Origin of the sequence: Paenibacillus oryzisoli, from assembly GCF_001653565.1 — a bacterium.
GTDB lineage: Bacteria > Bacillota > Bacilli > Paenibacillales > NBRC-103111 > Paenibacillus_E > Paenibacillus_E oryzisoli.
The window spans coordinates 1-57,671 of the sequence record NZ_LYPB01000063.1; the positions used below are offsets into that span (position 1 = coordinate 1).

Annotated in this window: 46 protein-coding genes and 1 pseudogene; 9 read left to right on the top strand and 38 right to left on the bottom strand. The window is 46.6% G+C overall.

The genetic code is table 11. The features are described from left to right. Positions 1-275: 275 nt before the first annotated feature. The 3 genes from A8708_RS13295 to A8708_RS35445 form a co-directional block, all read right to left on the bottom strand. Positions 276-632: a hypothetical protein gene (locus A8708_RS13295; protein WP_068664091.1), complete on the bottom strand. Its 357-nt coding sequence runs from the start codon at positions 630-632 to the stop codon at positions 276-278. Between the two features lie 79 nt (positions 633-711). Continuing rightward, positions 712-999, bottom strand: a complete 288-nt coding sequence (locus A8708_RS13300; protein ID WP_239696668.1) for a hypothetical protein — start codon at positions 997-999, stop codon at positions 712-714. 41 nt (positions 1,000-1,040) lie between these two features. Further along, the gene (locus A8708_RS35445) at positions 1,041-1,211 is read right to left on the bottom strand and encodes a hypothetical protein (RefSeq protein ID WP_157264752.1); all 171 of its coding nucleotides are present in this window, start codon (positions 1,209-1,211) and stop codon (positions 1,041-1,043) included. A gap of 426 nt (positions 1,212-1,637) precedes the next feature. Here A8708_RS35445 and A8708_RS13305 point away from each other — a divergent pair, with 426 nt between their 5' ends. Both A8708_RS13305 and A8708_RS13310 read left to right on the top strand, forming a co-directional pair. Further along, on the top strand, positions 1,638-2,465 hold the full coding sequence (locus tag A8708_RS13305) for a hypothetical protein (RefSeq protein WP_068664092.1): 828 nt from the start codon (positions 1,638-1,640) through the stop codon (positions 2,463-2,465). A 73-nt stretch (positions 2,466-2,538) separates the two neighbouring features. After that, positions 2,539-2,934 carry a hypothetical protein gene (locus tag A8708_RS13310; RefSeq protein WP_068664094.1) on the top strand — a complete coding sequence of 132 codons (396 nt, stop codon included), beginning with the start codon at positions 2,539-2,541 and terminating at the stop codon, positions 2,932-2,934. Between the two features lie 410 nt (positions 2,935-3,344). On the opposite strand, the gene A8708_RS13315 is transcribed toward A8708_RS13310, so the two are convergent. From A8708_RS13315 to A8708_RS13345, 7 genes are all read right to left on the bottom strand, one after another. Beyond that, on the bottom strand, positions 3,345-3,755 hold the full coding sequence (locus A8708_RS13315; RefSeq protein WP_068664096.1) for a hypothetical protein: 411 nt from the start codon (positions 3,753-3,755) through the stop codon (positions 3,345-3,347). 410 nt (positions 3,756-4,165) lie between these two features. Next, positions 4,166-4,420 carry a hypothetical protein gene (locus A8708_RS36105; protein WP_068664098.1) on the bottom strand — a complete coding sequence of 85 codons (255 nt, stop codon included), beginning with the start codon at positions 4,418-4,420 and terminating at the stop codon, positions 4,166-4,168. 105 nt (positions 4,421-4,525) lie between these two features. Then, positions 4,526-5,677, bottom strand: a complete 1,152-nt coding sequence (locus A8708_RS13325) for a DUF5050 domain-containing protein (RefSeq protein WP_068664100.1) — start codon at positions 5,675-5,677, stop codon at positions 4,526-4,528. A gap of 206 nt (positions 5,678-5,883) precedes the next feature. Continuing rightward, on the bottom strand, positions 5,884-6,261 hold the full coding sequence (locus tag A8708_RS13330) for a hypothetical protein (RefSeq protein WP_239696670.1): 378 nt from the start codon (positions 6,259-6,261) through the stop codon (positions 5,884-5,886). 699 nt (positions 6,262-6,960) lie between these two features. Then, complete coding sequence (locus A8708_RS13335; RefSeq protein WP_068664101.1) at positions 6,961-7,593, bottom strand: DsbA family oxidoreductase; 633 nt, start codon at positions 7,591-7,593, stop codon at positions 6,961-6,963. A gap of 56 nt (positions 7,594-7,649) precedes the next feature. Then, the gene (locus A8708_RS13340) at positions 7,650-8,294 is read right to left on the bottom strand and encodes an NAD(P)-dependent oxidoreductase (protein WP_068664103.1); all 645 of its coding nucleotides are present in this window, start codon (positions 8,292-8,294) and stop codon (positions 7,650-7,652) included. A gap of 17 nt (positions 8,295-8,311) precedes the next feature. Next, positions 8,312-8,971 carry an SDR family NAD(P)-dependent oxidoreductase gene (locus A8708_RS13345; RefSeq protein ID WP_068664105.1) on the bottom strand — a complete coding sequence of 220 codons (660 nt, stop codon included), beginning with the start codon at positions 8,969-8,971 and terminating at the stop codon, positions 8,312-8,314. Positions 8,972-9,168: 197 nt separating this feature from the next. Here A8708_RS13345 and A8708_RS13350 point away from each other — a divergent pair, with 197 nt between their 5' ends. Further along, on the top strand, positions 9,169-9,762 hold the full coding sequence (locus A8708_RS13350; protein ID WP_068664107.1) for a TetR/AcrR family transcriptional regulator: 594 nt from the start codon (positions 9,169-9,171) through the stop codon (positions 9,760-9,762). 326 nt (positions 9,763-10,088) lie between these two features. On the opposite strand, the gene A8708_RS13355 is transcribed toward A8708_RS13350, so the two are convergent. The 11 genes from A8708_RS13355 to A8708_RS13405 all read right to left on the bottom strand — a co-directional run bounded on the left by A8708_RS13355 (position 10,089) and on the right by A8708_RS13405 (position 25,946). After that, positions 10,089-10,256: a hypothetical protein gene (locus A8708_RS13355; protein WP_239696671.1), complete on the bottom strand. Its 168-nt coding sequence runs from the start codon at positions 10,254-10,256 to the stop codon at positions 10,089-10,091. Between the two features lie 264 nt (positions 10,257-10,520). After that, a complete protein-coding gene (locus tag A8708_RS13360) occupies positions 10,521-11,183 on the bottom strand; it encodes a hypothetical protein (RefSeq protein WP_204787526.1) in 663 nt (220 codons plus the stop codon). Between the two features lie 253 nt (positions 11,184-11,436). Further along, positions 11,437-11,787 (bottom strand): hypothetical protein, encoded by a 351-nt coding sequence (locus A8708_RS13365; RefSeq protein WP_068664113.1) that lies wholly within the window; start codon positions 11,785-11,787, stop codon positions 11,437-11,439. 632 nt (positions 11,788-12,419) lie between these two features. Continuing rightward, on the bottom strand, positions 12,420-13,031 hold the full coding sequence (locus A8708_RS13375; protein ID WP_068664117.1) for a hypothetical protein: 612 nt from the start codon (positions 13,029-13,031) through the stop codon (positions 12,420-12,422). Positions 13,032-13,078: 47 nt separating this feature from the next. Continuing rightward, the gene (locus tag A8708_RS34820; RefSeq protein WP_082927481.1) at positions 13,079-13,303 is read right to left on the bottom strand and encodes an NUDIX hydrolase; all 225 of its coding nucleotides are present in this window, start codon (positions 13,301-13,303) and stop codon (positions 13,079-13,081) included. Between the two features lie 19 nt (positions 13,304-13,322). Then, positions 13,323-13,430: an NUDIX domain-containing protein gene (locus A8708_RS37075; RefSeq protein ID WP_167355884.1), complete on the bottom strand. Its 108-nt coding sequence runs from the start codon at positions 13,428-13,430 to the stop codon at positions 13,323-13,325. Between the two features lie 256 nt (positions 13,431-13,686). Beyond that, positions 13,687-14,721, bottom strand: coding sequence for a nitroreductase family protein (locus A8708_RS13385; RefSeq protein WP_068664119.1), 1,035 nt, complete (start codon positions 14,719-14,721; stop codon positions 13,687-13,689). A 58-nt stretch (positions 14,722-14,779) separates the two neighbouring features. After that, entirely contained in the window at positions 14,780-15,262 is a 483-nt protein-coding gene (locus tag A8708_RS13390) for a MarR family transcriptional regulator (protein ID WP_068664121.1), read from the bottom strand. A 237-nt stretch (positions 15,263-15,499) separates the two neighbouring features. Next, positions 15,500-22,735 (bottom strand): leucine-rich repeat protein, encoded by a 7,236-nt coding sequence (locus tag A8708_RS13395; protein ID WP_068664123.1) that lies wholly within the window; start codon positions 22,733-22,735, stop codon positions 15,500-15,502. A 372-nt stretch (positions 22,736-23,107) separates the two neighbouring features. After that, positions 23,108-24,781: an alpha/beta fold hydrolase gene (locus A8708_RS13400; protein ID WP_068664125.1), complete on the bottom strand. Its 1,674-nt coding sequence runs from the start codon at positions 24,779-24,781 to the stop codon at positions 23,108-23,110. Positions 24,782-25,010: 229 nt separating this feature from the next. Next, positions 25,011-25,946: an AraC family transcriptional regulator gene (locus A8708_RS13405; RefSeq protein WP_068664127.1), complete on the bottom strand. Its 936-nt coding sequence runs from the start codon at positions 25,944-25,946 to the stop codon at positions 25,011-25,013. A gap of 216 nt (positions 25,947-26,162) precedes the next feature. Here A8708_RS13405 and A8708_RS36110 point away from each other — a divergent pair. Then, positions 26,163-26,330: pseudogene (locus tag A8708_RS36110) on the top strand (SDR family oxidoreductase); the annotation flags it as partial. A gap of 66 nt (positions 26,331-26,396) precedes the next feature. On the opposite strand, the gene A8708_RS13410 reads toward A8708_RS36110, so the two are convergent. The 4 genes from A8708_RS13410 to A8708_RS13425 all read right to left on the bottom strand — a co-directional run bounded on the left by A8708_RS13410 (position 26,397) and on the right by A8708_RS13425 (position 30,886). Then, entirely contained in the window at positions 26,397-26,909 is a 513-nt protein-coding gene (locus A8708_RS13410) for a hypothetical protein (protein ID WP_068664129.1), read from the bottom strand. 84 nt (positions 26,910-26,993) lie between these two features. Then, the gene (locus tag A8708_RS13415) at positions 26,994-28,376 is read right to left on the bottom strand and encodes a sensor histidine kinase (RefSeq protein WP_068664131.1); all 1,383 of its coding nucleotides are present in this window, start codon (positions 28,374-28,376) and stop codon (positions 26,994-26,996) included. After that, positions 28,373-29,032 carry a response regulator transcription factor gene (locus A8708_RS13420; RefSeq protein ID WP_068664278.1) on the bottom strand — a complete coding sequence of 220 codons (660 nt, stop codon included), beginning with the start codon at positions 29,030-29,032 and terminating at the stop codon, positions 28,373-28,375. Before A8708_RS13420 ends, A8708_RS13415 begins: the two co-directional genes overlap by 4 nt. 375 nt (positions 29,033-29,407) lie before the next feature. Continuing rightward, entirely contained in the window at positions 29,408-30,886 is a 1,479-nt protein-coding gene (locus A8708_RS13425; RefSeq protein WP_068664133.1) for an Lsa family ABC-F type ribosomal protection protein, read from the bottom strand. A 607-nt stretch (positions 30,887-31,493) separates the two neighbouring features. Here A8708_RS13425 and A8708_RS13430 point away from each other — a divergent pair. Both A8708_RS13430 and map read left to right on the top strand, forming a co-directional pair. Beyond that, entirely contained in the window at positions 31,494-32,078 is a 585-nt protein-coding gene (locus tag A8708_RS13430) for a TetR/AcrR family transcriptional regulator (protein WP_068664135.1), read from the top strand. A gap of 7 nt (positions 32,079-32,085) precedes the next feature. Then, complete coding sequence (gene map, locus A8708_RS13435) at positions 32,086-32,832, top strand: type I methionyl aminopeptidase (RefSeq protein ID WP_068664137.1); 747 nt, start codon at positions 32,086-32,088, stop codon at positions 32,830-32,832. Between the two features lie 119 nt (positions 32,833-32,951). Here map and A8708_RS13440 read toward each other — a convergent pair whose 3' ends face one another. Next, positions 32,952-34,931, bottom strand: coding sequence for a beta-galactosidase trimerization domain-containing protein (locus A8708_RS13440; RefSeq protein WP_068664139.1), 1,980 nt, complete (start codon positions 34,929-34,931; stop codon positions 32,952-32,954). A gap of 116 nt (positions 34,932-35,047) precedes the next feature. Between A8708_RS13440 and A8708_RS13445 the strand changes: the two genes are divergently transcribed. Further along, entirely contained in the window at positions 35,048-35,923 is an 876-nt protein-coding gene (locus A8708_RS13445; RefSeq protein ID WP_068664145.1) for a helix-turn-helix transcriptional regulator, read from the top strand. Between the two features lie 439 nt (positions 35,924-36,362). Here the strand turns inward: A8708_RS13445 and A8708_RS13450 are convergent, their stop codons facing one another. From A8708_RS13450 to A8708_RS13460, 3 genes are all read right to left on the bottom strand, one after another. Further along, positions 36,363-38,003: an extracellular solute-binding protein gene (locus A8708_RS13450; RefSeq protein ID WP_068664147.1), complete on the bottom strand. Its 1,641-nt coding sequence runs from the start codon at positions 38,001-38,003 to the stop codon at positions 36,363-36,365. Between the two features lie 83 nt (positions 38,004-38,086). Further along, positions 38,087-38,887: a carbohydrate ABC transporter permease gene (locus A8708_RS13455; RefSeq protein ID WP_204787527.1), complete on the bottom strand. Its 801-nt coding sequence runs from the start codon at positions 38,885-38,887 to the stop codon at positions 38,087-38,089. A 109-nt stretch (positions 38,888-38,996) separates the two neighbouring features. Then, entirely contained in the window at positions 38,997-39,965 is a 969-nt protein-coding gene (locus A8708_RS13460; RefSeq protein ID WP_082927482.1) for an ABC transporter permease, read from the bottom strand. A 1,032-nt stretch (positions 39,966-40,997) separates the two neighbouring features. Between A8708_RS13460 and A8708_RS36815 the strand changes: the two genes are divergently transcribed. After that, positions 40,998-41,123: a hypothetical protein gene (locus A8708_RS36815; protein ID WP_275667889.1), complete on the top strand. Its 126-nt coding sequence runs from the start codon at positions 40,998-41,000 to the stop codon at positions 41,121-41,123. 123 nt (positions 41,124-41,246) lie between these two features. Here the strand turns inward: A8708_RS36815 and A8708_RS13465 are convergent, their stop codons facing one another. From A8708_RS13465 to A8708_RS13495, 7 genes are all read right to left on the bottom strand, one after another. Beyond that, complete coding sequence (locus A8708_RS13465) at positions 41,247-46,043, bottom strand: DUF1533 domain-containing protein (protein WP_068664155.1); 4,797 nt, start codon at positions 46,041-46,043, stop codon at positions 41,247-41,249. A gap of 135 nt (positions 46,044-46,178) precedes the next feature. Beyond that, the gene (locus A8708_RS13470) at positions 46,179-47,717 is read right to left on the bottom strand and encodes a response regulator (protein WP_068664157.1); all 1,539 of its coding nucleotides are present in this window, start codon (positions 47,715-47,717) and stop codon (positions 46,179-46,181) included. Positions 47,718-47,735: 18 nt separating this feature from the next. Continuing rightward, positions 47,736-49,583, bottom strand: a complete 1,848-nt coding sequence (locus A8708_RS13475) for a cache domain-containing sensor histidine kinase (RefSeq protein ID WP_068664159.1) — start codon at positions 49,581-49,583, stop codon at positions 47,736-47,738. 216 nt (positions 49,584-49,799) lie between these two features. After that, a complete protein-coding gene (locus A8708_RS13480; RefSeq protein WP_068664161.1) occupies positions 49,800-50,606 on the bottom strand; it encodes a M55 family metallopeptidase in 807 nt (268 codons plus the stop codon). A gap of 17 nt (positions 50,607-50,623) precedes the next feature. Beyond that, entirely contained in the window at positions 50,624-51,535 is a 912-nt protein-coding gene (locus A8708_RS13485) for a sugar phosphate isomerase/epimerase family protein (RefSeq protein ID WP_068664163.1), read from the bottom strand. A gap of 13 nt (positions 51,536-51,548) precedes the next feature. Next, a complete protein-coding gene (locus tag A8708_RS13490) occupies positions 51,549-53,303 on the bottom strand; it encodes an exo-alpha-sialidase (protein ID WP_068664165.1) in 1,755 nt (584 codons plus the stop codon). Between the two features lie 30 nt (positions 53,304-53,333). Beyond that, positions 53,334-54,584: a sialidase family protein gene (locus A8708_RS13495; protein WP_068664167.1), complete on the bottom strand. Its 1,251-nt coding sequence runs from the start codon at positions 54,582-54,584 to the stop codon at positions 53,334-53,336. Between the two features lie 248 nt (positions 54,585-54,832). On the opposite strand from A8708_RS13495, the gene A8708_RS13500 reads away from it, so the two are divergent. After that, complete coding sequence (locus A8708_RS13500; RefSeq protein WP_068664169.1) at positions 54,833-55,765, top strand: AraC family transcriptional regulator; 933 nt, start codon at positions 54,833-54,835, stop codon at positions 55,763-55,765. A gap of 85 nt (positions 55,766-55,850) precedes the next feature. On the opposite strand, the gene A8708_RS13505 is transcribed toward A8708_RS13500, so the two are convergent. Next, the gene (locus A8708_RS13505) at positions 55,851-56,699 is read right to left on the bottom strand and encodes an NAD-dependent epimerase/dehydratase family protein (RefSeq protein ID WP_068664171.1); all 849 of its coding nucleotides are present in this window, start codon (positions 56,697-56,699) and stop codon (positions 55,851-55,853) included. Next, the gene (locus A8708_RS13510; protein ID WP_068664173.1) at positions 56,696-57,664 is read right to left on the bottom strand and encodes a zinc-dependent alcohol dehydrogenase; all 969 of its coding nucleotides are present in this window, start codon (positions 57,662-57,664) and stop codon (positions 56,696-56,698) included. The genes A8708_RS13505 and A8708_RS13510 overlap by 4 nt, the downstream gene beginning before the upstream one ends. Between the last annotated feature and the right edge of the window lie 7 nt (positions 57,665-57,671).

Consider the following 57,671-nt stretch of genomic DNA (forward strand, 5'->3'; position numbering starts at 1 on the left):
CGGCACAGAGATTTCTCCCGTGCCGTTTCTGTTTCCACTTTTTATACCCGGTCTTGTCTTGAGTTTAACTTAATGACATTGGGCGATTGCCCTGTCCTTTCTTTACTTGAATTGCGATATCTAAAATTAGCAAAACTGCTATGATTTTAATCTAAACTCCACTAAAATAGGTCACACAAAGAACTCCGGGACACCCATAACTATCATGCCTGTCTAAGTAGCTGGTTGCTGCTGATTGTATTGAACTAACGTATCCGTTAGCGCAATCTTCTTTTTCAAAATATCAAATCAGTCTTAGCTAAGTCCAAAGCTACAGCTATTTTAATCTGATTCGTTTTACTAAATCCCTTAGTCCAATTTTCTAAGTGATACACATCTACTATTGGAACTACTTCATTATCGTATCGATCCAATTCAATCTGAATGACTGTTTGTGTATCCACAAGAAAACTTATAATATCTTCACCCTGCTCAGGAATCCAATATAAGATGTACGCTGTTTCCATTGTGGGAAAAGTCTCTCTAATAATGCTTAAATACCTTCGCATCGAGACATCATTAAACAGACGAATTTTTGAGGCTTGTAATTCTTTTCTATACGCCTGTTCCGTAATAGTCCCTCTAAGTTTCATGATTTTACCTCTTTATCTGAAAATGCTGGTGATTATTATACATTACTTACTCATTACTATTGCACACTATCGTTCTGCGTTAGTTTAATGGCATTGACGCATCGAACAACTCATTTTCACTCTCTAAATACCTTAATGTTCGCTCAATATCGTCTTCATTATAACTCCGTACAATTATCATATGTTTGATGAACAATCCTGGAGGGTCGATATCAAATCGTGAAAGATTATTTTTTAGCCTGTCAGGTGTGTACAAGATGCTCCATCGCTTGCTTCCATCCCCAAAAGTCATGGTAACCTCGACCCAATTCCATTCATCTGAAGGACCCAGTGGGTCATCATCGAAACGCCAGTTCAATAATTTCATGAAATCCTCCAAAGATATACTATCGTTCCATTGAATAATGATTATTTTTTCTGAACAATATCATTAGAATCACAATCAGGACACTTATCTTCATTTTCATTACCAAGAAATTCAACTTCACAATAGTTACATATCCACTTAAATTTTAAATTTTCTCTTCGTTGAATATCATCTATTAAAAATTTCCGTAATTTATCTTCAAAGTTCTTCATAACTTGCCTCCAGAGCGCTTTTCTCCTTGGTCAATAAATTATCGTTCGCCGTTAGTTCAGTTTCAATCCAAATATCCAACAAAATAGCCACCAAGCAAGGGGACGGTCGACTTTGGATTCTGGGCGTTTTCAAAAAGTTTCAGGACAATTTTACTGTAAAACACTTCGATAATTGTAGTATTTTGAATTTTTTTATTGGAAACTATGTATATTTATGTCGAAAACAAAAGAATGTTTTTTTCCAAAAATTTTCTTTTATGTATTTTTATATCTTTATACCCATTCCAAACAATAGAAGTGACTGATAACATAAACTGTGTTGTTACGGCCGTTACAGCATGAGATTTATTTAAAACAATTTATTTTAGAATATTCATGACGATATGAATACTTAATCGCAGTTAATATTGGAGGAATAATACACATATGAAAAGATTTAAGAAAACAGTTTTTAGTCTAATATTAGCATCAAGTCTTCTACCGAACTCATTTGCATTTGCGACAGACACAAATGTATTAGATAATTACTTAGTGGAGAATGGGTATCCCGAAGAAGTTATTGCGTTACTTGATATTCAACAAAAAGAAAAAGCCTATGAACAAAAAACCGTATTTGTGAGTCACAAAAGAGTAACTGCTCTAATGAATGAATCTGATAATAATGCATCAGCAAGGTCATTATCCAATTTCTCCCACGATTTGGTTGTTGGTCAGGTTACAAGCGGAACAGCAGGTAAAGTGGAATTTATTTTGGATTATAACTGGGATTGGAATTATGATCCAATGTATACAATGGCAGACTCATTCGGCATTGCTTGGACTGATGATTTTGATGCATACCCAGGAACCGCAGTTTCAGCATACAAAACATTTGGGACTACTGGCCCCACCTGTGGAACTGCTCTCGAAAATGGGGGTACAAATGTTTATGGCTATGAGAAATATGATCCTGGTAAAGGAATTGGCTGGGAAGCTAACTTAATCTCAAGCTGGTTTGTATCTGCTGGCTGTGGATATGCTACAACATATCGACATAAAGGTTGGGGCGAAGTAAAGATTGGTAAGTTTCACAATGGTTCTGGTCTTGGAGAATCTACATCGGCAGTTGCAAAATACTTCCACAACGAAATTTCAGGGCAGGGTGAACTTCAATTCAGTGCAGCAGGACCAGCTATAACTTTAATTGGCGATAGTTCCTATGACGTTTCTCCAGATACCGGAGAAACATGGAATTGGTACCATAGAAACTACTAATTTGGTTAGAAATCGTGCAAAGAAAATTCTTTGCACGATTTCTTATTACATTAAAAAAGGTGGTGATTTTACTATGAATAGGTACGTAACCTTATTCGCGATTCTTATATTGGTAATATTAAGTGGTTGCGACAAAAAGGAAGAAGTTAATTTGGTTGCTAATACTGATTCTTGGAAGATTAATGTAAACTATCTCCCAAGCAAACATGGATACATTGAAAAACAAACGATTGAATACATTGGGAAAACACCTTTAAATAAGGTAGACCTTTCTATAAACTACAAAAATAATAGTTCCACTGTAAATACACTGAAGGTTGAAACTCTTGTTGGGGTTGGTCCACAACAGTTACCTACCAGAACCGAGGTAGATAATTGGAAAAATGCAAAAAATGTTAAGATAACTTGGACTGAAAAAGATACTTTACATGAGGAAACAGTTAGACTCACCCCCTCAACCCAGGAATAATTAGGGAGCCATTTGTCTCTTCACCCCCCTTTAATATTAAATTGTTGACGTCTAGATTCGTCTGGAGCTGAAAGTGAGTTTCTATATTTAGTTATATGAAGCTTATCTTCTTGGAATTACACTCATCCAAGCCGCGCTGGTTTTCGAGATTATAGGGGGGTAGTACCAGAGGGAAGCTGTCACCAGAGGCAAAGTAAATGGTATTAAAACCTAAAGACCATGGCATTATTGAGGGGCCATGGTCCTTTTAGTTTCGCCAGTAATCTCTAGTTTCGCTCACAAGCTTTTTCAGCATTTACTTTCCCAGCAACTACTCAGATCCATCGCCACGATATAGTTCTCCAGTTCTCCGTTAGTGAAATGGAGTTCTTAATCCAGAAGCCCTTATGAAAAGTCAAAATAGTCTCAAATCATGTTTTATCTAATGTTGTTTTTCTGACGTATTTACTTACTCTATTATTCGAATCCAAGGAAAATATAAGATACTCAATTCTCGCTGGATCAATATCAAGTCCATAATATAAATCAATTGTGTAATACATTTCGTTGCTAGGTACGTTCTCATATGCTTCAGGCTTTCCAAGTAATTGGATTACCTCATTTCTATCTTTTCCAATAAGTGTTTGCTGTTCAATCAGATATTGTGCCATTTTTTGGCGAGGTCTCCATGATCCATTATCCTTTGCTTCAACCCAGGTATCCTGATCGAAAGCCAACTTTTTTTCATTGCATCCTATAATAATTAATAAGATTGAGGCAGCTATGACAAATCCTAAAAATTTGCCCCTATTCGTACTTAAATTCCGAATGATTTCATACATGAGTCCTTATCACACTTTCAGATGAAATTTTGAAAACATCAGTCTAATACTACTAAATAAAGGATTCGTAAGTAATTTCAAAAATGGTTCATCTGTATGCTAATTACGCAAACCTCCCTCTATGGAGAAGACTGCCACTATTGCAGTCGGCAGCCTTCTCCTGATGTTTATTGAGCTATCGTGACAAAAATCTCCCTTAATGACTGAGTCAGTCTAATAATTATCATGAGATAGATTCTTACTAAATGGATGGGGGATATTATCAATTATAACTAATCTCCCGTGACCCCGATGTCCACGGGGGTTAAACAACTGGAGCACCCACGATACCCCTAATCATTCTTAAACGTGTCACGAAAAAACGGGAGCCGCAGGTAGCTTTACTCCCTTGTCATTATTTAATTGGCTCCCTATTGTAGCAGCTCTATTGCAGGTTGGATTGTCATTTCAGTGGAGTTCAATGCATTCGACCAAACATAAAGTAAGGAATCAGCGTCATATAATTTCATTCCTTTAGAAGCATTAGCAATACGTGTAAGTCCGGTTCCGTCAATCCTAACTTTTTTAAGATAAATATCTGAAACAAGTCCAGCTCTGCCGTGCAAAAAGTAGATCCACCCATCACGATATTGAAGTGAGTTATACATCGGACCGTTATCTTGCATAGGGTCAACGCTATGTAGAGATATAGTTGTAGTTCCATCCAGACTCGATTTATAAAGATTTTGTCCTTTAACATAGTAGCTCCATCCATCTTCAATGATGAAGGTTCAAGAGAGATTATCGTTAATTTTCTTCTTATCAGCTCCACTTAAGTCTACTTGAAATAATTCATTAGTCTCATTTTGAATAAAGTAAAGTTGATTATCATTTATAAAAAAATTATTAATCCCTTTTTCTGAGATAACATTATTTGTTTCGGTTCCATCAAGTTTCATACGGTATATTCCTGTATCATTCACATCCAAATAATAAATCCAATTTTGACTCACGGCCATTTTTGAAGATGCAACTGCAGAAATTTTTGTTTTTTCTGTACCATCTTGACGCATTCTATAAATTCCAGATTCGGATTGTAAGGTGTAATATAACCAATCTCCAACTATATTAATGGTCTGAGCATTATCGTCAGATAACTTGATTCTATTGCTACCATCTTTTGACCATTTCGAAAGAGAAGGTTTTTGATCAGACGGATTTGTAAAGATCCAATCCTCACCAACAGCAACTCTTCCACCGTTTTGAAGGTTTCTCATAGCGACTTTTTCTTTATTTGTCTGTTCTTTTGCAGTTTCGGCTGAGGTTAAGGGAACATATTTTTCCTGTGTTGAAGTCACTTTTTGTAATTTACTATCGACTTGTTTCAACCGCATAATAAACGTTATTGCTTCAGCCCGGGTGACTTGATCGCCTTTATTAAAGCCTTCAGTACTGGTTTCCGTCTTACCTTTTGCCAATCCTAGATCAAGTAAATACTGGATCGAATCATCCACACTAAAATTTTTTCCAGTAGCATTTGAAATCAGTTGTGCAACCATTCCTCTGTTTAGATTTATGTAACTAGTATGTCCTCCTAAAGATGTTGGAGTAACAACATGCCATCCCATGTTACTGGCATAAATTTTATAAGGGAGCGCCCAATTATTAGCGTCAGATTCTTGTTTAAAATCGCTCGGGTGGAAAGCTCGGATAAGCATAGCCAAGAACTCCGACTGCTCTACGCCTTGATTCGGTCTAAAAGTTCCATCCAGGTATCCATCAACGATTTGATTATTAAACCCCCATTGTATGTTTGCATATCCCCAAAAATCTGTTGGAACATCTCTTAGTGAAACCGAATCTGCCTTTGCTGGAGTTATACTCACACTAATAATAGACAGGCATAGCGTCGTAATCAAAAATAATCTTTTTAAATCGAACATCCCGTCAACTCCTCATCTTGTTTTTATTTTAGACGAAAAATTACCAGATATGTTTCAACTAAAACCTTAAAGAATTTATGAAGGTTTACATGTCTTCCGTATCCCTTATTAAACAATTCTGCCAGTTAGCGGGGAAAAGGCAGCCGCTTGATTTCGGCTGCCTTCACTGTTGTTGTATGAAACTAACATTCTGCGTTAGCGTAAGACTACACACCACTATTGCAAAATAAGCAACCATGGCAAGAAAGAATAATTTTATGTTTAGAACATTGAGGGAAACCAATAGGAATTGTAGGATCCTCATCTAACTCGTCTGTGGTCGACCAGTAAATGTAATGACTCTCATCTATAAAAGCTTCTTGAAAGTCGGTTATTAATAAACGTAAATGATTTAAAACCATTACTACTATATCCTCATTAGGTGTGTAATCTAAATCTTCCCATCTGTGTTTATTAATTGCACCGTCAATAACAGACAACAAAAATCTCTTTAGCTCGTTAAAATCTCTTTTCGTCCAAGGGATCTCACTAATGCTAAATCCCACAGTGCCAATACCTATAACTGATTGATCCCTTTGATTCAATCAAACGATAAACTCTTTCTCTCTATCTGATACTGCTAAGTCTGACCCACTTAGTGCCAGTACCTCGATAAGTACACTAGTGGCTCCATTAGATATAGAGAGTGACTCAACAATTTCTTCACCGTAATTGTCACATAGCCTTATTACGTTTCCCATATAAACGATCACCTCGTCCCTATTCCATACAAATTATACCACGGTAAACTCCCATTAGTTGAATGGAGAGCAGAGAAACGAAAATAGTGATGGATCGGTTCCATCGCCGCGCTAACGTATCCGTTCGTAATGAATATTGCCGAATACTCCGAGGTGTAATATGATCTTGCAAAGTTGATTCTTCATTGATTCACTCATTCAGTATATTTCTAAAATTAAACTGACTGACAAATTATCTTGTCAGTATCAACAATTATCTTTTTAAGTTCTGATAGTACCGCGATTCTTAACAAAACAACTAAGGGCAGGCAGACTGTCACTTCATTTAATGATTTGGAGGTTGCTTTCGTTGAGTTATGACGAAAAGAATAATCCGCCCAAAGTCCAATAAGGATTTTGGGCGGATTATTTTTCTGGCTATTTCGCTTGAACTGCCTGACTTTTCACGGTCTGCCTGTCTACACGCTGTTCTAAAATACTTTATAATTGTTTTCGACAATGCGTTCATAATATCTCAGTCTTACAAATGCTTATTGGCTTTACTTATTGAGATGCTTGGTTAAGAGCATTTATAAATACCTCTGTTGGTTGTGCGCCGGATATCGCGTATTTTCTATCAATGACAAAGAAAGGTACTCCTGTTATCCCTAATTGCTTTGCTGTGGCTTCATTTGAACGCACATCGTTAGCATATTTGGATGGATCATGGAGAACTGTCATTGACTCGTCCCTATTCATTCCAACTGATTCTGCAATATTTGCTAATGTATCATGATCGCTAATTAGCTTGGCGTCCGTGTAATAAGAATAGAACAGCTTCTCTGCTAATTCCTTATCTTTACCAACAGATTTGGCATATTGGGTTAAACGATGAGCATCAAACGTATTGGTGGGCTTCACTTGGTCGATATTATACAGGAGACCAATCAACGCCGCTTGTTGTTCAAGTTCAGCATGTGCCTTTTTCGCTTGCTCGATACTCATACCATGTTTCTCAGAAAGTATTTGATGCATATTTCCACCAGAGTACATTGATGCTTGAGGATTAAGTTCAAAGCTTTTATATTCAATAACCACTTCATTCTGATGAGCGAATTGATCTAGTGCAGACTCTAATCGTCGTTTACCAATATAACAAAGTGGACAAACATAATCCGACCAAATTTCAATTTTCATTTTGAATGCTCCTACACTACAAATTATCTTGTTTAAACGGTTTTTTCACTTGGGACTTATTTATTATAAATAATAGGCATTTTTCTAATCAATTGTTTATCACGAGCGACAGAGTACATGAATTTTGCAACATTTTCTCTTGAAACACCTAATTTAGCCGGTTTATCACCGAATGAATAATCATAAGATTGTCCTTTGTGCTTAACATTTGGATTAATAATTCGAACAACTGTCCAATCAAGGCTCGATTGTTTAATAATCCCTTCCATTTTTTTCATTTCTGCGTGACCGTTCGGAAGGAAAATTTTAGCTAATACCCCCGGAAGTATCGTTGAAATGTTTTTCTTATCGTCATCCGATTGCAACGCTGGCGTCGCAAGTGTAATTAACCTCTTTTTGTCAAGCTTTTTCATCGCTCTAACAATCAGTTCGTGTCCATCGGCAATCGGCGTGCCTTTAAGCTTTCGTGACATGTCAGATGCTGGTCCCAGTGTGCTGATTACGACATCCGCTTCAGCGACTGCCCTCTCGATGGTTGAAGTATTTGAAAGTTCCCCTTGTGCAAGGGTCAAATTGGGATGTTTGAGGCTATATTTTTTTGGGTTTCTAATATATGCCGTTACGAAATCTCCGTTTTCTAAAGCTAATTGTGTTACAAGTTGTCCAATTGCACCACTTGCACCAAAAATAGTGATATTCACATTCTTACCTCGATTAATTATATTTTGTCTTCTGTTATAAACTCTTCAACGCGATCTCTCTTGGAATACATGTCGTACCAAATATCAGCGATTTTATCTTGAACTCCTGAATTAGGTTGCATCCAAATTCCAATCGATAGATGACCTGCATAAATCCCTTTATCCGCTAATTCGCTGTTCAAATTAAAGATATAATTACGAAGTCCTGAGATTGCAATTCCGACATTACCCATCCTTGGAACTGGGTGGACTGATGCACCTCCAGTTGTAAATAACAGGGCACCGCTTTGCTTATCCAACATTTCCGGCAGCACTTGCCGGACACTCGATAAAGCACCTAAAACATTGAATTGAAATTGGTATAAGGCATTTTCTTCGGTTACATCTAATGCTGGTGCTACTGTATTGATGCTCGGCGTTGGACTGTATTCAAGAACATCAATAAATCCGTATTTCTTTTTAATAGCGGTAAATGCCATCTCAATCTGTTCTTTATTTAATATATCTGCTTGAAATGGAGCAGCTTCGATTCCCAATTGTTCTAATTCACTAACCAGCTGGTTCAGCTTTTCTTCATTTCGGGCAATAAGAGCTACGCAAAAGCCATTTTGTCCGAATTTCTTTGCAATGGACATTCCTAATCCTTCTCCTGCTCCAACGATCGCTATAGTTTTCATTTAAAATCTCTCCTTTAGTTAGAGTTAATTATCAATAAGATAAATAATGGTCAATGTGTTGTATATTTATCATGTGTTTATTATGATTAATAAAAGGTCAGCATTCAATATTTAATATTTCTGATTTTGAGAGATAAATTGCAATTTCAGCTCAAATGTCGTATATCTAACAAAAAAAATTAAGGGAATGAGTCATAATGAACAAAAAAACCGATTTGCGTATCATTCGCTCCAAGCATTCGATTAAAAAGGCGTTTATAGAGCTTCTTAATGAGAAGGGATACGAAGGGATTACGATCCAAGATATTGCCGATAAGGCGATGATTAACCGGAATACATTTTACCTTCATTATCAGAACAAGCCCAATTTGTTAAATGCGTCTATGGATGAATTATTAGAAGAACTAAATAGTACACTCAATCTTTGTTCGAGCAGTAAATCTCCTGTTAGTGGCTCTAAGCTTGAGCAATTAATGCAAACCATACTGGAAAAAATTCAGGACAATATTCCCTTTTACAAAGCATTGTTACTTGATGAGAATAGAATTTATGGTTTTCAATCAAAAATGGAGGAAATTATAAAAAATACAGTGGAAGATGGCTTGGATAATACTCCCCTGAAGATTTCAAAGGAATTATTACTCCAATTTATCGCATCTACTTTTATGGGTATTGTAATATGGTGGGTTAAAAATGATTTTTCTTATACTCCAAAGGAACTCGCTTCTCAATTCGGAAAAATTCTAACTCATGGACACTTAAAAGCCGCGGGTATTTCAATTGATGATTAAAGTGATAAATGCTTACGAACAGTAGCTGGGAAGATAGAAAAGAAAAGGAGCCCTCTCGAATGACTCGAATAATGGCTCCTTTTCTGTTACTACACTTTCAAAAAATAATATTGCACTCTTGAAGACTAACCGAAACCACCAAGGAGTCTTTTTATTTCTCAAACCTCGTATTTCCTCATGATAAGAATGCTACCAGATAGCGCAACAAAGCTGCCGTTTAACGCGGCAGCTTTGACATAGTGTAAATTTTTGAGAGCTATCGTTATCCGATAGCTTAACGATATCCCGAACACCCTTGGTGAAATACTGAGCGCGCGATGTAAATCCTATTTCGGTCTTCTTCTGCTTCTGGAATAGACCACGAGTGCAGCGATTACCATCGCACCGAAACCCAAAGATTTGGCTGACTCGGCTTCCATCCCCAGCAGCATACAAAGATTGGTAACCAAGCTTTTCGTTAGGAGTGCAATCACAATCAGCATGATTGGACGCATTATATTGTACTTTTTCATATGTGCCACCCTTTCTTATATGTCTACTACTTAATCAAATAACAACAAGTTATTTATTATTAATTCATTGAGATACAAGTAATCACCTCTTTTTATATGAGTTTCGTATTTTTTTCATTTGTGGATTATTCGATAGGCCTTACATACCTCGCCGATGTTTAGAGAAGTTCTATTCAAATGAACCATTCAGGTCATAGAAAAAGGCTTGATTGCTCAAGCCTTTAGTTTAATGAATCTGTACATTTTTCACATCACATTATATGAATTATCTTTGTATGGCGGCTTATCTCCACTTATTTGGCTACCACCTGTAGACATTCCTCCATACCTACTCTCCACTATACTTTTCATCACTTGTTGCCCTTTTATCTCGCCCTTTTCCCACTCTTCAATAAATTTAATCTCAACTTTAGAAGGTTCTATTTTCTCAGTCTCAATATACCGAATTACCTTGTAACCTTCGATATACAACTCCTTTTTTTGATTTGATTCACTTGGAAACTGGGCTGCATAAAATCCCTTACCAGATTCTGCGAACTTGATTGCTTCGCTTGCTGTTATTTTTGAATCCTTCATCTTCCAATAAGGATGATATAATCCGTAGCTTATAGAAACAATTATGATAGGAATGATAGATAGCATTATTATAGATTTTCGTTTGTGTGAGTACCTTCGAATTCCTTCCTCTAATAAAAAAAAGAATAGTGCTGAGCTTCCCCCCATTAATATAAATGGGAGGTTTTTTCCAATTAGGCCTGGGATTATGCCGAATATGATATGAAGAAAACCCACGACAACCCATTTTTCTTTAATATTCATTTTGACTAATAAAAAATTTATACCTATTGATACGCAGATACCATACACAGTTATGAAAATCATGCTGTACATAAAAACGACTATAATCATAGTCCACATATTTGGGATAAATTGAAATGTATCTTGTGCAAAGTCCCCTTTATTTGTCAGTATAGTTATGCATAAGGATAAATAACTGGCAGTCAAAAATGCACTATGTAGTTTTCGAATAAGCAGTCTAATTCCTCATTTCGGGTGTTTTTCTTAATAAAAATAATTATTTGGGGATCCCTATTGAAGTAGCGTAACCCTGTAGTTCATTGATGCGATGCTTTTGGGACAATTTCTTAATTAATCTCCAAACTCAAATACCATAGTAGATCATAATGCATTCACCTGATTCAACCGTGGTTGATAATTCGATTAACCTTTTTAAAGTATCAAGAATCTCATTTCTGTTAAACGATAATTTCTCGTATGACCCGTTTATTTGAAGATCGTCATCTTCTTTCCAAGTAAACCTTCCCGTTAAAACTATATCTTCAGGAGCTTCTAAAAACATAAGATACCAGGCATTCATGAGCTTTGTTAGTTTTATTGCTCCTGTTTTTTCAATTATAGAACGACCATGATAGTTTAATCCAAATTCATTTTCGTTTCTGTCTGGATTAATAGTTTCAATCCATTTCAGTGAATCCTGCAGGTAGCCGAACAAGTCGTCATTTAGCTGAACAATATTTTCCCGATTTCTATCCTTATAATCAAAGATTCCACTTAAAGAAATTTCTCCAAACTTACGGTTTGAAATTAGTATGAAATCATGAACTAAAGCTATAAAAAATCCCCCTTTAGCGAATTATTTTTAGTTTATATTTTACCATAAATTGTAATTATTCTACTCGTTATTTCAATGAAAACAGAAGCAACTGCCGCGGCAATCTGCTCCCTGTTTATTGGACTATCGTCTCGATTTCATAACTTAGTAAGTTTGTTCCTATTCATATTCTTAAGGAGAGTATCCATTGCTAGGTATCTTCACGGTCAGATACCCATTCTTTCTAGTTTCATTTTGACCTTCTTAACAGTGCGGAAACAAATAAAAGAAAATATTAAATTTAAAATAAACGACGTTACAGCAAGAACATATTCCCCAAGAAGTAAATAAAAAATTAAACTAAACAAACTACCAGCAGCAAAAACAAACATAAACAAGAAGGAAGAAAACTGTTGTGATTTTAAATAATAATAAATTAGCTTTTTCAAGTTTAGTTGCACCCACCATGATATTCTTTTTTTTGTATAGAGAACCGGTTAATTGTTAAATCATTCATAAGAGGGGTGGATATTTTAAAAACAAACATTGGGAATAGATGATGCCGCATAGTTGGCGTCCCTACATGCTATAAACTCCTTATTCGCAGTATATCTCATTGTCGACTGTATATTATCCTTTAAGCTTATAAGCTCTATAGTAATATCTTCTTTATCATTTAGAGGCTTTATTAATTCTAAAAGATAATTCATATCCATTTTAGTAACACTATCTTTCTTTTTAAATATGTAAAATGTTTGCCCACTATGTTGTTCTAAAGTTACTAAAGTGAAGCCATCACTTAAATTCTTTTGATAATATGAAGAAGCTTCATCAATCATCTTTTGGTATTGTTTATTATCATAATTTTCTATTACATATGGCCCCGTATTAATTACGGCAAATAAAATAACTGCCCCCCACAAATAAATAAGGAATTGACCTGTATGAATTAATTTATAATATATTTTGTAAACCATCGTGATTATAATCAATACAAAAATAAGAATTGAACTCTCTATTAACTTGTCACTTAAATCCGTAGGAGTAAAGAAAATAACCCTTAAGGGATCAATAATAAAGTAACTAATTCTAATAATGAATAAAGTGGTCACCAAAAGAAATATTGCTATAAAATATCGTTTCAATATGCTCTCCTCTTTAGTTAGCGGATGCCCATTCCCAGAATTTTGTATTATGTTATAACTTTAAGTAATTCAATTACTCCAGCGGGATATAGAATTCTTTGACCGCGTTCAAAATCGACAACAGGTATCCATAGAGCATAGGTAATTTTTTCACCTTCAATAATTTTAAAACGTTCTTGCTCATATATATTTGGATCATTTAATTCTACGAGATAGATTTGAGTTATTTCATGCCCTATGTTCTCATCGATTTTAAAATGTTTTCTATACATGTGACATGACTTTTAATTGTTATTTGGCACCTAATTCCTCTTGAAATTCTCTTATAAGTGCCTCTTGCGAATGTTCCCCAAGTTCAATTGTTCCGCCTACTGGTCTATAATTAAATCCTGTACCCATTGAATGTTTTCCTTATTGTTCCTCAACAAGAATCTATTTGTTTCGAGTAACGATTCCTAACACATTGGCACGTGGATACAAGTCTCTTCCTCCTCAAATAAAATATCACTAATAAATCAATACTACCATAATTTGGATGTTAATTACTCTTCTAAATTCCCTGCCTTCATATGTTGGTATAGACTGATCAACTCAACCTTTAAAATAAACTCTGTAGATGGATTATTGTACAAAGAATTTAACCTTATGCCTATTATCATAGATGTGAGATGTTTACCAATAGGGGAGCAGCCGGAGCGGATTCCGAGGATTGAGCATCTCCTCCGAGCTCCATCACCGCTACGATCCGCTCCTGCGGCCGAATCCCAAACGGCTTGCACAATTCCCGGTCATAAATCCATTCCGGAACCGTGCGCCGCACGTGCCAAGGCTTAGATTTGGCCAACAATTGAAAATTTTGGATTAAACAGCATACCGCCGCGTAATCCTCCTCCTGCTTGTGGGGATCCGCTTCTTCCTTCGCCACGATCAGGAGTGATGCTAGTGACGAATCCCTATTCAAAACTCGGAGCTTGCCTGCCGCTTCGCCGCCCGTCACATAGATAAAGCGCCACGGTTCCCTTAGTCCATCGTTCGGCGCCCAGACGGCGTCATTCAGCATTTCGAGAATGCTTCGCTCGGGAATTCGGACGTTATCGAACTGTGCCCCATCCGCCCCCCCGCCCCCACCGATTGTGGTCCATTTCTGCTTCGCCGGCGTTCTTCTCCGGGATCTCGGCGCTTTATCGAAATATCCCGTATGCAAAATCCCTGCAAACCTCTCACCTTCCCGCAAGCCGATTTCCGCAAGAAACGACTCGCTTTGAAGCATTGGATCCGTATCCCACAGCATGCCCAACCCGCGCTCCCAGCCCAGCAGTTGAAAGTTTTGCATGACACTGCAAACTGCTGCATAATTTTCGTCGCTCTGCCGCCGATTGGCGGCAGGTTCTGCAATGAAAATCAGGTGAGCAGGAATATCCGTTATCTGTCTTGTGAAAAAATCGATCATTTTGACAGGAATGAGCTTTCCTAGTTTGCTTTCCTTCATTTTAGCTATCATACTCTCAACCAGTCTTTGACGCGACTCTGGCGTGCCGGCATAAATACAACGCCAACGTGGCGTACCCTCAGCCTCGTACAGGCTTGCCGCTTTGTCCAGCAAATCTACGAGCAGTTCCTGCGCTACCGGTGTTGCGTTGAATCTCCGGATGGTTCTACGTTCTCTAATCGTTTGGGAAAATTCCAACATAATCACTCCTCGTAAATATAGTTCACTAGTAAACAAAATATTCAAAAAAAAATTTAGCTTATCTCTCTCCAATATACCGGTTCATGCCTTGAAAAAACTTCAAGATCGTCTGATGCTCACTATCGGAATAACTGTCCAAAAACCGGATAAAATTCTGCTCCTCTGCTTCATGCAAAGCCCGATGCATTTCGAACAACTTCTTCCCTAGAGACGTTAGCCGAAAATACACCTCTTTGCGGTTATCGTTGAGCTGGGTCCGATTAATGAGGTTAAGTGCAAGCAGCTTCTTATTTATCTTTGTAATACTCGCCTTCGACAAATTTAATTTATCCACAATCGCGGAATGATTGATCGGTTCGTGATTGCCGATGCAATCCAGAACATGGATGGTCGATAAGCTTCCAAGGACACCTTTCAGCTGATGCAGCTGCACAAACTCTTTGATTTCTTTAAGTTCCAGCTCCAACCGCTGTTCTTGCAAATGGAAAAAATGAAGCAATTGATTATAAATTAACGCTTTGATACTTTCAGGATAATCCATGTTCAGGTTCACACTCCATATTGTTTACATTGAAACAAAAATATCATAGTTTGCGGGATTCAGCAAGTGCCGCTTTCCAGCGCAGAAATTTAAAAGCATTTATATTATCCCCTATACATGTAAAATCGATAGTAGTATTCATGTTTGCTTCTTATTACTTGTACGACAAAAAGGAGCTGCCACAAGGCAAGCTCCTTCACTATTTTATACAGTCGATTCTATGAATGAGTAACTCGATTAATCGATAAAATGCACAAATTGCAGGAACCTTTTCAGTATAACCGCTGCCTGCGCCCTCGTTACATACTCCTTCGGGGCAAAGCGTCTGTCTTCCATCCCATTCATAATGCCGTCTTTCGATACTCGGACTACCGCAGCTTGCGCCCATGAAGAAATGGAGTCTCGATCCGTGAAAGTATCCAGATGGCCTCCTTCTTGCCCATGACTACTGCTCCCATGGCTGGTAAAGGTTAAGGCGCTAGCAATCACAACGGCCATTTGCTCGCGGGTAATTGTATCGTTAGGCGCAAACCTACCGGCACCGATACCGCTAACCAGCCCGCTAGCCACTGCCGCATTTACTGCAGATGCATACCATGCGGATGCAGGGACATCCACAAAACGATTACCGTCCTCGCTCTCCTTCACGGATAGCCCTAGCCCCCGAATGAGCAAGGCTGAGAATTCCGCTCGTGTAATGGTTCCCTCTGACTCAAAATGGTCCGCCGCCACGCCATTCACCAGCAGCTTGGACGCTAGATGCTCCACATCTGCTTTCGCCCAATGTCCGGTTAAATCGGCGAACGTTCGTGCTTGCACATTTACGACTGTGTACATGCTGTTATGTGGCACGTTTAGAATCGCTTCGTTAGTGCCGTCTGCAGCGGTTTCCATCTTTGCCGGAACAAAAACGACGGTTCTATTTCCCGGGATATACTGAACGGCAACCAGGTTACTGTTCGTGTCATTTCGATCCAACTTAATGGTCCGAATCGAGTACGCTCCTCCGAAGTCGTGAATCTCCAACGTTTGACCGTGTGCTTCCGCCGTCACCTTGTAGTCAATAACGTCGGTGAATACAGTAAAACCTTGAGAAACTCCTATCCGATCGATCTCTTGTCGAACATTCTCGCCTGCTTGCACCTGTAAGATGCTTACAGTCAAATCCGATAATTTCGCATTTAGACGCTCCGCCAAACTGATCAGATCGATCGCGCTTAATCGCAATTGGTAGCTAGAATCGTTCAACCTCACCTCGATAATTGTATTAGGATAAGCTTTGACCATATCCGCGATCCAGTCAGCTTGAAACTGTGCCTGTACCGCTTGCTCCCGATTGCTGATTGCAATGCTGACAATTGGTTCCCTCGCATCTTTCAGGAGTTCCAGCACTTGCTCCCTTGTCCGTTCAGGGAGAATGACTTGCTCGATCATCGTGCCATCCGACCGCTTGACTTGTTTAATGTCGGATGGATCGACAAGCATTGTAATCCCGCCATTTAAATTAAACTTCACAGTCGTCCCCGATATAACCGGTAGAATGCCGTTATCCGACGAAGACGGGATTGAGATCCCGGTAACAGTGATGGTTTTCACTGCTTCATTACCTACTTCGTCTAGTGCATAAATGGTATAGTCGCCGTTAGCAGTAACAGTGAATTGAGGTGTGGCCAAAATATCGTTTCCTTTCGTTCCACCGGCAAAATCACCCCCGCTAAGACTCCCAGCCAGCCAACGGAGCTGCGTCAGCGCATTTCCTGCTGCTTCCCCGTACACGCTTGCAGTCACACTGATCACTTTACGTTCCGATCCGTTCGGTGCAACCGTCAGGGCAACTTCGGGCGGTATCCCCACGATACGTATTCCGCTTACGTTCGGTGCTGCGTAGGTTAGAGTAGCCGGGAGTCCGTTGGAGGTACGAACGATGCTTGCACCGTTCGGGAGCTCCAATGATGCAGCAACTTGAATTCCGTCAATATCCGCGAGCCCTGCAGGAACTTCGAATTCGAAAGTAAGTTTTTTTACTGCCTCACCGCGCGCTCCCATATATGGAGCATATACCGTCTGAGCAACTGAATTGTCTCCAACCATGACCGGAACGACAGGTGTCCCGATTACCATTACTTCATCTCCGTAAAATACCGTAAAGCGAAGCGTATCGCTCGTTCCGTACAAATCATTGGCCGATGCAGTTAGCACCACTCCAACCCAAGCGGCTTCAAATACAGCCATAGCGTCGTTCAAACTGACAGTAGCTTCATCCAAACGAGTCTGAGATTGATTTTCCGCATCGTCGGCAATAGCCTGCCCTGCATCTATCGCCGTCTGAAGGACAGCCCGGTCTCCTGCTGAAGTCTGCCCTACATCCGTACCTTCTGGATGAGCCGTCAACGCCTGCTTCGCCGCCGTGATCGCCGCTTCCAACGCCGTTGGAATGCCCGCTTGTATAACGGCAGCAGTAAAGACTTGAACCGCTGCATTTAACTGGGTAACGGCAGTATCCAGTTGATCTTGTGTGTAATTGCCCATGTTATCAAAAATCTGCTGCGCCGCAAGGATTGCGGTCTGCAGTGCAGTGCGCGCCACCGCTGACGCCTGCCCTACATCCGTACCTTGCGGATGATCCGTCAACGCCTGCTGCGCCGCAGTGATCGCCGCGCCAAGCGCAGTCGGAACACCCGCTTGTACAACAGCGGTATTGAAAACTTGAACTGCTGCATTTAACTGCGTAACAGCAGTATCCAGTTGATCCTGCGTGTAATTGCCCACATTATCAAAAATCTGCTGCGCCGCCTGGATTTCGGTCTGCAGTGCAGTGCGCGTTCCCGCTGACGCCTGCCCTACATCTGTACCTTGTGGATGATCCGTCAACGCCTGCTGCGCCGCAGTGATCGCCGCGCCAAGCGCAGTCGGAACGCCCGCTTGGATAACAGCGGCAGTGAAAACTTGAACTGCTGCATGTAACTGCGTAACAGCAGTATCCAATTGATCCTGCGTGTAGTTGCCTGCGATATCAAAAATCTGCTGCGCCGCCTGGATTGCGGTCTGCAGTGCAGTACGCGCCACCGCTGACGCCTGACCTACATCTGTACCTTGCGGATGGTCCGTCAACGCCTGCTGCGCAATCGCGATCGCCGCGCCAAGCGCAGTCGGAACGCCCGCTTGTACAACAGCGGCAGTGAAAACTTGAACTGCTGCATTTAACTGCGTAACCGCAGTATCTAATTGATCCTGCGTGTAATTGCCCGCGTTATCAAAAATCTGCTGCGCCGCATCCAGTGCAGTTTGCAGTGCGGTGCGTGCCGCTGCTGACGCCTGACCTACATCTGTACCTTGCGGATGATCCGTCAACGCCTGCTGTGCAATCGCGATCGCCGCGCCAAGCGCAGTCGGAACACCCGCTTGTATTAATGCAGCAGTAAAGACTTGAACGGCTGCATTTAACTGCGTAACAGCAGTATCCAGTTGATCCTGCGTGTAGTTGCCTGCGTCATCAAATATCTGCTGCGCCGCATCCAGCGAAGTTTCCAGTGCGGTGCGCGTTCCTGCCGAAGTCTGACCTACATCCGTACCCGCTGGATGATCCGTCAACGCTTGCTGCGCAACCGTTATCGCCGAGCCTAGCGCAGTCGGAACACCCGCTTGGATAACAGCGGCAGTGAAAACTTGAACTGCTGCATTTAACTGCGTAACAGCAGTATCCAATTGATCCTGCGTGTAGTTGCCTGCGATATCAAATATCTGCTGCGCCGCATCCAGCGAAGTTTCCAGTGCGGTGCGCGTTCCTGCCGAAGTCTGACCTACATCCGTACCCGCTGGATGATCCGTCAACGCTTGCTGCGCAACCGTTATCGCCGCGCCCAGCGCAGTCGGAACACCCGCTTGGATAACAGCGGCAGTGAAAACTTGAACGGCTGCATTTAACTGCGTAACAGCAGTATCCAATTGATCCTGCGTGTAGTTGCCTGCGTCATCAAATATCTGCTGCGCCGCATCCAGCGAAGTTTCCAGTGCGGTGCGCGTTCCTGCCGAAGTCTGACCTACATCCGTACCCGCTGGATGATCCGTCAACGCTTGCTGCGCAACCGTTATCGCCGCGCCCAGCGCAGTCGGAACACCCGCTTGTACAACAGCGGCAGTGAAGACCTGAACCGCTGCATTTAACTGGATAACAGCAGTATCCAGTTGATCCTGCGTGTAATTGCCCGCATTATCAAATATCTGCTGCGCAGCCTGGTTTGCGGTCTGCAGTGCGGTGCGAGCCACTGCTGACGCCTGCCCCACGTTCACCCCTTGCGGATGATCCGTCAACGCCTGCTGCGCAATCGCGATCGCCGCGCCAAGCGCCGTCGGAACACCCGCTTGTACAACAGCGGTATTAAAGACTTGAACCGCTGCATTTAACTGCGTAACAGCAGTATCCAATTGATCTTGCGTGTAATTGCCCGCGTTATCAAAAATCTGCTGCGCCGCCTGGGTTGCGTTCTGCAGTGCGGTCCGAGCCACCGCTGACGCCTGACCTACATCCGTACCTTGCGGATGATCCGTCAACGCTTGCTGCGCAACCGTTATCGCCGCGCCCAGCGCAGTCGGAACACCCGCTTGTACAACAGCGGCAGTGAAGACCTGAACCGCTGCATTTAACTGGATAACAGCAGTATCCAGTTGATCCTGCGTGTAATTGCCCGCATTATCAAATATCTGCTGCGCAGCCTGGTTTGCGGTCTGCAGTGCGGTGCGAGCCACTGCTGACGCCTGCCCCACGTTCACCCCTTGCGGATGATCCGTCAACGCCTGCTGCGCAATCGCGATCGCCGCGCCAAGCGCCGTCGGAACACCCGCTTGTACAACAGCGGTATTAAAGACTTGAACCGCTGCATTTAACTGCGTAACAGCAGTATCCAATTGATCTTGCGTGTAATTGCCCGCGTTATCAAAAATCTGCTGCGCCGCCTGGGTTGCGTTCTGCAGTGCGGTCCGAGCCACCGCTGACGCCTGACCTACATCCGTACCTTGCGGATGATCCGTCAACGCTTGCTGCGCAACCGTTATCGCCGAGCCTAGCGCAGTCGGAACACCCGCTTGTACAACAGCGGCAGTGAAGACCTGAACCGCTGCATTTAACTGATTAACTGCAGTATCCAGTTGATCCTGCGTGTAGTTGCCCGCGTCATCAAAAACCTGCTGCCCCCCATCCAGCGCAGTTTGCAGCACGGTGCGCGCCACTGCTGGCGCCTGACCTACATCCATACCTTGCGGATGATCCGTCAACGCTTGCTGCGCAACCGTTATCGCCGCGCCTAGCGCAGTCGGAACACCCGCTTGTACAACAGCGGTATTGAAAACTTGAACTGCTGCATTTAACTGCGTAACCGCAGTATCCAATTGATCCTGCGTGTAATTGCCCGCATTATCAAAAATCTGCTGCGCCGCCTGGGTTGCGGTCTGCAGTGCGGTCCGAGCCACCGCTGACGCCTGACCTACATCCGTACCTTGCGGATGATCCGTCAATGCCTGCTGCGCCACCGTGATCGCCGCGCCTAGCGCCGTCGGAACACCCGCCTGTATTACTGCAGCAGTAAAGACTTGTACCGCTGCATTTAACTGGCTAACGGCAGTATCCAGTTGATCCTGCGTGTAATTGCCCGCGTCATCAAAAATCTGCTGCGCCGCATCCAGTGCAGTTTGCAGTGCAGTGCGCGTTCCCGCTGACGCCTGCCCTACATCCGTACCTTGCGGATGATCCGTCAATGCCTGCTGCGCAACCGCGATCGCCGCGCCTAGCGCAGTCGGAACACCCGCTTGTACAACAGCGGCATTGAAGACCTGAACCGCTGCATTTAACTGGCCAACTGCAGTGTCCAGTTGAGCCTGCGTGTAGTTGCCCGCGTTATCAAAAATCTGCTGCGCCGCCTGGATTGCGGTCTGCAATGTACTGCGCGCCCCCGCTGACGCCTGACCTACATCCGTACCTTGCGGATGATCCGTCAACGCCTGCTGCGCAACCGCGATCACCGAGCCTAGTGCAGTCGGAACACCCGCTTGAAGAACGGCGGCAGTAAAGACCTGAACCGCCGCATTTAACTGATTAACTGCAGTATCCAATTGATCCTGCGTGTAGTTGCCCGCGTTATCAAAAATCTGCTGCGCCGCCTGGGTTGCGGTCTGCAGCACGGTGCGCGTTCCCGCTGACGCCTGCCCCACGTTCACCCCTTGCGGATGATCCGTCAACGCCTGCTGCGCAACCGTGATCTCCGCACCAAGCGCTGTCGGAACACCCGCTTGGATAACAGCGGCAGTAAAGACCTGAACGGCTGCATTTAACTGGCTAACTGCAGTATCCAGTTGATCTTGCGTGTAATTGCCCGCGTTAGCGAATATCTGCTGCGCCGCCTGGGTTGCGGTCTGCAATGTACTGCGCGCCCCCGCTGGCACCTGCCCCACGTTCAACCCTTGCGGATGATCGGTCAACGCCTGCTGCCCAACCGTGATTGCCGCTGCCAACGCCGCAGGATTGCCGGCCTGAACAATTTGTGCATTGAATGCCGCGATAGAAGCGGTCAAAGGAGTTGCGGCGTTAGCCAAATCGGAGACGGTTGTGGCATTCCCGATTCCGTCGATAACAAGCTTGGCTGCGTCATATTCTGCCGATAAGTCGTTGTAGGCATTGGCCGGAACCTGTCCTACACCGGTGCCCACCGGATAACTTTTCAACAACGACTTGGCGCTAGAGACAGCTTGAAATAACGTCGTTCCATCCACAAACGTATGTCCGTTGCTCGACGCATAAACGGCTGCGGGAGAATTCGCAATTCCGAATATTTTTAAATTACTCGGATTACTTGCAAATACGCTTGTCCCAAAAGTTGTGGCATTACCTAACACAGTTACGCTCGTCAAGTTATTACTATAGAAGGAGCTACTGGCGACATTCGTTACACCAGCAGGGATGACTAGTTTGGAAATGTGATTGGTGTCAAAAGCACCGCCATTAATCGTCTTCAAATTTTCCGATAGTTTAATTGATGTCAAACTATTCATATAAAAAGAATAGTTGCCGATCATCGTCACACTGTCCGGAAATACGACGGTTGTAAGTGGATTGTTCTCGAATGCGCTGGAGCCGATCGTTAACAAACTGTCTGGAAGTTCTATGGAAGTGAGGCTAGTATAACGGAATCCATATGTTTGAATGACCTTCACGCTGCTCGGAATCACGACACTCGTGATTTTAGGTTTGCCCGTACCGTACGTATCAAATGCTGATCTCCCAATTTCAGTTACCGGCGTACCCGAGTAGGCAGCGGGAATAACCACGTTCAGATCCGTGCCCTTGTAGTCCGTAACCGTTGCTCCATTGGAACCGATTGTAAAAGTAAAATCGTTCTCAGCTGCATAAACAGGTAGAATCTGCGAGAATGAAGTCCCGAATGTAAATAATGCAATGAATAGACATACAACTGATTTTTTCATGCTTTCTCTCCTTTACTATAACGCTTGAAATTAGATGACTAAGATTAGTAAATTGTCGGATGAGCGGGATAGGAATAGGTTTATGTAACTGGATTGCAACTACATTTGATTATAAAGATGGCCAATAAAAGAATAATAAAAGAATAATGAATAAAAGCAGCCAATCCCGCGCCGTATCAAGACTTACTAACTTTATTTAGAAAATGTTTTATTATCTGACAATGAGTCATGTGACTAGGTCGGGAATGTTACACAACAAAAAAAGCCGCAACTTATGCGGCTTTCAATTGGAGGTAGAACAAGGAGCAAGATCGCTGAGGATCTTGCTCCTTGTTTGTTGTGTTTTTGTCTGTTGAATTATGACTTTTAGACTTATTTGTTTTTAACCCAATTGCTGATGTCGTTGATGACCTCGGACGGAATATTACCCTGCTTGAAGTACTCCTGAGGCGTGCTCATGGTTCCCTCGCCTTCGGTATAGAAGTGATTGAGTTTTGGGTACAGGCGATAAGTAACGTCTTTCCGATCTTTCAAGTTGGTCTTCCAGATATCAAGCTGCTCCGGCATGACTTGATAATCGCGCCCTCCCTGTAGGACGAGCATTTTTCCTGTCTGAGTCTTCGCCTTTTCAGCGGGCTCATAGCCGCGTAGGTCCATAAACCAATATCCGAGTGAATATTCTTTCGGAGGATTGGCCGTGGACAGGTTAGGATCCTTCAAGATGGCAAACTGCCCTTTATAAAAATCCAACGATTGAGATGGCATCTGCTTTAGGTCTACGAGATACGAAAATTGCTTCTCCAATAAGTCGAAAAAATAGCCGCCTGGCGCTGACATTAGGACAGTTCCTGCAATCTGCTTATCTTTATCCGCTTCCACAAGACGCGGCATCATGAAACCTCCTTGGCTGTGTCCGAGTACGAAAATCTGTTTCGGATCAATGCCTTCGGTGCTGCTCATTTGTTTGACGGCGGTAAGCGCATCGTCAAGCGCTTCTTCTTTCATCGTCATATTTGGCAGAAGACTGAGCTGCGCCGGATACTCAAGGCTGCGTTTATCGTAACGCAGAACGGCAATACCCTGTGATGCCAATCCTGCTGCAAGATCGCTAAACGGCTTCAGCACGCCAAGCCACTCGTCGCGGTCATTCGGCCCCGATCCGTGTACGAGCACAACCACAGGATACGGACCTTTTCCCTTCGGCAGCGTCAGTGTGCCAGGTAAAGCCCAGCGACCTTCACCGATCATAACTTCCTTTTCAGTATATGTTTCCGAATCCGCATAGCTCGGTAGTTTATAACCTTCTAACTTCATTGCTGAGGAGGAATCGAACAAAAAGTCATCGATCTCTCCTCCATGATTAAATCTGAGAACGAACGGTATTTCGCTGTTTTCAAAAGTGAGTGTGAGCCTCACATTTTCGTGTACAATAGTTGAGTCTGTTGTGAGTTTGCTTACACCTTTAAATTTTCCAAGTTGACCTGTTGCGCTTCCGAAAAATTGTTGGATAACCTCTGCCGTAGCAACGGACCCCAGATTGGCGCTAAAAAACTGCGTCGAACTAGTTAAGGATGAGCCCAGAGCGGAGGCAATAAAAGATGTCGCTTTACCGGTAAGATCCGTTTTGTCAAAGATGATAGCTTGAGCTTGGTCATCCCAACCAATTGTGGTACCGAGTGCTTCATTGAGTGCACGAAGCGCAAATTGGGTGCGTTCTTCTACGAGCTCCGCCGCAGACGGCAATGTCATCACCTTACCGTCGATTACGGCTTCATTGCTGCCGATTTTCAAGGATAATGCATGTCCGAGATACTTGACGCTTACAGAAGAGTTCGTTTCGTCCCACAACACTTCTCCACCGAGCGATTCCACTACCGCACGTAAAGGTACGATTTGCGCTGAACGGGTTGCAGCCATTTGGGCATGTGATGCCGGAGTTTCCACCTGCGTCGTAGTTGACGCAGCACTTGAGACGGTCGGGAGAGTGACGCTTAAGGCAAGCATTGCCGAGATCACTTTTAAGGGAATTGTCGAATTCGTTTTCAAAAGAATGCACCTCCAAAATGAGAAATTTCCACCCTATACATTTAGATAATTATCTAACAATATAAATATAACAGTGTTTTTAACATTATTCAAGAGTTGCAAAAGGTCTGTGTCCGGAGGACATAATGAGAGCGCAGGCAAAGGAAGTCTTCTCCAAGTCAAAAAGGAAACAAATAACGAGATGTTAATTTTCATGATCTAGCGTAAAGGGCTGCACGCGGCAGCCCCTTCATAATTGAACTATAGAACTTGTTATTGAACTTCGAAGCGCTTGAACATCATGTAACGGAGATCGCCCATACATACGGGTATACTCCCGGCTGAATTGAGACGGACTCTCATAACCGACACGAAAAGAGGCATCGGAAACTGGCAAAGTTTCCATCAACATAAGATGCCGAGCTTCTTGCAAGCGCACCGTCTTTTGATATTGAAGAGGACTCATTGCTGTAATGCGCTTAAAATGCTTGTGAAATGAAGATGTACTCATGTTCACTGTTTTAGCAAGTTGTTCGATTGTTACCGGCTTGTCGTAATTCAAGTTAATCAACTGAATCGCCTGAGCGATACTGTGCGCATGGCTGCCGATGATTGCAGATTGATGAAGAAGCACACCCGTTTCTCCTTGAAGGACTCGATACAGGATCTCTCGGATGATAAACGGAGATAGTACATGAATGTCCTCAGGAGCGTCAAGCAATTGCATGAGTCTTACGAGAGCTTCAAGCAATGCCGGTGATGTCTGACTAACGGTTATGCCCCGACAGTCCTCCTCGAGAAGGGACTCAGGGCGATTTATTGCTTTCACGATATCCAGAATTACATCTGAGTCGAAATGTAATTTTAAGCTTAGAAACGGCGTTTCATTCGAACCCTCGATGATTTGACCTTTTATTGGCAATTCCACAGAAGTAACCAGATAAGTGGACGGATCATATCGGTAAGTTTCGTCAGCCAGCGTAGCGATCTTTGCCCCTTGCACCACCACGCAAATGGAAGGCTTATAAACGGACTCCACCGGTTCTGATAACGTAGTGGCGTGCAATAAAGCTAACGATGGTATGGTTGTCTGATGCGTCCCATTCGATGGAGCATGGCGTGAAATCAAGTCTACTAATTGGTGCAAGGACTGTTCCATTCGCAGTGAATTATTGAGTGTATCCATGTTTCAAGCTCCTTCCAAGAACACAGGATATTATATCCATGTATTATAGCGAAGCAAAAGAGAATTAGGCAAGAATCGAATAGGTATAGTCTAACCTTATGTAACTAAACCTTTCAATTGAGCAGCTTGGCGGCGAAGCGTTGGCGATCCGTGCCGACATAAGCAAAATTAGCGAAATTGAAGAGTTATTTTCGAAGACCCTTAAGAGATTTGGGCTTCTTGAATGGCAAATCACCGGAATTACTCCAAACATATAGCAAAATGAACTCATTCGGACGACTCGGGGAACCTGAGGATATTGCCAATGCGATTGAGCTGTTAGTCAGTGAAAAAGCACGATGGATTACGGGACAAACAATTCGCGTAAATGGCGGGTTCAATTAATAAACAAAAGAAGGAAAAAGCCCGACAATTAGTCGGACTTTTCCTTCTACTTTAAATGATTAGGCGTTAACCACCGATTGGCATTTTGGCTACTGGATTTTTATCCGCAGAAACGACTTCACCCGTTTTGGAATTTACATTTGCGATATACACATCGCCTTCCTCTTGTAGCTGCTGCTTGGTTTTACCGTCAATTGGCGTTGTGAAGAAAACAGAGTAGAACGTTCCTTCTTGGTCTACAAGATTAACAAAATATGTAGATTGATCCAAACCAGTTAAGGAATCATTAAATTTGTTTTGAAGGGCCTTTTTCGCAAGTGCAACTGCCTCATCCTCGCTCATGTCTTGGGATGTCTTAACAGGTTCCTTATAGTCTGGATTTGGTATAAATCCTTCCACCACAGATGGTTGAGCGTTTGGATCTACTGGTTGAGGTACAGCCACCTTCTGTTGACTTGTCACATTGACATTTGGTGCGGAATCCACTGAAAAAGCGAAAGCCGAAATCGCTCCGTTGCCTGCAATCAAAGCCGTTGCTACACCTGCCGTTAGTAATGTTGCGTAAATCTTTTTCTTCATTTTGATTACCTCCATCGTTGAATTGATATCGCTTGTTACATTTATAGAATACAAGACCGATATGATAAACTTGTTTTCAAGTTATTATGGAGTTGTAAAATCGATCGCAACTTTAGTGAATTCGTTTTCTTTCGAAGTAATCTGAATGTGCGCATGATGAAGCTCAGCAATTTGATTGCAAATGGATAATCCTAATCCGATTCCACCGAGTTCTTTCGTTCGAGATTTGTCCACAACATAGAAGGCTTCTGTTAATTTCGCAATGTCTTTCTCAGGAATACCCTTCCCATAATCAAGTACTTCAACAAAGACGTCCTTTTCTCGGCGGCTGCATGTCATCATAATCTTCCCTCCGGGTTGAGACGCTTTAATACTGTTTTCCACTACGTTGATTAATAGCGTTTGGAGTAGGGTCTTATCACCAACTATGTAATCGGCTAAACATTCCGTATCTACTGAGATGTTTTTGGCGTTCAACTGGTGCTGTACCATGGTTACAACATACGTGAACAGTTCGTTTAGATCAACGCGTTCAAGGGAGATCTCGCCATTTTTCAAATATAATAATTCCATCATCTTTTTCGAGAGCAAATCCAGTCGGTTTACATGCTCGTGAATGTAACGGATGGCCATTCTCCGATCGTCCTCATCATAGTTGGCATGTTCCAGAAATTCGCTGTATCCCTTAATGGCTGTTATGGGTGTTTTAATTTCATGCGTTAAATTGTTAATGAATGTTTCTTTGTCTTCGTTTGCTTTTTGAATCGTTTCAATATTCGCGGAGACTGCATCAACCATCTTGTTGAAATTCTGCGCTAAGTCCCCGATCTCATCATTGCCACTCACCTTAATTCGTCTATGGTAAGCTCCCGCGGCGATGTCCTTTACCCCTTTATTTAACCGTCTAATTGGGGATGTTAGTTGAAACAAGAGTAGAATGAGCACAACCGATAATACCAAAGAAATGACTACACTGAGCATGATAAAGTAATGGAGCAGAGAGAGATAATACGCTTGCAGATAGTTGGAATCTCTGGAGATGACTAGCCTATAGCCCTGGAAATCCATCTTCCCCCCGACAAAAAGCCAGAGCTCTCCCTGAATCTTCCTGTACGTGGTTTTACGAAAATCACCCTGCAATTCCTCACGCTTTCCTTCAAGTTGGTAAGCATTTGAATACATCAATTGATTCCCATTGTAAACTTCTGCTAGAATGCCTTTTTTATAATAGTTGGATACAAAACCGCCAATAACGGAGCTATAGTCGGCTCCGCTTGTGCTTTCCGTATAAACATTAAGAATATAACTTAAGGCGTTTTCAATACCCTCGTACTCGTTCAACCCTCTTGAGATGTCCATCTTCTCGTTTAATTGATAACTCTTTTTGAGAAGTCCATAAGCCCCAAGATCAAAGACAACTAGAAAAATAAGCAGGACAAGCAAATACGTTTTCTGCCAAAACTTCATACTTGCACCTCGAGCCTATAACCGTACTTATACACTGTTTTAATCTGATTATCCCAATCCAGCTTCTTTCTCAGCTTCTGAATGTGGACGTCAACCGTTCTTGTATCCCCGTAAAAATCGTATCCCCATATTCGCTCGACAATTTTCTCTCTAGATAGGGCAATATTTTTATTTTGAATAAGCAGTTCAAGCAACTGGAATTCCTTGTTCGTCATTTCAACGATTTGGCCCTGAACCGTCACGGTATGCTTGTCTAAATCCACAACAGTATGATCTAGTGTAAATTCGTTATTATCTCGTTGGTTTCTTCTTAAAGCCACATGGATGCGAGCGATCAGTTCCACGGCTTCAAAAGGTTTGGCTATGTAGTCTTCGGCTCCGATTTCCAAACCATGAACTTTATCTGCAAGCGAATCTCTAGCTGTTAAGTAGATCACGGGTACGTTCCGTTTCAGTACTTCCTTGATAACTTCAAACCCGTCTTTACCAGGAAGCATCACATCCAGAATAACCAAATCGATCTTACTCTCTTGCAAAACATGAGAAATCTGATCCCCGCTATATAGTTGAATGTACTCGTGCCCGACCATTTTTAAATTAACCGCAATTAAATCATTAATTGCCCTCTCATCATCTACAATGAGTATTTTAGCCATAATATCACACTCCATAACAAGCATAACAAATACCTTATTGGAAGTTGTTATCGAGTTGTAAAATCTTTTCCCTGTCCATATTAATGGTTCCCTTTGGAATGGAAATAGATTCGACATAGAAGTCTCTCCCATAAAAACATAGCAATGCCAGCAATGTCCGATACTGAAAGTGTGATCGCTACATGACAAAAAGAGCAGCTGCCAGCCGCGGCAAACTACTCTCTGATTTCAACTCTCCGTCCAGTTGGGCAATAGCACAAGCTGAACTACTTGTATTTCCAACCTGCACGTTGCAGTATATTCTCTATAGAATCGCCAGGATCATATTCAACTATTATTAGTCCTGCTCCCATTCTAACTCCTCCTAAAGTGAACCTATAGAGTGACCATTTTCGTTGCAACGTTTTCTCGAAATGCCTGGTCATGCTCCACAAAAACCATGGTAGGATTAAAGCTATTAATAAGCTCTTCAACTTGCATGCGTGAATAAACATCAATAAAGTTTAGTGGTTCATCCCAAATATACAAATGAGCTTTTTCACATAAACTTTTCGCAATAAGCAACTTTTTCTTTTGCCCACCAGAGTATTGAGATATATCTTTCTCAAACTGGATCCGCTCGAAATCCATCTTTCGCAGAATCGATTTAAATATCGGTTCATCAATCTGATTTTCTTCAATAAAGTCAGCTAACTTCCCTTTTAAATGAGAGGTATCTTGCTGAACATAAGAAATGATAAGACCTGAACCTACGTTCAAAGTACCCCTATGCTGGATTGGATCTCCTACAATAAGTTTTAGAATACTACTTTTACCACTACCATTCTTTCCATCGAGCACGACTCGGTCTCCTGCTGCAACAGTAAAACTTATTGGCGAATTCACTCCCTCACCTTCATACCTAACAACCACGTCTGTTAACTGAATGAGTTCTTTCGCTTTGTATGCTAAAGGCTCTAATTGCAATGACTCCGTCTTCTCCACATTTTTTAGCAACGTTGACTTTTCTTCAATCGCTTTATTTTGCCTTGATTCCAGGTTCTTTGCACGTTTCATCATTTTGGCTGCTTTATGTCCAACATACCCCTTGTCCAATTTAGAACCAGAGTTCGTTGTACCATTTTTGGAAGCTTCTACTTGATTGGACCAGTTGGCTGATCGTTTTGAAGATTGTTGCAGCCTCCCAATATCTTTGTGCAAACGCTCATTTGTTTTCTCCTCATGTTCCTGCTGTCTATCAAAATTCAGCTTCCAAGAAGAATAATTACCACTTTGAACTTCGATATTGGCTCTATTTATTGACAAGATGTGGTCAACGCAGCCATCCAAAAAGTTTCTATCATGTGAAATTAGAATGAACCCTTTTTTCCTTTTCAAATAGGTAGAAACCATCTTTCGCCCATGGGTATCTAGGTGATTGGTTGGCTCATCAATTAATAGAAATTGCCCTTCATTCAAAAATAGTGCAGCCAGCAGTACCTTCGTTTGTTCCCCATTCGATAATGTTTCAAAGGGTCGGTACATCACTTCAGCATCGACATCTAAATACGATATTTCCCGAAGAAACTCCCAATCTTCAGCTTTCGGACATATCTCTTCTACGATTTCATAGGTGAGTCTGCTTTTATCCGAGACTGGATATGGGAAATAGTTGAATTCAACTGAAGAAATAATTTTTCCGTTGTATTCGTATTTTTCTAATAATAAATTGAAGAAAGTTGTCTTACCTCGACCGTTCCGGCCAATAAAGCCAAGTTTCCAATCCGTATCTATTTGAAAGCTAACATCCTCAAAAATAGGATCAAAGCTGCTAGGATATGAAAATGTTAGGTTTTGTACTTGAATCATTGACATGGTGGGTTCCTCCTTTTTATAACACACTACTTCTTTATAAAAAGTCGGTATATATCCATCTATTCTCTTTTCACTCCGTATAAGTGCAATGGATACTAACGACTTATACGGAGTAAATCATGTGTAATTACCGTTTCCGAGCTCATGTGGTCCCTCCTTTAACCTTCACTCTTATTGTTATAATTCATTGATTGGTATTGTAAAGTTGGATTCTCGCGTTTTATCTAATTACCGAGATACCATGATGCGGTGTTAGTTCTTTTTAGTATACCACATTTGATATTCCTTAAATTAGCCCATTAGAAGTATCTGGCACTGAGAATCTCTAAATTAGAACGAAATATCCGAACTAATCTCACTCTCCGCACTAATAATTCCCAAATAGTCCGAATTAGCCGAACTATATCGTCTCCGCCGCCCCTTTCCCGCAAAAAGTGGGCATTTAGTTCGGTAAAATCGGACTAAATTAATATAGGCAACTATCAACAACGAGAGTGGATCCTAAGCTGCTCAATCTCGTGCCTAATTGGTTTGCATATCCACGCCTCCTAGGTTACAATGTTTATATCGACAAATTTGCATGTCTAAAAAGGAGGTTGTCACGTCCTTGTCCCCCCGTTCCAAAGAACAAAATGAAATCATTCGCATGCAGCGCAGCGAACAAATCCTAGATGCTGCAGCGCGCACCTACTTCCTAACTGGCGGGAGCTTTGATATTCGTGATGTCGCCCGCGAAGCCAAGATCGGTTATGGCACGGTTTACCATTATTACCCTAACCGGCATTTATTAATAGAAGATGTACTGAATAGCGGTTTCGATCGGTGCGAGCAAGCTCTGAAACAATGGGCAACCACTCGCGGCAACAACCCGAGCGAAGGGCACCTGTTGACGTATTGCAAGGATTTGCTCCTTCTATGGCAGTCAGATGCACGTGCCTATCTCGTCTACAAAATGGCAGCGGAACACTATTCAGGCTTGCCTGAGAAAGATCGAAGCCTCATCAAGAGACGATTCATGGAACGGCTGTACCTTCCACTCCAAACCATCGCCCAGCGCGAAGACGACAGCGTCGACCATATGCTTGCCGTACTGGTTGGTTGCTGCGGACTACACTACTATGCGGGTACTTCCGAGCTGGACGTCGATCGGATCGCCAAGCTCGCTATGCAAGCTATTACGAAGGAGTCTTGATACGAACATGGTTATTTTAAAAAGCAAACTTGAAATCGAGGCCATCCATAAAGCCTGCCAGGTAGTGGCTGAATGCCATCGTACGATCGCTCCGCTCATTCAACCGGGCATTACGACGAACGAGATTGAGCGCATCTTCGAGGAAATCATTCTTAAACACGGCGCTAAGCCCTACACGAAAGGCTACAAGGGCTATACCTATGCGACTTGTGCCTCCGTCAATGACGTAATCGCGCATGGCTTTCCTACAGATACGCCGCTTAAGGAGGGCGATATCGTGACGATCGATACCGTCGCGGAGCTCGATGGCTGGCTCGGTGATTCCGCCTGGAACTATGCGGTCGGGCAGATCTCCCCGACAGCCGAGAAGCTGATGCGCGTCACGAAGGAATGCCTAGACCTTGGCATCGCGCAGGCACAGCCGGGCAACCGGCTCGGCGACGTGACGAGCGCCATCCAGCGACATGCCGAGTCGAACGGTTTCGGCGTCGTTCGTGACCTGCTCGCGCATGGCATTGGCCGGGACCTGCACGAAGAGCCGAACTATATGCATGTTGGCAAGCCCGGCAAAGGCCTTCGAATCAAGGAAGGCATGGTGTTCACGATCGAGCCAATGCTTACCGAGGGCACCTACCACATGACGATCGATCCGGACGGCTGGACCGCGCGAACGGTGGACGGCAAGCTCGCCGCCCAATACGAGCATACGATTGCCATCCTGGCTGGGGGTCCACAAATACTGACTGCGCAATAGATTTATTTCACCATATCGCATGAAATCCAGTTCAATTCAATCCAATCGATCTCATCGTTATCTGACAATAACACAAGGAACCAAAGCAAAAGAAGCCTGCAACCGCAGGCTTCTTTTGTCTATACATCCATCACGACCATTTGATGGCAATCTATTCTTGGCACCTCGTAATGCACGGTTCCATCTGAATCTGTTACGAAAGCGAGCTCTGTCATCTGCGGGGCTAGATACACCTTTTTGACCGGCTTATCCAACCGCACTGACACCTTCGTCTCGAAAATGGGCACTACATCTTCAATTACTTCGATGTTCTTCCCGCGTTTGACAGGCACGGCATACAAGAGGTGATTAACAAAGCGCCGTTCTGACGACTGCTCCATAAGCGTAACGATCCCCTGTGCCGGCAAGTTCGACGAGAGTGTTTTTGCAGTTCCCAATAGCTTGTTCAGCGCATACAGAACGCTTTGCTTGAGAACGAGACTGCCCACCGTCGCATATTCCTCGAAGACATTCCACGCGATATAAATGCCGCTGCTGCTTTCAACCATCCCTGGTCCGTCCGACTGGAGCGCACTTGGGGTATGTTGATGCGAACAGAACGTATATACGTCACGGTTAAAATAAGGATTCTCCCGGTGCCCTAGCATCTTCCCATCCCCACTTAATTCAACTTGCTGACCGTTGGAATAGAAGACGAATGATGCTTCCGGCAAGCTTTCCAGCGCAAAATGCGGGTGAAAATAAGAAGGTTTATACGGATTCACACCGGCATAGCGTACCCCAAGATCAATTGAAAATGCAGTTCCCTCTACGTTTAGCCCTGACTCCCCGGAAGCTAGCAGCTTTCCCCCCTGCGCCATGTAAGCGTTCAGCTTGGTTTCAAGTTCCAGAGTTATCATAATACGATCTGGCAAAATAATAACGCGATACCGATGGAAATCGCTATCCATATCAATTACGTCGAACAGAATGTTACCTTCCAGCAGCATGCGAACTGCTCCGGCATCAGCATTGCCCGTTCGATCGGCTTCACCCTCTTCTGGGCGTGAGACTGCCGCCTCTACTGTGAATAGCCCGACGTCAGCAATGCTTTGCACATTGGCACACCACGGTTCCTTGCTCTCCACCTCGGCATAAGCCACGCCAATAATTGCATACGTCGCTGGATCCATTTGCCCTTCCGGATGCAATTGATCGCCTATGGAACAGCTTGCCCCATTCGCGATGCTGAGTGCTGTTTCGTAGCGCAGCGCATTGGGATGCTTGTAGCCGCCGAATTCTCCCCACGACGTGTGGAATTTGCCTGTCATGCCAAGAAACGGCATCCCAAGCCCTTGCGCATAGCGTGCGGAAAGTGGGAAATGATCATATCCCCAACCCCCTGTCGGCAAAGATTCCAGTTCCAGATGCGAGTTCATGGCCGCCAAATCACGGCGCCCACGGCGGATATGTCCGCCGTTGTGAAATACGGGCATTCCCGGTTTCACAACATCAATCGTTTCTCGGACCCTGCGAGTGTAATTGCTGTATGTGCGTTCGCCTAGATCTAACACTGCCTTCACGTCACGGGGATCCCTTCCTTCGGACCGTAATTGGCTGACGCAGTTGTGACAGTAGCATTTGCGTACCCCAACAATATCGAGGAAAATGCCATCCGCATCATAGCGCCGAACCACTTCGTCAATTTGAGATAGAAGCACGTCTAGATACGGTGAATTCATACAGAAAGAGTGATACCCCGGCTTCATAAAGCCATCCACCCATGTCGTATTGTCATTGATGTCCCGAATCAGCCATTCGGGACGTCGGCGCGCAAGCTTTTCATCTAAGCCTGCAGAGAGATAGACTGGCGTTTTGACGCCAATATCATGCGCTGCTTCAATCATCTCCCCAAGCAGATCACATGTTAAGTGAGGATGGGTCTCGTTGGCTTCGGAAGGATGATAAGCCCAACCATGATGACATTTGGAAAAAACGGTGATTGAATCCACGTGGCCCTTGCGAAGCATGTCCTGAAACTGTTCTTTATTGAAATCGCGCCCGATCCCTGGGATTGCTTCCGACGTATGAAAATCAAGATGAACTTGACGAAAACGCATAGAACTGTCGCCTCCTAAATCTATATTTGTTTTAACTATAGCTTGAAATATAATCATGATATAGTAATAGCAACGACTTAAAATAGCACATTTCCGACCAACGGGAGACCCAACTTATGACTACCTGCTTGCAACTTCGCATTCCGCCCTTGCCACAATTTCTCACCATCGGTTTCTCGACCTGGCCGGTTGGTGCCCAGCATTTTGGGCGAACTTTTGATGTCTACGATTTGCTGTTCGTTCGCAGTGGGATGCTGCATATGACAGAAGAATCGCACGCATATGATGTAGGTCCTGGTGAAATGCTGCTGCTTGAACCTGGCATATCGCACATCGGTCACAAAGCTTGCGAGGTGCCGACCGAGATTTATTGGGTCCATTTTAAGCATGAACCTGCGATTTCTAGGCTTCAAGATCATCAGATCTCCTGGTCGGTGCCTGTCCGCGAAGGAAGAGACAGCGATCTGGCGCCTCAAGAACAGTATCTTTATGTGCCTAAATTCAGTTCTTATGATCCCATGGCAGTGGAGCCGATTTTGGATGAAATGCTCCGACTCAGGTCGTCCTTGACGATGGAGTATGCCTTCGATCTGCAACAACGGTTAGGTCGACTCCTGTCACAACTGCAAGCTTCATTACGGTCAGGCCGGCTAGGCAGCCGATCTTCCGTGCTTGCAGCACAAGTGATGCGTTATTTGGAACTGCACCTTCGAGAGCCCTATCATGCTGCCCACATGGAACAGGAGCTGCACTTCAACGAGGACTACGCTGCGCGCTGCCTTCGTAAGCATACAGGGCTAAGCCCGCTCCAGTATCATCATGTTGTGCGAATGGAGGAAGCCAAGCGACTGCTCAGCACGAGTGAATTACCCCTACAAGAAGTCGGAGATCGTGTCGGTTATGAGGATTATAACTACTTTATCCGAGTTTTCCGCAAAACGGTCGGCTGCACGCCAAGCGCTTTCCGCAGGTCGGTGTACAGGTATGTGTGAGGCCAACGCTGCGTCACGAACTAGCTCTAAGCAGCCTATCCGAGAAGTGTTGGATGACAACTAAGTTCTGAAATGCTGCAGGGGCTTTCCCGCTGCTGAATCTTATTTAGATGTAAAAACTACAGCTAATGTTCTCGAATTTGGGGTATTTTCGTAGTTAGATGGAAAATATACAGGTAAATTCAATGAAATTTGAAAAATCGATACAATTGGAGAAATTTAACTACAGGAAATACAGTTAATCACCCTAACTTGCTAAATCCGTTTCAAATAGATGGAGAAACGCCAGTTAAATTGCAGGAGTCAGTTTATTATTCATCGGTCATAAGGTGAACAACGCAAGAAGAGGCCGTTTCAATAAGTCTACATAGACTTGTGAAACGGCCTCTTTTTATGAAGAAAGGGGTAACGCCAATAGCGTCAAAGCGAATCGGATCGCCTACTTAGACTTAGCGTATTTCTCATTGTACATCTTGACAAGCTCGTCGGTTTTTAGCTTTTTAAAGCCCTCAACGAAGGTATCCCATTCCGTCATTGGCTTTTGACCGAGTATAAATTTCGTTAGGTTTTCGCTCATATACGTCTTCAACGGGGTTGTAATTTCGGCAAGTTTCGACGATTCCTCCTTGGACCAGTTAATGGAAGGCTCGGGATCGCGAAGTGCGTTCATTTCCTTGAGTTTTTTCATCCGGTCTGGGATGATGGCCGCCTGTTGATCCTCTCCTGCCTTGAAGCCGAGCAGACCGAAGCGGTTGTAAGACGGAATGACACCGGTTAACCACCAGCTGCCATAGCCGTAATCGGTTTGTTTTTTCATACCTTCAGGATATTTGCCATCCGCTCCGACGGTCCAGACGCTTTGAGTTTTGTCGAGCTTATATCCGGAAGGCGTCGTTTTGTCACGGGTGAACGTCTCATTCTCAACGCCAAGCATGAAGAACTCAACACCCTCATCGCTGTAAGTGTAATCCATAGCCTTAATAATCTGATCGATGTATTTCGATTTTTTATTAATAACCATTGGCGAGCGGTAAGCGATGTTATAGTGTGGATCAAGATTTTGGGTATACGTTTTGCCATCAATCTTCAATGGATAAATAGGCTGAATGTCGCGAGCTGGATCCTTCTTTGGATTGAGATTGTTCGACATCGCAAGTTGCTCCATCATTAGCGGGAACTGGCCGCTCTCATAACCCGCAAACAGCTCCTGATCTTTCATCGTCAAGAAGTTTGGATGCAGCAGCTTCTCTGAATACATCCAACTCATCAACTCTGTCCACTGCTTGTAACGATCTTTAAAGTCCACTGGTGCAAAAACGAATTTCTTCGTCTCAGGGTCCATCATCATTCCGTTACCGGGACCGTTATTAACATTGATGCCAAAATACATCTGCGTCCGCTCCGCAAAATAATCGAAGCCAAGCCGTGACGAAGTAATGTAATCACCCGTCTGTTTCTTCAGCGCGAGCATAGCCTTCTTGAAATCGTCGACTGTCTGAATCTGGCTAGCATCCAGTCCCTCTTTCTTCAATAAATCGTTACGCACGAGCCAGAGCGTTGTGGCAAAATCGAAATCCTGCACGAGTGGAAACGCATACAGTTTACCATCCTCCGGATGCCGCATCACTTTATCGGCCTCTGGGTACTTCTTAAGCCATTTTTCCAGATTCGGCAACTTGCCGGCCTTCATATAATCGTCGAGTGCCACGAACAACTGTGGTCCGTAATCCTTAAACGTGCGATCATCTTGGAAAAATTTCATCATATCTGGCAGTTGTCCTGAGCTAAGCACGATGTTCATTTTTTCCTTAAATGCGTCGCGAGGCGGGCTGTTCACGTTAAATTTGACCCCTGTCCGCTTGCCCCACTCGACGAACACTGGCAAGTCGCTGCCGATCGGCAGTCCCGGATCCCATGGCGTCAGCACCTCCACGGTTGGAATTTCGCCGGCAACGCTTTTGCCATCCCCAGTTGAAGCCGTAGGCGTGGCGGCTTTCTCTGTGCTCTGGCAACCAGCCAGCACGGTCATACAGATGGATAAGGCGGCGGCTGTTAGCCGCCAATTCATAGTTTTGCCCATTTAGAACCCCTCCTGAATTTTTTATACAAATGCTATGAAAATATAGTTGTACACACGTCATACGATGCCCTGCTTCGCTTACGTCAGCCCTTCACGGAACCAACAAGCACGCCTTGCACGAAAAATCGTTGCACAAACGGGTAAATGAGCACGATCGGACCGATCGTCACGAAGATCGTCGCCATACGCACGCTGATCATCCTCCCTGCGCCAGCGACTGGATCAACCTCCAGCGTATTCGCCTGGTCGAGCGCTCCCTGGGACAGTACTTCGTTAGCAACGAGAATACGTCGGAGAATAATGGTTAGTGGCTGCATATCCGGCGACGTTAAATACATGAGCGGGCCGAAGTAAGCATTCCACAGTCCAACCGAAGCGAACAGCGCAATTGTTGCCAGAATAGCCTTGGAGAGCGGAATGACAATGCGGAGCAGGATTTGCCAATCGTTCGCACCGTCGATAAAAGCCGATTCATACAGCTCCTGCGGCATCGCCTGGAAATTAGTACGCAGAATAATAATGTTCCAGAAGCTAAATGCGGCCGGCAGCGTAATGGCCCACATCGTGTCCAGTAACCCGATATTTTTAATGAGCATAAAACTAGGAATGAGACCCCCGCTAAAGAACATCGTGAAGGTGAACAGTACAGACAGCGGTCGACGTGCCCGAAATCGGTTGATCGACAGTGGATACGCCGTGAGGCACCCGATCATCAGAACAAGAAACGTGCCGAGCAGTGTATAACGAATGCTGTTCCAATACGCCAACACGATTTGGTTATCCCGGAAGACGGCCATGTACGCCTCCCAGTTGATGCCCTGCGGCAGCAGCATTACTTTGAACAAGCCAACCGGCACAGGATTGCTTATCGAAATCGCGAACATGTGCACAAACGGCAGGACGATCGACAGCGTCAGCAGAAGCAACGCCAGAAAATTAGCCGTATTGAACAGCCGGTTGGCGAATCCAGTATTTTTCACGTGCAGATTCCTCCTACCATAACGAATTTTGCTTCAGAGCGCGGCTGGCGCGATTGGTTACGTACAGAATAAGGAAGGCGGCGACACTATTGAGCAAGCCGACAGCAGTCGCATAGCTGAAATTGCGGTCAATGATCCCCCTGCGGTACACGTACGTTTGAATAACATCACCCACCTCGTAGATCGCTGGATTGCTCATGAGGTACGCCTTCTCGAAGCCGACGTTTATTACATCACTGGCGTGCAAAATAAATAGGATCGTAATGGTCGGCAGCATGCCCGGCAAGCTGATGTGCCAGATACGGCGAAACCGATTCGCACCATCCATGTAGCTCGCCTCATATAGCTCGGGATCAATCCCGGTAAGAGCGGCTAGGTACAGAATTGAGCCCCAGCCGATGCCCTGCCAGATGCCGCTGCCGACGAACAACGTACGGAAGTACGACGATTCGTTGAAGAAAGCAATTGGCTCCATACCGAGCGAGCCGAGCAGTAAATTGACCGGACCATTCGCACCGAGCAGCTCCATCATCATCCCGACGACCACGACCATCGCGATAAAATGCGGCAGGTAACTAACGGATTGAAAAAACTTTTTCCACCATTTGCTTGTCAGCTCGTTCAGCAGCAACGCCAGCAGAATCGGCGGCCAGAAGCCGAAAACCAGACTATACAAGCCAAGCAGCAGCGTATTCTTGACGACCCGCACAGCGTACGGATCAGCAAAGAAGCTCTGAAAATGCTTGAGACCGACCCACGGGCTTCCATCAAATCCGAGAATAAGATCGTACTGCTTAAAAGCAATAATAATGCCGTACATCGGGACGTAATTGAACAGTAAAAACCCAAGCACGCCAGGCAGCACCATTAAATACAAATTCCCGCTAAGTCGCAGTTCCCGCAGCCACCCCGCACCCCTCCGCCTCTCCAGCGGAGAAGTGAGTACAGCAGCCGCCCTATTCTCTTCCAGTTTGTCGTTCATTTCGCTTCTGTTTCCTCCCTTTCTCCGATAACCCGCCCCTTCGAGGCAGCCGCCACAGCAGCTACGCTTCGTACATGTAGGTTCATTTCGGTTACGCTTACAATTTTATTATATAAGCGCTTTCATTAGGGGGAAATAGACGAATCGAAGACGATTATGGATGAATAAAAGAAATGTAATTTTGCATCTTTGACAGGCCGCTATGTCATCCCACACGCACACCAAGCGTCGAAACTGGAAGCAATAGTGATGTAAAAACATCACTAAGTCATTCTGCACACCCACCAAGCGTCGAAATTGACAGACATAGTGATGAAAAACATCACTAAGTTATCCTGCACGCACACCAAGCGTCGAAATTGAGAGCAATAGTGATGAAAAACATCACTAAGTTATCCTGCACGCACAACAAGCCTCGAAGTTGAGAGCCATAGTGATGAAAAACATCACTAAGTCATCCTGCACGCACACCAAGCGTCGAAATTGAGAGCAATAGTGATGAAAAACATCACTAAGTTATCCTGCACGCACACCTAGCCTCGAAATTGAGAGCAATAGTGATGAAAAACATCACTATGTCATCTCGCACGCACACCAAGCATCGAAACTGGAAGCAATAGTGATGTAAAACATCACTAAGTCATTCTACACGCACACCAAGCGTCGAAATTGACAGCCATAGTGATGAAAAACATCACTAAGTCATCCTACACGCCCACCAAGCGTCGAAATTGAGAGCAATAGTGATGAAAAACATCACTAAGTCATCCCGCACGCACACCAAGCCTCGAAGTTGAGAGCCATAGTGATGAAAAACATCACTAAGTTATCCTGCACGCACAACAAGCCTCGAAGTTGAGAGCCATAGTGATGAAAAACATCACTAAGTCATCCCAAGGGGAAACCCCCTTTGAAAAGTGCTCTTTTGCATCTTTGACAGGGGTTACTCCACTTTTCCCCTCCCCCAATAGGCCCAACCTGATAAGTTTGGGCTTTTGGGGCTGGCGATCCGTGGTTGGAGTTAGATGTTAGATGTTAAAAGTTGGGGCTTGCGGCCTGCGGCTTGCGGCTTGCGGCTTGCGGCTTGCGGCTTTCAACTTGGTCCTTGCAGTTTGCTGCTTGCAACTTGATCCTTGCAGTTTGCTGCTTGCAACTTGATCCTTGCTGCTTGCTGCTTACAGCTTAGTCCTTGAATGTTAAAGGTTGGGGGCCTTGAGGCCCCCAACCTTTATTCCTGTTCGCTATGAAAGTATAGACCAAGCCTGCATACGCACCTATGTTTTACTCCGGTGCCCCTGCGGTCACCTTTACATTGTTCCAATAAATATGCGTATTCACACCGGTCGTACTGCCTCCGACCATGATCTTCGTAATATCGTCGGCCGTCTGACGGAAATTGCCCTGGGACACAACCTGCGTGCCATCCAGATACATATCCATCTTCTGCGTCTGCGGATTGACAACCAGACGCACCGCGTACCACTGATCCGAAACCAGCGGAGCAGCAACAACTGTCTGCGTGCCGTCCAAATACCAGAAACCGGTTTGATCGGCAAGCAGGGACACAGCGTTAGCGCTGCCCTGCGACTGCACGTACACAGCAATACCGCCGCCCGTCGCCGGATTCGTGCCCAGATTTATGCGGAAATCAAAGTCGATCGTCACGGTACGTTTTTGCTGCAAAAACTCCGCTGTCGCGCTCGGGAAGCTGCCACCTGTATTGTCGTAGACATTTAAGCTTTTGTCAGTAGCAGAAGGCAGTTCCGAAATCTGAATGTATGACCCGCCATCCAGCACTGGCTTATATGTCCAGTGCAACGGCACGTCCGTTTCGCCATAGCTGTCGAATGATTCATCCAGCAGCACCGGATCGGCCAAGGTCACCTCGACTGCGAGGGTGCCAGTCACCGTCACGCCTCCTGCGGTAAATTGCGCCGTCACCGTCGCTTCCCCGACACTAACGGCATGGACGACACCCTCCGCATTCACAGTTGCGACCGCCGGATCGGAGCTGGTGAAGACGATATGCTCACCAGTAATGTTCGCTTCCGTAACCGTCCCGTTATCATTGAACGATGCACTCACCGCCAGCGGTGCGTTGGCATCAAGCACGAACGGATCGGGCAAGCCACTCAGATTCACTTCCGTCAACTCACCTGGAGGCAGTGTCAGTCCGCCATAGTTCAACGCAAGTCCAGTTAAGGAAGCAGTAAACTCTGGCGCTTGCTTGCCTGCAGCTGCGAAGCCTCCGCCGAGCAGCGTGCGCATCGACAGCTCATGCGAGCCGAGCGACGCACCGTACGTGACACCGTCAGCCGAATAATAAACGTGATACCTACCACCTTCGCGCGTTAACTTCAAATAGCCGGACGTGGCGCTTACATCTAGATTTATGGCGCCAACCTGGCCGTTGTCCGCATCGCGCCAGTATAGTTTCCAACCGCTGCCCTCTACGTAAGCGGCTGCTACGAACTTGGCGTTAGAAGCAGCCGTCTCGCGAACCATCAAGCCCGACAAGGCACCAGACGTCTCGCTGACAGTCGGCTCCAGCTTAACCGATAATTCGTAATTTTGCAGTGGTGTAGCATCAATATGGCGATAAACATAAGAGAATTGGTCCATCGAGCCGTTATCTCCCGTTACTGGGACATGCAGTCCACGACCATTGCTTGCGAGCTGGTACGTCACACCGCTCACTGTAACCCCGCCGCCTCGCGTCGGGTTGCCGATTGCAAGCCCTGACCATGGCGCTTGCACCGCAAAATCGTCTTCCACCGTCAGCGATGCAGCAGTGCCGCTGCCGATGCGCAGGATGCCCCACTCGGCCAGTTCCGGCACCGTTAACTCATGCTTGCCGCTTCCCGCACTCGTCACCGCAAGTGGCAGTGGGTCCTGACCCGGACGGTAGAGCACCGCCTGGAGCGAAACGCCACCAAAGAAGTCCGCATCCGTCAACGTCACCTTGGCTCCCGAAACGGATCCCCCCTTACGGTTGAGCAGATGCACCGATTTCGGCGCATTGGCGTCTGCAGAGGAGCGAACGATCGCATACACCTGATCGACGACGCTGACGCTCACCGCACTATGGTCGGCAAGCCATGCGGAGTCGATCGTCGGCACAGACACGACATCAGCCTCTGTATCCGTAATGCGCTGCTGATCATCCGAGTCAAAGGATGACACCGGAGAATAAGCGATCAGTGTATCCAGACCTTCCAGCGTCTGAGCGCGCAAATCATAGTGTGGCAGACTGTCGTTCGCCGTCACCGTACGGAACGGCACACCTGCCTTAAACAGCTTCATTGACAAGTCGGTCAGTGTATTGCCGTTCAATTCGTTCCATTTCAACAGAATGCCTACTTTAGCGGGCGGCTCGTGACCGTCGAACAAGATGGGATATTGCCGGATAAAATGGAACATATCCCCGTACTGCTCAACCGTTCCGAAATAGCGAGTCGAGCCTTCCAGCCAAGCGTCCCACGGCACAAGCATATACTGGCCAAGGGCGTAGGCAGCGGCAAGCGATTGCCGAATATTCCCTGTTTGGAACGGCAGTGGCGACATGATATGCGGCTTGCCGAGCCCGGAGGCAAGCGTGCCGTTCGTCACAATATTGTTTAGACTCATTGCACCCTCGTTATGCTCACCCATGCCATAATCAAATAAATCGTGGATGAAATGCGTTTGAGTACTGGCATCACGGATAAACGAAGCATTATTCGAATATTCGATAGGGCGCCCAGCGTACGTCTCCATATCCTCTCGCATGCGGGTATGGAAGCTAATCGCTTCCTGCTTCATAAACGCGCCGAAAATGTTGTCGAGCGGCGTAAGCGCCTTTTTCGTCATATAATCGGCATTGGTCTCCACATCCAGCGTCGTTTGCAAAAACGTCTTATAATTGAACGTCGCAATATTATCGATACCGAAGCCGCTTAGCTCCGAAGTTGTATAGTTCTCTTCCAAATAATTTCGGAATGCGGTCATGCAAGGCGCGCAGAAGTCGCCGCCGAATTTGTAGGCATCCACGCTGCCCACCCAGTCGTCAAATTGAAATGACGACGCACCTGCGTCAATGGCGCTTTTGGCCGTCGCCAGCACCTGATTGTAATACACGGGGTCACTCATGCTGCCCCAAGTTGCGCCCCAAGTCATCCACGGTGCGACGATATCGGTGCCGTCATAATATTTGGCTCGGCCGCCGGACCCGTTGTTCATATTCAGTGAACCCTGAAAGCCCACGCCGAGCCGGACGATATTGGAAATTTTATCGGGCTCCGTCAAATACGTCCATTTGTCATCCGTCGCCATAAAACGCTTCAACACATCTAGTGTGCCAAGCTGGCCATCCTGGCCATCTGTCCGCCACCAGCGGGAAGACAGGAAGACACTCGAATAGCTATCGAACGAATTCGTTTCTGTGCCAGGTGCAGGTGGAGCAACTGGCTGCTCCGCTTCAGGAAGCTCGGGCATTCCCTGATAGATGCGGACGTTGTCTAGATTGACGATGCGCACATAGTTCGCTGCGTCACCGTAGTAAGCACCACTTACCCGAAGCGAAGACAGATTAACCGTTCCGTCATAACGGAATGGAATTGCGCTTTTCTTCAGTGTCCCGTCCACGTAGACATCATACGTTACCGTCTCCGGATGAATGGCGATCGCCAAATTACGCCAAGCGTGAGTCGGCAGTGAAGTGGCTACATCCGTAGTCGTCGTCGTTGTGCCAACTGTGCGGAACGATGTAATTTTGGTCGGCAGCAGATTGAGTGCCACAGCTGTTTTGCCTGTTGTATCATTCACATAGAACAATATATTTTCTTTCCCCGCCGTCGCGCCATCAGGAAGCTGCACATCAGCCTGAATCGTAAATGTACCGCTTTGCGCCGAGAAGGTCTTCGTGATCCCCTGCGTATTTTGACGGCTGGCGTCACTAATTTGCAGATAGCGATCACCGTCAAGCTTCTCCTGCACCTTAACGTACGAATCGCCGGTCACCGACACGCCCCAGCCGGAAGGGGTCGAACCTAGCCCCATACTCGTGAACGTTTCGTTCAACAGATCGGCATAAATGACCTGTTGTACCGTCGTGGTTAAATAACCGTCCGCTTGTACTGCGATAGTATACGTTTTGCCTTCTGGAAACAGCGATGCATCCAGCGTCAACTTGCCGGTGGAAGCTGTATACACCGAGGTAGCTACAGTTGCATGATCGACGGTCACTTTCGTGATCGACGCCCGCCAAGCCGCATCGTCCGTGAACATTAATTCGATCGGCTGACCAGGAACAGTTGACGTCGTATCGGGCGACAGTGCAGGCGGCGTTAGCAGCCTTACATCACCCGTGTAGATTTTGACCCCATCCAAATTGACCACGCGAACCGGGTTCGACGTCTCGTTGTAATACGCGCCCGTTACTTGCAAATGGCTGAGGCTCGTTACATCGTCATAACGGAACGAAACTCCGGCTGCTGCCAACGAACCGTTCAAATAAAAATCGAATGTCTTGGCGGATAAATCTGCCGACACGATGATATGCTGCCAAGACGACATGGCCAGCCCCTGCGCGAGCGTCGTACTGGTCGTCGTGCCGCCCACTGTGCGGTACGATAAGATACGGGTAGGCAGAAGGTTCAATGCTACTCCCGCTTTGCCCGTCGAATCAAGCACATAGAACAGCACATTTTCCTTGCCCGACGTGCCGCCAGGCGGAAGCTGCACTAGTGCCTCAACGGTAACCCGTCCGGTTTGCGAAGCGAACGACTTTTGGATACCCTGCGTATTCTTTTGACTGGCATCGTAAATTTGCAAATAGTGGTTGCCACTGCTCTCCTGCTTCACCTGCACGTAAGAATCGCCAGTGGCCGACACGCCCCAACCGGGCGGCGTCGAGCCAACCGTCATCGACTCGAACGATTCGTCCACTAGGGGTGGATCTCCGGTCACGCCGTCCGCATAGGCGGCTTGTAAACCGAAGGCCGGCAGCAGCATTGTCCAGACGAGCAGCCAGACCAATACCAGACGAAGTTCCCTCTTGCGCTCCCCTTCCATTGTGAATCTTAGACGTTTACTGTTCAATTCCTTGCACCTCCATGTAAAATGATATCGCTTACATGGCAAGTATACGCTTCGGCTTTTCGCCTTGAGAATGGACGAATCCGAGAACGATATGGACAAATGGACGGCTTTTGCGATTATTCGGACAAAAAACGCTTATTTCATGAATTCCGAGGGTGATTTGCCGGTCACTTTCTTAAAAACACGGCTAAAATAAAGCGAATCCGCATAGCCAACCCGGTCAGCAATATCCTTCAGCAGCAGCTCCGGCGAGCTCGCCATCAGCGACTTGGCCTGCTGTACACGCCATACCGTCACGTATTCGCCCGGCGTCACACCGCGTGCCTTCTTGAACATAGCGCTCAAATAATTCGGCACCAGCCCGAACTGACGAGACAACTGCTGGAGCGTAATCGGTGAAGCGTAATGCGTGCGCAGATACTGCTCGATGCGGGCGACGTTCTCCTCCTGATGAGCGGATAAACGGGCTTCAAGCGACACGTCCTTGTCCTCACTCAGCTTCATCAGCTCCGCGAACAGGGAGGCAGCGCCTTCGCGCAGCTCGCCGTAATCGAGTGAGTGAGATAGGAGCGTGTCCAACTCCTGACTCGCGAGGATGAAAGTCTCATCGCGGAATGTTGGCCAATGCTCCTTCAAATCGTACAGCGTCTGCCTCAGCAGCATATCCACGCGCAGCTGCGTTGCCGCCTCTGCCTCCCATATCTTCGTCAGCTGCGCTAGCTCTGCGCGCACCGACTCCGGTTGCCGGCGCTGCACCGCCTGAGCCAACCGGCGGTAATCGTCGCGGGGCGCTTCCGCCCGCCCGCGCTCGGCCTGGTGGCCGAAGCCCGAACGGCCGATGCCCGCCGCCAGCGGCAGCCGGCTGCGCAGCTCCTGGGCGACGCGACGGAGCTCGCCAAGTCCTTGCAGGCTGCCGGCGACAACCGTCAGCGGCATGTGCTTGCTGGCAGCCTGCGCCAGCAGTGCATGGGACGCGGCCTCCGCGTACGAGGACGTAGGGAGCTCCCCCCCGTTTATCCCGACCAGCAGCAGTCGCTCATTGGCGCGCTCGCCCTCAAGTACCCACCAGCCGAACTGGCCTGGATGGGGGTCAGGCAAGCTTGATGTCCATGGCGCTGAAGCCCAAAAAGCCTTGCCTGGGTGCAAAGCATCGTCCGGAGAAGCGCAGTACGGACCCGCACACCAAAGCGAAAGCGTATACGATGCATAGACTAATCCCTCTGGAATTTTCTGCCCGGCGAGTAGTCCCCCGTGATCCACCGTTTCCTGCAGCCAATCGGCATCACGCCGTTGGCCGGCGTCGTGCAGCTTTGCCGCGACCCGCTCCAGAACCTCACGCAGATCCTCCTCACGCAGCGGCTTCAACAGATAATCTTCGGCATGGAGCCGGATCGCCCTTCGCGTATAATCGAAATCATCGTACGAGCTGACGATAACGGGAACCACCTCGGCATATCGCCGCTTCATTTCAGCGATTAATTGCAAGCCATCCATGACCTGCATCCGAATATCGGTAAATAAGACATCCGGCCGCAATTCAGCAATCTTCTCCAATGCCTCCTCGCCGTCATATGCTTCACCAACGACGCGGAACCGCGTATCAGTCGCCTCGATCCATCGACCAAGCGCCCTGCAAAAACGGATTTCATCATCAACTACGAGTACCGTCGGCATCCTGCGTTCTCCTCCGTTTCATGTTGCTTCTCTCCTTGCACGCTCGCCGGACAAATCCGGTCTCAGCCAATGGATAAGCACGATTGCCCCGCCGGCTGGATCGTTGTCCAGACTGAATTCTAATAGGCCACCTGCCTGATATTGCAGCCTCGAGTAAGTATTGTACAAGCCGCTTACGCCAAGCGCCTCCATGCCCACCGCGGAAACTTCGCCACGCCCGAAGCGTTCTAGCAGAGCCAGGGGAAAGCCCGCGCCATCATCCCGGATTTCTATCGCAACGCGTCCGTCCTCAAGCAGCATCCCACGGATGTCAATCCGCCATGGATACCGTTTGGAAGCGAAGCCGTGCTTAAAGCAATTTTCTACAAATGGCTGCAGCGACAGCTTGGGTAGATGAAGCTCCAGCATGGCTTGGGGAATGTCGATTGTAAATTGCAAATGCGCTTCATATCTAAATTTCATAATATTCAAATAGTTCTTCGTATGTTGAATTTCATCTCGCAGCGTAACCGTCTGCTCTGCCGAATACGTCATGTAGCGGAACATATCCGCCAGCATCGCTGTTAACTGCACAATTTCCCTGTTGCCTGCCTCTTGTCCAAGCACACCAATCAAAGAAAGCGTGTTATATAAAAAATGCGGATGAATTTGTGCCTGGAGCGCAGTAAAATGCGCCTGCAACTCACGCGATCGCGAAAGAATCGCTTCCTCTTTCGACGCTTCGAGACGATCTAGCATTTTACGAAAAGAATGATGGAGATGATGGAGTTCGTTATGCGTATTAGTCGGGATGACACTCCCGATAGCCAGCCGCTCATGCGCGTCTGGAAGCGAATCGAGCTGGACCCTATTCATCGAGTCGCGCAGCTGACGCAGCGGTTTTACGAGCATTTTGGCGGAAAAATAGGAGGTCAGCATGGTCAGCACAATGAGGATCAGACCTGTGGCTGCGAACAAATACCCCGCCTGGCGCTGTGGGCGCAGAAGCTCACTCTCTGGCTGAACAATCATCACTGTCCATCCGGAATACGGCGCCCGGGCATAGACGACAAGCTGTCGCGAGCGATCCGGTAACCGCACATACGTCTCTCCTTCCGAGGCTTTGCCTTGCGCCTGCAGCTCAGTTAGTACATCCCTAACACGTGAAAATCCTGATTCGGATTCGGGTGAAAAAGGATAGATCGTTTGGCCATCGCCGCCAGCGATGAGCACACGTTTACCACCTATCTGCGACTTAGCTGTCATCGTCTCTATGTAGTCGTATGGAAGCTGAATTTCAATCAATGCATTCGGCGCAGTCGCCTCGCCAAGCTTACGAATTACAGAGACAACCAGCTTGCCTGCGCTATCCCAGTCGTCACGATGCGGCGGAAGCAGCAGCCGATATTCGGACTTTTCAAGCTGACGGAACCAATCGATTGTTTGCAGCCGATCTCGAACGGTCAATCGGTCATAGTACGCGCCGGTAGCCAGAAATGCACCCGAACGGCTTAGGATCGATACGCGGTGAAAAATTTGTGGATCAACGCCAACAATCGAGGAAATCGCTTCCTTCACCTTATAGGCAGCATCAGCTTGATCGTCGAAATATGTCTGCGCATTCGTCGTATACGGCAGATAGTAGAAGGTATTGGCAATTGTCGGGTTAAATTTCATCTGCATGACGAGTCGATCCATGGTGTAGATTGAATTGTCGAGCTGCTGCGCTAGACTCTGCGATTCTCCGCGAAATGTATGGACCATTGATTCAATGTTTACCTTCTGGTAATACCAGTAAAACACCGTGAAAGCGCTGACAATTATTCCTGCGATCCCCATGGAAAAGACGATAAACAGCTTCGTTTGAAAACTGATTCTGCGATTCATTCTTTACCTCGCGTCCTTCCGGCCAGGCCAGTGAAATGATAGCATACCCGAACGACAGGCGGCAGCGCACCGACGAAGGGCACGCTGCTCTGCTATGGTTATTTTCTTATGGCGTTTCTATGCTTTACATTTCAATTCGCTAAATGTGCTGTATTCCCTTCTCATGTTCCCGTATATTACCTGAATTCCTGTCAGCATCTGACGGGCGCAGTGCGCTTACTCCGTTTTGGCGATCAAATACTGCTCCCACACCTCTAGCACGGATGCCCCGCGCAAAATCAACCGATGAGGTCCATCGAAACAGTCCGTCAGCCGAGACTGCAAACGGTTTAACAGCTCGCCTGGTTTGAACTGCATCTCCAACACAATCGGACCGTCGAATCGGTACGGTTGCAACCTGGATGCAGCAGCCGCGCACTGAAGTGCGCCTTCCTTAAGAAGCGCGGCCGTCCTCGCCGGCGGCAGGCAGGCCGCAGCCGTATCGCCGAGCGACTGCTTGACGCTGACCGTAATTGTACCCGGCAGCAGCTCGGCCGTTTCCTTCGCTCCCTCCGAATCCGCTGTCACCATCACAAGCGGCACGCCTGCTTCGCCGGCCATCAGCGCTTCAAGGCCAATCTCCCCGACAACAACCCCGTTGATGCTCATCGTGCGAATGTCATGTTCATAGTTATGATTCAGTAGTGAACCCGGCATCTCTGCCCTTGCATGCAAACCGAGTAAAATCATGCCATCGAAGCTTTCATCGAGATACGAACGATTGCCTGGCGTATAATGTGGCTTGCCGCAAATCGCGGTTACGCGTGAGTCAAGCTTATGCAGATCAACATTTGTTCCGAAAAAATGAATATCGTACAGCACGACCTCGTCGTCAGGTGATTGCAGCAGACCGTCCAGTACCGCAAGTAAATCGTGCATAAGCATGCCGCGTCCGAATTCATAATCCGCCGCTCCCGGTACAACTTGTTTCATATTGACGACGCCGGTGACGCCTTCCATATCCACGCGAATCATCCATTTCATCGCAGTTTCCCTCCAAGTTACATGGCTCTCCAAGCTTCTTCCAACTTATCCAAAAAGATATCAACACTTTCCCGTTCGGTACGGCCTGGATACGGGCGCATCTCTAGCGTCACGGTCGGCCTCTCCTCGCCTTTTCCAAGATATCCGCATGCAAATAGCGCCTTCATAAACTCTACCAGCTCCGGTACGTCGTTCTCACCGCCTGGATAACCCCATGGCGGATGCATATCGCCGTAAAGCGGATTAGCCCGATCATTTTTCACGCAGCTGCCTAAATGCACGTGACGAATGTACGAACTTGAATCGGCGACTGCTTGCGCAAATGTTTCTTCCATTAATGATACATGCCCCATATCGATAAGTAGGCCGATATTAGGTATGCCCATCTCCTGAACGCGGCGAACAACCTCGGCTGCCTCGCGAGTGGAGCCTATCAGCAAGTTTTTGCCGATGGAGCGGTCGAACGGCTCGATCATCAGCGTTAAACTAGGCGCCTCAGCACATAGCTTCGCGACATAATCGACGAAGGCGTCGGTCCCCTCCGCAATCTGTGAGGGGGATCCCGGGTTTGGACCGCTGGCGATAACTGCTTTGCGGGCGCCTATGGCCCCAGCCCGCTGTAAATGAGACACTGCGGCCAGAACCGTCTCATTGCGAATGGCCTCATCTGGGCTGTTCGGATTAAGCCGCGGTCCGTTAAATAGCGGGCAGTTATACACTGGAACACGACCACTGTCTCGCACTTGCCGTATCTGTTCGGCGGAAATATCCGTCTGAGCCGATATGAACAGATCAATGACCTCAAATTCCGGATATGCCAGCACTTCGGGCAGCGATAAGCGGTGCGCCTCCTCCGAATCGAAGCTAGCAGGGAACAACAAATGATGGTTGATGCCAAGTTTAAAATACTCACGGTATGATTGCTGCATAATAGGCTCCTCTCTATCTCCCGGATTGGTAATTCCCAACCGCTTCCGACGTCAGCAGATAACGATCGTAAAGGCGTAACTCTCCGACCATTACCGACTGAGCGCCGCCGATGACTCCAAGCTCACCACCGTTAACTTCGCGCAATTGTGGCGAGAAGCGGCCCCAGCCGAATTGGCGCTGCTTGCCTCCGTCAGATAACTCACCATCAATAACCATCGTAATGATATGAGGGCCGCCGTCGACGATGATTGCCGCATGATGCCAGCGGTTCGGCTGCAGCAGCCCTTCATCCGATTCCCAAGAGCATTCCGAACGGCCGTCGTTCATCGTCAACCGAAGCGTTCCGCGCACCGTAAGTTCAACGGCAATCCCTCTGCCGTCCGCTCCCCGCGTTTCGAGCAGCGGACCAGCTGCGCTGCGGCTTCCAGCCAGCAGCCACAACTCTACCGTAAAGCTTCCGCCGTTCTGCAAGGACGGCAGCTTCGGCAGCTTCGTCGGCGTACCGGCAAGTGCCGCGCCTTCTGCTTCGTAGAGCAAACCATGCTTCGTTCGCTTGGCATTTTTCAAATCATGCTGTCCCCACATGGCTTCTAGCAGGGCCCCGTCCAACTCATGAATGCGGGCAACTGTTTTTTGCGTTTCCGATATAAAGTACTTGCCCCCCTCTTCGATAAAATCGGGGTAGCTGATACGCACCGCCGGATCGTCGTCGTACAGTACAATTTCCGGCTGCGACCAGTGAATGAATCCGTCCTTCTCAACGCCGCCGCACATCCAGACCGGATTACGGTCGTTGTATGCCAAGGACGGTGTTGCGCGGTTATCCCGGCCGTGGTTATGAAACCACAGAATAAATTTGCCGTTGCTGAATTTACGCACGAAATTCGCTGCTCGTGGATGCTTGATCCTCCGCCCGCCAGGGCGGTATTCGGCATACTGCGAGGTCGTCCACGTATGCCCGCCATCACGGCTGTAAGCATGCCCGTTATGTCCTTCGACCGTGCGGAATGTGCAGTACAGACTGCCGTCAGCGAGACCCACCGGGTTATGCTCGTCGGCCACTCGCCCGTGCGGCGCGCGAATACCGTAATCGCCATCCGGCAGCGTCTCCCATTCGATCCGGGATGCGTCGTGTTCCGTCAATATATTTTTACTCTTCATAAAAATACCTTCCGAGGACGCCATAAAGCCTTCACCAAAGCTGCCTACCTTTGCCAATCCCATATATACCGCATCCTGGTGAATGATTGGCTTGCCGACACCCCAAAAAAATTGCGGCTCCCCACCGTACGGATTGTTGCGATCGATTGCCATAGACCGGATCGGGACTTTGTATCGTTCAGCCGACCAAGTGCACCCATCGTCGTCGGAATACTTGAAGGTCAGATCTCCGAGCGTATCGACACGCGAAATCAGCCTACCCGAGTCGCTAATGACATCGTGACGATTATCGGTATTGTACGTATAGAACGCATAGATTCGCCCACTCGGCACCAGCAGCGGCATCACCCATGAAGCTTCCGGTCCATCTGCCGGCTCGATGTCAATCAGTTCCGACCACGTTTGTCCCTGGTCCCGGCTGATCGTTGAGACGACATGCTGTCCCCGCTCGCCTTCAACCCCCTGGCCCGTGGTCATGACGCAAACCCACTCACCTCTCTTCGTCACAACGATATAGGGCTGATCGCAATAAAATTCACGCGGAATTTCCAAGCCCCATTTAATATTTCTTGCATCACGCCACTCGTTGATCTTCTCCTCGTTCATAGCTCCGACTCCTTTGCACATGTAAATTTTCTATCTCTCTCCATCTGCCAACCAGGCATCCGGTATCTCTTTACCAAGCAAAAAGTGTTTCCGGTCCGGATACCATAGCACGCGCCGGCCGCCCCATTCCGTCAGACTTGGATACGTAGCGATCTCGCTCGTTCCCTTCGGCCCGAATGTCACGCCGTCCGTATCGAGAATTTGCCGTGGCTTCGAAAACCAGAGCGGCTGCTCCGCTTCAGGATGATATTCGCCCACAGCGATAAACGCTGGACGACGGTTATGCAGCGCATGCTGCGGCTTGTATTCGCCAAGGTTGCCGTCGTTATTATGAAACACAAGAAGCACACTACCATTTGCCAGCTGATATAACGGGCAGGAAGCAATAGGCTGCTTGATCGGCTCGCCGCCATCACGGTAGCGCAGGATCTGTGGCTCCGACCAGCTTCCACCGTCGTCAGACGAAACGCTGTACCAGATGTAGCCGGTAAAGGTACGCATCGCGCAGAAGATTCTTCCGTCTGGCAGCCGTATAATACCCGGCTCCTGCGCCACAGAAAGGTGCGGCCTGTCCGGGAACAGCACGGCCAGCCCTTCGTTGTCGTCGGGCAGCCACGTGATACGCAGCTCAGCCGGATCCGGCACTTCGTCAAGGTTATCGAAACGCATAAACATCGCGCGCGAATCCTTGCTGTACCAGCCAAGCGGCGTTTCTGTCGCGTGGAACGGGCTGCTCCACTGGGTATAGCCGACTATCCAGCGCCCCTTGCTGTCTCGAATCGGTTTCTGCCAGACGATCCAGTTGCGTGGAACATTCGGATCCGGGTGATCGTACTGGTTCCGCTTCATCTGAATGTCCGAACCGGACGTCCAGGTGTGCCCATTGTCGTCAGAATACACACAGCCCATCGCCCCCGACGTCTGCGTATCCAGATCGTGAACGCCTATATCCCTCGTGTAAAAGACGTAGATGCGCCCTTGCGCAGAGACGACGGGAAATCCCCAGCTCGCTTGGTCGCCGCGACCGCCGCGCTTCGTTCCAATGACATACTGCGGCTCGCTCCAGGTTACCAGATCTTGGCTGCGCGCCAGCACGAGATGATTGTCGCCATGCCCTTCGACCGAGCTTTGCGTCCAGAGCGCTAGAAGCTCATTGCCTTCTGGCGATTCAAATACAAGAAAATGCTCATTATCGCCCGTATAGGCGTCCTCCTGCGGAATGTAGACGACGATGTCGGGATGACTGCGCTTCCATTCTACGGTTTTATCAATAGCCGTCATAAAAGTATGGCCCTCCTTTGTTCACGTTGTTTTTCATTTACAGCGTAAATATTACGCTATGTTAAATTCCTTTTGCGTTTCATAACGTTTCACATACCGTCTTTATCACTTTGCTATACGTTTAGCTTATCAGGATGAGCCGCTAGGTGATGGTCTTTTTTTTGGGTCTTTTGCAAACAAAATTTAGGATTTGTAGTATACTGATCTCGCAACCGGCAATCAGGCCGGCAAGCTGGGAGGCGAGCGTTATGCAAGCGTCGTTTGAAACGGCCGAGGAACTGAGAGGCGAGGTTGAATTCATTTTCCGGGAATCTCCTGTTCTGCTGTATTACGAGCTCGATTCGATTGCCCCCTTTCCCGGCTTTCAGAGCCATGACGGCATAGAGATGTACTATATCGAACATGGACAAGGCAGGTATTTGGTCGGTGACCATGCCTACCCCTTGCAGGAAGGCACTCTCATGATGATCCCGCCTTTCACGCTGCATAAGGTGATGCAGACGGACATGAACCGCATGTTGTGCCGAAATGTACTGATGTGGAAGGAAGCGCTGCTGAGTGAGGGCTGGGAAGAGGATCTGCCGAACCCACTAAGTTTGCTTAAAGGCGACTGCTGGAGGATGCAGTTCGACGGTCGCGATCGCGAGCGGATTAGACAGCTGTATGCAGTTATTAACGAGGAGCTGACGGGACGCGGTCCTGGTTATGCGAGCGTCGTTCAAGGAGCCATCCGCGAACTTCTCATTCGCTGCTACCGGGCACACGAAGCATCTGCATTAAGCGGCGGCGTAGCGGCACCCAACGATTTGCCAGAGGAAATCGCGTATTTGGTGCAATATATCGGTGCGAATTTCCAACACGAACTGTCGCTGAATAAGCTAAGCAAGCTTGTCCATATGAACCCGTCGTATGTGAGCAGCATTTTTCATAAATACACCGGCACAACGCTCACTAAACTAATTACTGTTAAGCGCTTGCATCATGCCAAGAAGCTGCTTCGCGAGACGAAGCTGCCTGTAACAGATATCGCCTACCAATGCGGCTTTAACAATCATTCCTATTTCATTAAGTTATTTAAACGAATGGAGAATTGCTCACCGCTGCTATATCGCCGCCAGCATCAGCCATTGGAGGCTGAGGCGCAGTCGGCGTTGGCTAGCGATTGGGATCTCACCAAGTAACTTGGCAACTCGTTTCATCTCTTTTCTCCAAATAGGGATCGCTCCCACCTTAAGGTAGATGAGAGCGATCCTTATCTTTTCTTGCTCACGGCAAAGCCTTGCGCACCGAACGGACCGGCTCGAAACCGAAGTCTTCTTTCATCCGCTCCATGCTATATATTGGCTTAAATTCATTACCCGGTTGCCTGTAATAACTGAGATCAAGCTCTGTCCCACGCGCATGCAGCAATGCCTGTAAGATCTCGGCCGCAGGTACGCTCGAGGAGATATCCGGACCGACCAGATTATAGCTGGTTGCTCTCGACTTCGAAGGCTCTTCGATCACACGGACAATTCCTTCAATTACATCGCTAACGTAAACTCGGCCTAGTAAAATGAAAGGAATATTCATCTGCGTACTCCCATCGACGTAATGAGGCTCCCAGTCGTCGGGTACGACCGCACCTAAGCGTAGATTGACAAAGTCAGCATCAGGTGTCTTACGTTGCAAATATCGATTCAAATCTTCCATTAACCATTTGCTCCATCCATAGGCATCGGTCGCCAGACATTCATGGTTGTCTGGCATAGGCAACGCCTGTGGCACGAAATCTTTATCCAAACCGCCGACGGCCGCAATAGAACTTGCTGCGATGAATCTTCTGCATCCGCGGTCGAGCAAATAGCGATATAAGCGCCGTGTTCCCTGCACATTAACCGCCAAGCTGTCCTCCTCGCTGCTGCCGCCAGTGACCGCTGCCAAATGCACAACGATATCGATTCTATATTCATCTAGCAATCTGAGATCCTCAAATCGGTCAAAGTTTCCCTTGATTGCGAAATCAACGCCAGTCAACTTGCTGCGGGACATGCCGATCAGTTGATGCCGCTGCGCCAAACGCTGGCACAATTGTTCTCCGACGAATCCGGTCGCTCCAGTAACTAATATGTTCATAGGGGCTGCTCCCACCGAATGACGATTCCATTATAATCATTGCGCTGCTTCGTGAAGAGCGTATTGTAAATATCCTCCGATTCATCCCAACTCACCTCGTGCGAGATCAACGGCAGTATGTTGAGTGTGCCGGATTCCATGAGGCGGATGACACCCTCCCGTACGGGACGCTCACCAATGAAGCAAGGGAAAATGGCATTAAGCTGCTTGGCATGTGGCGTATTATAATAGAAACTTGCACGATCAGGATACCAACCAAGAAAGACAAAGGTTCCCTTATTTCGGGTTGCCGACATCGTATCATCAAGCAGCGCTTCAAAGCCTGACGATTCGGCCGTGATATCAACGCCATTCGGATAACGTTTCTTTAACGCGTCAAGCACCTTTTCCTTGGAGGCGTCTATTGTCCAATCCGTACAGTGTTCTTGCGAGCGCCTGATACGATCTTCAGAGATATCACTAGCGATAACGTAGGCGCCACGCAGCCGAGCAATCATCGCTGCACACTGACCGATCAGTCCTTGTCCCGCAATATACACCACATCGCCCATATTAACGCTAGCCATGTTCCACGCGTTCGCCGCAACCGACGGCTGCACAAACATAGAGCAAGCTTTAAGCGATTCTACCTTGCTTAATTTATGAACCATCCATAGGCTTGCTTTGACATATTCAGCGTGAGCCCCATTACAAAAAACAGTTACGAGATCACCGATTTCATATTGTCCCGCACCGTTCGCACCCACATCTACTACGCGACCACTCGCTTGATATCCGTTAATGAACGGTGGATCCCCATAATCCGATCTGCGTCCCTCCGCAATCCACATTTCCGTCCCGATGCTGATGCCCGAATAAACTGTTTTGATCACGATAGAGTTTTCATCTGCCTTCGGACGTGGCATTTCGATTAGTTCCGCCCTTTTGCCTATTTCCGTAACAGCAAGTGCTTTCATTGTCAGCATATATATG

What these genes read in the sequence shown, in the direction of transcription:
- A8708_RS13390 (WP_068664121.1), bottom strand. Translation starts at nt 15,262, where the DNA reads ATGGATTATCCTGAAAGTATCAAAGCGTTAATTTATAATCAATTGCTT.
- A8708_RS13485 (WP_068664163.1), bottom strand. Translation starts at nt 51,535, where the DNA reads ATGCAGCAATCATACCGTGAGTATTTTAAACTTGGCATCAACCATCAT.
- A8708_RS13350 (WP_068664107.1), top strand. Translation starts at nt 9,169, where the DNA reads ATGAACAAAAAAACCGATTTGCGTATCATTCGCTCCAAGCATTCGATT.
- A8708_RS13510 (WP_068664173.1), bottom strand. Translation starts at nt 57,664, where the DNA reads ATGCTGACAATGAAAGCACTTGCTGTTACGGAAATAGGCAAAAGGGCG.
- A8708_RS13460 (WP_082927482.1), bottom strand. Translation starts at nt 39,965, where the DNA reads ATGAACGACAAACTGGAAGAGAATAGGGCGGCTGCTGTACTCACTTCT.
- A8708_RS13335 (WP_068664101.1), bottom strand. Translation starts at nt 7,593, where the DNA reads ATGAAAATTGAAATTTGGTCGGATTATGTTTGTCCACTTTGTTATATT.
- A8708_RS13310 (WP_068664094.1), top strand. Translation starts at nt 2,539, where the DNA reads ATGAATAGGTACGTAACCTTATTCGCGATTCTTATATTGGTAATATTA.
- A8708_RS13500 (WP_068664169.1), top strand. Translation starts at nt 54,833, where the DNA reads ATGCAAGCGTCGTTTGAAACGGCCGAGGAACTGAGAGGCGAGGTTGAA.
- A8708_RS13450 (WP_068664147.1), bottom strand. Translation starts at nt 38,003, where the DNA reads ATGGGCAAAACTATGAATTGGCGGCTAACAGCCGCCGCCTTATCCATC.
- A8708_RS13345 (WP_068664105.1), bottom strand. Translation starts at nt 8,971, where the DNA reads ATGAAAACTATAGCGATCGTTGGAGCAGGAGAAGGATTAGGAATGTCC.
- A8708_RS13415 (WP_068664131.1), bottom strand. Translation starts at nt 28,376, where the DNA reads ATGAAGTTTTGGCAGAAAACGTATTTGCTTGTCCTGCTTATTTTTCTA.
- A8708_RS13475 (WP_068664159.1), bottom strand. Translation starts at nt 49,583, where the DNA reads ATGAATCGCAGAATCAGTTTTCAAACGAAGCTGTTTATCGTCTTTTCC.
- A8708_RS13455 (WP_204787527.1), bottom strand. Translation starts at nt 38,887, where the DNA reads ATGTTCGCGATTTCGATAAGCAATCCTGTGCCGGTTGGCTTGTTCAAA.
- A8708_RS13420 (WP_068664278.1), bottom strand. Translation starts at nt 29,032, where the DNA reads ATGGCTAAAATACTCATTGTAGATGATGAGAGGGCAATTAATGATTTA.
- A8708_RS13295 (WP_068664091.1), bottom strand. Translation starts at nt 632, where the DNA reads ATGAAACTTAGAGGGACTATTACGGAACAGGCGTATAGAAAAGAATTA.
- A8708_RS13505 (WP_068664171.1), bottom strand. Translation starts at nt 56,699, where the DNA reads ATGAACATATTAGTTACTGGAGCGACCGGATTCGTCGGAGAACAATTG.
- A8708_RS13480 (WP_068664161.1), bottom strand. Translation starts at nt 50,606, where the DNA reads ATGAAATGGATGATTCGCGTGGATATGGAAGGCGTCACCGGCGTCGTC.
- A8708_RS36815 (WP_275667889.1), top strand. Translation starts at nt 40,998, where the DNA reads ATGTTAAAAGTTGGGGCTTGCGGCCTGCGGCTTGCGGCTTGCGGCTTG.
- A8708_RS13395 (WP_068664123.1), bottom strand. Translation starts at nt 22,735, where the DNA reads ATGAAAAAATCAGTTGTATGTCTATTCATTGCATTATTTACATTCGGG.
- A8708_RS13405 (WP_068664127.1), bottom strand. Translation starts at nt 25,946, where the DNA reads ATGGATACACTCAATAATTCACTGCGAATGGAACAGTCCTTGCACCAA.
- A8708_RS37075 (WP_167355884.1), bottom strand. Translation starts at nt 13,430, where the DNA reads ATGGGTACAGGATTTAATTATAGACCAGTAGGCGGAACAATTGAACTT.
- A8708_RS13440 (WP_068664139.1), bottom strand. Translation starts at nt 34,931, where the DNA reads ATGCGTTTTCGTCAAGTTCATCTTGATTTTCATACGTCGGAAGCAATC.
- A8708_RS13385 (WP_068664119.1), bottom strand. Translation starts at nt 14,721, where the DNA reads ATGTTGGAATTTTCCCAAACGATTAGAGAACGTAGAACCATCCGGAGA.
- A8708_RS13490 (WP_068664165.1), bottom strand. Translation starts at nt 53,303, where the DNA reads ATGAACGAGGAGAAGATCAACGAGTGGCGTGATGCAAGAAATATTAAA.
- A8708_RS13425 (WP_068664133.1), bottom strand. Translation starts at nt 30,886, where the DNA reads ATGTCAATGATTCAAGTACAAAACCTAACATTTTCATATCCTAGCAGC.
- A8708_RS13445 (WP_068664145.1), top strand. Translation starts at nt 35,048, where the DNA reads ATGACTACCTGCTTGCAACTTCGCATTCCGCCCTTGCCACAATTTCTC.
- A8708_RS13410 (WP_068664129.1), bottom strand. Translation starts at nt 26,909, where the DNA reads ATGAAGAAAAAGATTTACGCAACATTACTAACGGCAGGTGTAGCAACG.
- A8708_RS36105 (WP_068664098.1), bottom strand. Translation starts at nt 4,420, where the DNA reads ATGCAAGATAACGGTCCGATGTATAACTCACTTCAATATCGTGATGGG.
- A8708_RS13315 (WP_068664096.1), bottom strand. Translation starts at nt 3,755, where the DNA reads ATGTATGAAATCATTCGGAATTTAAGTACGAATAGGGGCAAATTTTTA.
- map (WP_068664137.1), top strand. Translation starts at nt 32,086, where the DNA reads ATGGTTATTTTAAAAAGCAAACTTGAAATCGAGGCCATCCATAAAGCC.
- A8708_RS13495 (WP_068664167.1), bottom strand. Translation starts at nt 54,584, where the DNA reads ATGACGGCTATTGATAAAACCGTAGAATGGAAGCGCAGTCATCCCGAC.
- A8708_RS13300 (WP_239696668.1), bottom strand. Translation starts at nt 999, where the DNA reads ATGAAATTATTGAACTGGCGTTTCGATGATGACCCACTGGGTCCTTCA.
- A8708_RS35445 (WP_157264752.1), bottom strand. Translation starts at nt 1,211, where the DNA reads ATGAAGAACTTTGAAGATAAATTACGGAAATTTTTAATAGATGATATT.
- A8708_RS13355 (WP_239696671.1), bottom strand. Translation starts at nt 10,256, where the DNA reads ATGCGTCCAATCATGCTGATTGTGATTGCACTCCTAACGAAAAGCTTG.
- A8708_RS13360 (WP_204787526.1), bottom strand. Translation starts at nt 11,183, where the DNA reads ATGATTATAGTCGTTTTTATGTACAGCATGATTTTCATAACTGTGTAT.
- A8708_RS13470 (WP_068664157.1), bottom strand. Translation starts at nt 47,717, where the DNA reads ATGCCGACGGTACTCGTAGTTGATGATGAAATCCGTTTTTGCAGGGCG.
- A8708_RS13305 (WP_068664092.1), top strand. Translation starts at nt 1,638, where the DNA reads ATGAAAAGATTTAAGAAAACAGTTTTTAGTCTAATATTAGCATCAAGT.
- A8708_RS13325 (WP_068664100.1), bottom strand. Translation starts at nt 5,677, where the DNA reads ATGTTCGATTTAAAAAGATTATTTTTGATTACGACGCTATGCCTGTCT.
- A8708_RS34820 (WP_082927481.1), bottom strand. Translation starts at nt 13,303, where the DNA reads ATGTATAGAAAACATTTTAAAATCGATGAGAACATAGGGCATGAAATA.